We start from the raw sequence: 47,042 nt of genomic DNA, 5'->3' as shown, positions 1-47,042 counted from the left end.
GACGATCTTGTGTCCCAGCCCGTTGATGAGGGCGTACACGAGGGCGACGTGAAATAATATGACCAGCCCTATCCCTGCCAGTTTCTTGCCCGGCTCTTGCTGGCGTTCTGAAAAATCCATTCCTGCTTTCTCCTCACTCTAAGAATACAGATGACGATCTGGATAATCGTCGTTCAGTAAAAATCAACTTCAATTGTTTGCCGTATTGCAGATACTGGCCAAGTCTGATGTCGCACGGTATCTGCTGATGGCTGATGCTCTTCGCGCAAAAAAGCCAGTAGTGTAAGCAATATTCATGACAGCAAAAATACATTCGTACTTTTCATTACTGAGTAATGGTTGCATATCGGCGATCAAAAGAGGTCGGCAAAGACGAAGTTGCTAAGTTCTCGCCAGACTGGTGATTGATATCCAATAGTTCGCGCGGTACGATCAGTTTGTGATGACTTAGCATGGTAGTGTCTCTGGTCTTTGCTTGTTTAAGTAGTGTTACTACATTAATTTGCGGGCTATTTGTATTTATTTTATCTTGTGACGATCCTCTTGTAGAGGGTTATCGTTGATATTTTGAGTGATTCTAACCCATTCCAGATAAAAGTGTTAGACATGTTTGTTTTAAATATGTAGTATTACTACATTAAACATAGATAAAGCGGAATGCTTTGATGGATTGCTAAAGTCTGGCGGATGAAAATGAGTGATGAGAAGTTGGTACAAGAGCTTAGGAATGTCTCTGCACTGGCACCGCGTTTGCTGGCTGATGTTGGTGGGACGAATGCGCGGTTTGCACTGGAAGTACGCCCGCATTGTTTTGAAGCGGTCTCTGTGCTCGCCTGTAATGCTTATCCCGATATATATAGCGCTATCTGTGCTTATCTGGAGAATGCCGCAGTGCGTGCCGTGCTTGCTTTGCATCCGGGCGTGATTGAGCATGCGGCGATTGCGATTGCCAATCCGGTGGATGGCGATCTGGTGACGATGACCAATCATCATTGGACGTTTTCTGTGGAGTCATTGCGTCACGCACTGGAACTCAAGACTTTGCTGGTGGTGAATGATTTTACAGCGCTGGCAATGGCCTTGCCGCATTTGTCCGGAGCCCAGCGGCAGCAGATTGGCGAGGGTGTTACCCAGGCTAATCGCGTGATTGGATTGATTGGCCCGGGTACGGGTTTGGGTGTTTCTGGAATTATTCCCGCAGGTGCGCATTGGGTGCCGCTGTCGAGCGAAGGCGGGCATGTCACATTCGCACCAGCCAGCCTTGCTGAGTTGGAATTAATGGAAAAAATCTGGGTTGATTACCCGCATATCTCTGCTGAAAGACTGATTTCAGGTATGGGATTGGAATTGATTTATCAAACTTTGATGCGCTCCGCCAGAGATGTTGGTGAGGATCAATTGCCAGCGGCCGAGATTACTCGTCGTGCGCTGAGTGGCGATTGTGGTGTCTGTATTGATACGGTGTCGCATTTTTGTGCGATGTTAGGAACCGTTGCGGGTAACTTGGCGTTGACACTGGGTGCGACGGGAGGGATTTATATTGGCGGTGGTATTGTGCCGCGCCTGGGGCAGTTATTTGCAGAGTCGGCGTTTCGTCAGCGTTTTGAGGCGAAAGGGCGATTTGCTGACTATCTGGCGAATATTCCAACGTATGTCATTACGGCGCAATATCCGGCATTTCTTGGTGTTTCTGTCATTTTGTCTGAAAAACTGGCTGCTGCGCATCCATAAGCGGCTCACTCAATGTTATTGATATCCATGCCTGAGTTTTTATTTCCCGTTCATGGTTGTGATGTTGACACGGTGCGTGTTGACGAAATGGCGTGATACGCTGAGCAGTTTCATCAGCGGTGAAATCGTATATTCAGATTCTGCCTGTGGTAAATTGCGGAAGATTTGCGAATGCTGTCTGTCTTCGTGCAACAACTGATATTGACTGATATCCCTATCATTATCGGGCTGCTTCAGCCTCCTCCTCGATCGTCGGGTGTAGTCGATACCGAAAATAGTAATTAACCCAAGAATCATGACGACTCAACAAGCACTGAAAGAACATGTTAACGCTGCGGGATTTTCTGCAGGACCACGGTTGCTGGCTGATATTGGTGCAACCCATGCACGCTTTACTCTGGAATCCTCGCCAGGTGTCTTTGATGCGGTGCGTGTTCTGAAGTGCGACGATTATGCTGGGATTATCCCGCTGCTGCATGCGTATCTGGATGCGCATCGCGGCAGTAAGGTGCATCACGCGGCGTTTGCGCTTGCCAATCCTATTGATGGTGATCAGGTGCGTATGACGAACCGTGACTGGACATTTTCAATTGAGGATGTGCGTCGTGAGTTTGGTCTGTACACGCTGCTGATCGTGAATGATTTTACGGCGCTGGCGATGTCGTTGCCGGGCTTGCAAATCCAAGACCGTATGCAGGTCGGTGGCGGTGCTCCGGTCGAGAAGTCGGTGATCGGCGTGCTGGGGCCGGGTACGGGACTCGGCGTGTCAGGATTGATTCCTACCGCAGATGGCTTCGTCACTCTGGGCAGTGAAGGCGGTCATGTTAATTTTGCGCCTTGTGACGAAAGAGAATACGCAATCCTGCAATTTGCATGGCAGGAATGGCCGCATGTATCTACGGAGCGCTTGATTTCCGGCCCAGGACTGGAGTTGATTTATCGTGCACTGGCGCACAGAAGTCAGCAGCCGGCACAGGCATTCAGTGCGCAAGACATTATGCGTGGCGCACTGACGGATGGTGATGCGTTGTGTCTGGGGTCCTTGGAATGTTTCTGCGGCATTCTGGGCAGTTTCAGTGCGAATCTGGCGGTGACGCTGGGTGCTTTTGGCGGTATTTACATCGGCGGTGGCATTGTGCCGCTCATGGGGGAATGGTTTCTGACTTCTCCATTCCGTAGCCGCTTCGAAGCCAAAGGCCGTTTCAGCAACTACCTTGCGCAGATTCCGACGTATGTGATTACCACGCCTAATCCGGCGTTTTATGGCGTGTCAGCGATTTTGTCAGAACATTTGCGTGGGCGCAGTGGCGAGAGTTCATTAATGGACAGGATTGAGCAGATTCAGTCTGCGCTGACTCCAGCGGAGCGCCGCGTTGCCAGACTGGTGCTGGAACATCCGCGTACCGTGCTTAATGAGGCGATTGCCGAAATTTCTCGTCTTGCTGATGTCAGTCAGCCCACCGTGATTCGTTTTTGCCGATCGCTGGGATTTTTAGGGTTGGCTGATTTTAAACTGAAATTCGCCAGCAGCCTGACTGGCACGATACCGGTGCGCCACAGCCAGGTGCGAATGAGCGATAGCACGCACGATCTGAGTGCCAAGGTGATTGATAATACGGTCTCAGCAATTTTGAATTTCCGCGATCAGCTGGAAGTACATTCTCTCGATCAGGCGATTGCATTGCTGCGGAAAGCGAAAAAAGTAGAATTTTATGCGATGGGAAACTCCCGTGCTGTGGCATTGGATGGTCAGCATAAATTTTTCCGTTTCCGTATTCCCACTGCCTCCTATGGCGATGCGCACCTGTTCTCGATGGCGGCAGAATTGCTTAATCCTGGCGATGTGGTCATCGTGATTTCCAATTCCGGACAGTTGCCGGAGTTGCTCAATGCCGTTGATGTTGCTCGTCAGGCGGGTGCTGATGTGATTGCGATCACGCCCAATCAGTCGCCATTGGCGAAGAAGGCAACAGTTTGTCTGGCGGTCAATCATACCGAAGACAATGCCACGTTTTTGTCGATGATCTCGCGCATCTTGCAATTGTTATTCATCGATATTCTGGCGGTCAGCCTGTCGGTAGAGGCACCGCAAACCGAAGGTGATCAGCAGCAGAATAGTGCCCGGTTTAGTCGCCTCATGATTTCACATCTTGACAGTTAAGATCGCTCATTAAGACTGGCAGTGACGTTGGAAACTGTGCTTAAAACTACGATGAAGACTACGATGAAGACTACGATGGAAACTAAGACGCGGATGGAGGCGCGGATGAAGGTGACATCTCACTTGCTCATCAAGCCGGTCATCAAATCCGCTCATAAAGGCGATGAATGAGATTTGCCAAGTCAGTCTTGCAAACCAGCACATTCACGTAGAAATTATGGATACTCCCCCCTGTAATGACTACTTTTCCGGCTGCACTCATTGAAAAATAAGGCGGCTTTAAATGTACTGGGGGGAGTATATTTTAGGGCCTATAAGCACCCTGATGCCGTTCTGGCGATGATTCAACGTGATGACGCTATATTCTTTTCTGATCTCATTTGTCCTTCAGGTAAAGATCGTCGTCAAAAGTGAACAGCCAGTCCGGGCGATACACTGCAAATATGGTGACCAGAAACCCCACCAGAAATGCTTCGCCCCATGCCAGTAACAGCATATATGCCATCGCATCGCCCGGAATCCTTTGCAGCGGGAAAATCAGCTGATGCATCAGCAGTGCCAGCAGGCCCGTACCTGCGTTAACAACCAGTGAGCCGAAAAAGCCATTCCCGAACAGATACACAAACATATGTTGGGGCAGGTAGCGTTGCGTCAGTCGCAGGATGGTTTCACTCAGATACGTCGGCAATATGGCCAGCAACAGAAAATTGATTCCCAGATTGCTCCATTGCCCATCATATTCGGCTGTGTAGGCCATCACCGCCACGGCGATACCCAGCGTGGCAAGGTGGCGTCCGAACATCAGGGCAAACAAGGCAATACCCATCAGATGCAGGTACAGATCGGCATGCACATGAATGCGCATACGCCATACTAAGGTCAACACGATAATGCTGGCACACCAGGCAGAAAACACCGTCGGCGCCTGTAAGCGCTGCCAGGGAATCCGGCGTATGGATTGCCACAGAAAATAAAGTGCTGGCAGCAGACACAGGAGGCTGTCAAACAGATCCAGCGAAGTATAAAAAAAGCCCATAAACAACCGTAGCAGGAAATGATCGGGATGATCGGATGATATACCCAGTCGGCATCGATGGTACTGCGATCTGGTCGGGGCTGACGATCCGGTCTCGAATAATCATAGCGCGATTCACTTGCCGACCACCTGATGGATATCAGGAAAACTGACATTGCATGAGCTTACTTTGCTTACTTTGTTATTGCGATCAGTCACGTCTGCCTTGTCCGCAATACTGGTCGCACCTGTCAGACAGATCGCCAGTATCGCGTATTGCAGGCAATCTGCTCCTGATTGCGCGAAAAAATTTCATGCTTGAGCCTTGCCCGTGTCTGAACGGTGACAAGCTGAAGCATCAGAGGTGAAAGCATTTGACGTATATCCTTGCCGCGCGATAACAATGCGAGAATAGGAAACATCCGGTGCTGTGCCGATGACCTGTAAGTCATTTGCAGATAGTGAAGTAGAGAATAGTCGAATAACAAGCTCAACAGCAAGCCGGCAACCGGTATGAAAACAAGCGGCGCGATCGCCATATAGCGCAACATATCACGCAACATAGAGCAGTACATCACACACATTCCTGCAGGCCTTTTTTTGAGAGTGAACAGTATGAGTTATTCCTCCCCACGTCAGCTACTTCTTGATTTATATACCAGCGCCGTGAATGCGGTCAGTGCAGAAAAATGCTTACCAGCTTTTTTACCAGCGCCGCCATCACATGGTCGCACGCTGGTGATCGGTGCCGGTAAGGGGGCAGCGGCGATGGCAAAAACGGTCGAAGATCACTGGCAGGGCCCTTTATCCGGCCTGGTGGTGACGCGCTACGGTCACGGTGCTGATTGCCGTCAGATTGAAGTCGTAGAAGCCGCACATCCGGTTCCTGATGAAGCAGGCCGCGCCGCCGCAGGGCGTATCATGCAGATGGTGCAAGGGTTGACGGAAGATGATCTGGTCTTATGCCTGATTTCGGGTGGCGGTTCATCTTTACTGGCGTTACCGGCCGAGGGCATCAGCCTTGAGCAGAAACAGGCAGTGAATAAAGCCCTGTTAAAAAGCGGTGCGACTATTTCTGAAATGAATTGCGTGCGCAAGCATTTATCGGCAATCAAAGGGGGTCGTCTGGCCTTGGCCTGCGCACCTGCCAGAGTCGTGACCTTGCTGATTTCTGACGTACCGGGGGATGATCCCGGCGTGATCGCCAGCGGCCCGACCTTGCCTGATCCCGGTACTTGCGCTGATGCACTGGCTATTTTACGCAAGTACCAGATCGCTATTCCCGACAACATTGTCAGCCATCTGGAATCCGGTGCTGGCGAGACACCCAAACCCGATGATGCCCGTTTTTCACGCAATAGCCATCAGGTGATTGCGACTGCGCAGGAAGCATTGCAGGCAGCCGCAGCAACAGCCCGTGCAGCAGGCATTACACCGTATATTTTGTCTGATGAGATCGAAGGTGAGGCCAGAGATGTGGCGCTGGTACATGCCGCGATGGCGCGACAGGTAGCGCTGTATGGGCAGCCATTTCAAAAGCCTTGTGTTTTGATCTCTGGCGGTGAAACCACGGTAACGGTACGTGGCTCTGGGCGCGGCGGGCGCAATGCTGAATTCCTGCTCAGTCTTGCCGCGGCGCTGGATGGTTATCCCGGGATTAGCGCAATTGCTTGCGATACCGACGGTATTGATGGTTCAGAAGACAATGCTGGTGCGATTTATGCTTTTGATTCCATGCAAAGAGCGGAAGCGTTGCAACTCCGGGCGCGTCAGATGCTGGAGAATAATGATGGCTACGGTTTTTTCAGTGCACTGAATGATCTGGTTGTGAGTGGACCGACTCGCACCAATGTGAACGATTTCCGCGCCATTCTGATCCTTTGAAACCACGATTGAATACAGGGAGTACCGTATCATGGGAAAACTCAGTACGCATGTATTAGACATCGTCCAAGGTAAGCCTGCCGCCGGTGTCCGTCTGGAGTTGTATAAAATTGGTGATGAATATCGCGAGCTGCTGAAAACAGAGACCACCAATCAGGATGGTCGTTGCAATGCGCCGCTGCTGGAGGCCGCGGAATTGCAGAGCGGTCAGTATGAACTGGTTTTTGCAGCAGGTGATTATTTCGATGCACAAGGGATGCAGCTGCCGGAGCCGAAGTTCATTGATCTGGTGACGATCGCTTTCGGCATTGCAGATACGACGCAGAACTACCATGTGCCGCTGGTCGTCTCGCCCTGGTCTTATTCCACGTATCGCGGCAGTTGATGTTGTTCATGTCGCTGGTGCTGCTGATGTCACTGGTGTCCCTTGTGCCCCTTGTGCGCTAATAACGTGAATAACCTTACTCTTCATCACGGGAATGTACGCAGCGACCGGCGGCATAGGTCGCAGCTACGGCTCTGTCATCGCCCAGAATCGCCAGCGCAAACAAGAGTTCTTCCAGACTGTCTGCTCGCGCGGTACGGCGTGCCAGTAAGGGAGTTGCCTGTAAATCCAGTACGATGAAATCAGCTTCGTTGCCACTGCTGAAGCTGCCCAGCGTGCCTTCAAGCTGCATACTGCGCGCAGCACCCAGTGTGGCCAGATAAAACATTCGTAGTGCTGGCAGATGCGTGCCTGACATACGGGCAACTTTGTATGCTTCATTCATGGTGTGCAACATCGAAAACGAGGTGCCGCCACCAACGTCAGTAGCCAGTGACAACGGAACCTGCATGGCATCGGCGCGTTCAAAATTGAACAGGCCGCTACCTAAAAACAAATTCGAGGTCGGGCAAACAGCAACGGCAGCACCAGTGTCCGCCATGCGACGGCGATCCAGATCATCGAGCCAGATGCAATGTGCAAACATCGAACGCGGTCTTAACATGCCGTAGTGATCATAGACATCCATATAGCTACGTGCTGACGGAAACAGCGCGCGTGCCCAGGCGACTTCATCCGTATTTTCAGCGACATGGGTTTGCAGGTAGGTATCGGGATAGGCGCGCGCCAGCTCACCGGCAAGATGCATTTGTTCCAGCGAGGAAGTGGGAGCAAAGCGCGGTGTGATGGCATAGAGGGCGCGCCCGCGCTTGTGCCAGCGTTGTATCAGTGCTTCCGTATCCCGTATTCCGCTCTCTGCCGTATCCTGTAAAAAATCCGGGCAATGTCTGTCCATCAGCACTTTACCAGCGACCATGCGCAGATCGCGTGCTTCACTGGCAGCGAAGAAGGCATCGACAGAGGCCGGATGCACGGTGCAGTAAACCATTGCTGTCGTGGTGCCACAGCGTAGTAATTCATCCAGAAAAAAATTGGCTACTTCAATGGCGTGCAATGGGTCGGAAAACTGTTTTTCTGTGGGGAATGTGTAGGTCTCCAGCCACGGCAACAGACCCTCTGCAGGGGAGCCGATGATGTCTGTTTGTGGATAATGAATATGCGTATCGATGAAGCCGGGCATAATCAGTTTGCCCCGGAAATCCCGTATCTGCAGGTCTGGCGGGATACGCTGCTTCAGCACCTCATAGTCATCGGCGGCGACAATTTTTCCGTCAGCAATCAGCAGCAGACCATCTTCATGCCAGCGATAAGCCTGCTCATGGAATGCCGGATCCTGAATGAAATGCAGCAGACTGGCACGATACACCTGCATGCCGGAATGGTCTGTTGTCATGCGCATACGGAGGTTCCTTGTATTGTGAGATGGTTCAAATGCTGGCCTGCTGCACTACGTGTCATGTTCGCTGGCAGGCAAGTGATGAAGGCTGGTAAAGGCTGGTAAAGGCTGGTAAAGGCTTCATTCTGTATGCTTTTCTTTGTTTGCCAGTGTTTCCTGAGTGAGCCTGGTTAACTTCGTTGCTTCAGTTACCTCAGCTACCTCAGCTACCTCAGTTGCAGCAGTTGCCCTGGCCTGCATTGCTTGCACTGCTTGGACAGAGCGTAAAATTGATTCGCAGGTCGCAGGTGCTTGCAACGGTGGATGATATTGATGTCCGGCGACGCTGGCAACTGCATCACGGATCGCAAAGAATACAGAAAACGCCAGCAACAGTGGCGGCTCGCCGACTGCTTTGGAGCGGTGAATGCTATCTTGCGTATTCTGATTCTTGAACAGGCGGACACGGAAATCATCAGGACAATCAGAAATGGCCGGAATTTTATAAGTTGATGGTGCGTGTGTCATCAGCTTGCCATCCTTGTTCCACCATAGTTCTTCGGTTGTCAGCCAACCCATTCCCTGAATAAATCCACCTTCCACCTGACCGGTATCAATCGCAGGATTCAAAGAGTTGCCGGCATCATATAAAAGATCGGTGCGCAATAATTTCCATTCTCCGGTCAGAGTATCGACGATCACTTCCGATACCGAAGCACCATACGAAAAATAAGAAAACGGATGCCCCGTCATCGTAGCCGGATTCCAGTGTAATCCGGGTGTGGCATAAAACCCATCCGACCATAATTGCACTCGCGCCAGATAAGCCTGTTGTACCAACTGTGGAAAAGGGATGATCTGCTGATGCAGATACACATGACCTCGCGCAAAGTGGACATCAGATACTTCGCCGCCATGCAACTGACAAGCAAATTCTGCCAGACGCAGACGCAAGGTATGCGCTGCATCTTGTGCTGCCTTGCCATTCAGATCCGCGCCGGTAGAAGCAGCAGTTGCGGAGGTATTGGCTACCTTGCTGGTATCGGTCGCACTGATCCTGACCTGATCCAGACTGATTCCCAGTTCATGCGCCACCACCTGACAGATTTTGGTGTGTATCCCTTGTCCCATTTCAGTACCGCCGTGATTGACCAGTACCGAACCATCGGTATAAATATGCACCAGCGCGCCAGCTTGATTAAAGTGCGTCACGTTAAAGGCAATGCCAAACTTGACAGGTGTCAGAGCCAGTCCTTTTTTCAGCGTCTGATGGTGTCGATTGAAGTGTTGAATTTCCGCGCGACGTTGACGGTACTGGCTGGAGGTTTCCAGTTCCTCTGTCAGTTCATGCAGAATATTGTCATCGATGTGCTGACCATATTGAGTGACATTGCGGCCTTCGTTGTCATTGCGTCCGTAAAAATTCAGACGGCGTATATCCAGTGCGTCCTGATGAAGTTGGCGTGCAATGTCATCGATCGCGTATTCCATGATGATGGCACCTTGCGGTCCGCCAAATCCGCGAAATGCGGTGTTGGATTGCGTATTGGTTTTGCAGCAAAAAGCACTGATTTCAACATCCGACAAATAATAAGCGTTATCGACATGACAGATGGCACGTGTAGCGACAGGTGCTGACAGATCGGCAGAATATCCGGCGCGTAACAACATACTGATACGCGCACCCAGGATGCGGCCATCATCGTCGTAACCCACATCGTAGTCATATTCAAAACAATGTCGCTTGCCTGTGACCAGCATGTCATCGTCGCGATCCGCCCTGAGTTTGACCGGGCGTTGCAGATGCCACGCACATAATGAGGCCGCGGCCGCCCATAGTGCCGATTGCGATTCTTTGCCGCCGAAGCCGCCGCCCATACGCCTGCATTCCACGCGAACCTGATGTGAAGCAATGCCCAGTGCATGCGCAACAACGTGCTGCATTTCTGTCGGATGCTGTGTGGAGCAGAGCACGAGCATATTGTGGTCTTCGCCCGGAACAGCGTAAGAAATCTGACCTTCCAGATAAAATTGCTCCTGCCCGCCGACTGCCAACGTTCCCCGCACATGATGGGGAGCCATTGCGAGTGCTTTTTGCGCGTCACCTCGTTGCAGGTGCATTGGTGGCACAACAAATGATTGCGCTGCCATTGCGTCGGCTGGTGTCAGTGCTGCCGGTAATTCCTGATAGCTGATGTGTGCTTGACGCGCTGCATGTCGCGCATGATCGTGGCTGTCGGCGACAACGACAAAAATGGGTTGCCCGATGTACTGCACCAGATCGGATGCCAGAATCGGATCATCATGCAGAATGGGGCCGCAGTCGTTGATGCCGGGGATATCTTCTGCCGTATAGACGGCCACCACGCCAGCAGATTGCCTGACTGCGTCCAGATTCATTGCCGTGATACGTGCATGCGCTTTGCTGGATAAGCCCAGTGCTGCATGCAATGTGCCTTGTATTTCAGGAATATCATCGATGTATCTCGCCTGACCAGTAACATGCAGGATGGCGGACTCATGCGGACGTGATTGCCCGACTTCTGCCCAGTCCGCAATCAGTTGCTGAGTTTGTGTTTTTGTCAGACCAGAAGAAGGGATGTCGATAGACGTATTCATGGTGTGATCATCCTTGCAGGGAGCGTAACGCTGACTGATAGGTGCTGATGGAACTGGGGCCAGAGGGTGTATCTGTACCGGTTTCCAGCCAGAAGCGGCGCAACAGATTTTGTGCCGCTTGCAGACGATATTCACTACTCGCACGCATGTCCGTGAGTGGCTGATAATCCTGTGCAAGGCAGCTCGATGCCTGCTTCTGAGTCTCTTCGTTCCAGCGTTGTCCTACCATGGCGGCTTCTGTCCGTGGGGCTCGTCTGGTCGTGGCTGCCATACCACCGAAGACAATTCTTGCATCACGTATCAGATCGTCTTCCAGCGTGATGCTGAAAGCACCGCATACCGCAGAGATATCCTGATCCACCCGTTTTGATAATTTATAACAGCGAAATTGCACACCGGCTTTTGGTAAAGGAATGCGTATGCTGGCGATGATTTCATCGGCATGCAGGTCTTTCTTCATGTAATCCAGATAAAACGATTCCAGCAATACTTGTCTGTCTTGCGTCTGACTGCGCAAAACAATTTCTGCACCCAGTGCAATCAGCCAGGGAGCGGAATCACCGATCGGTGAGCCATTTGCCACATTGCCGCCCAGCGTACCTGTGTTGCGAATCGAGTGTGACGCGAAGCGTTGCCAGAGTTTGTGTAGTTCCACCGCGTAGTGTTGACAGATGACGGCATAGGCATCATTCAACGAGACAGCCGCGCCGATACTGAGGTGGCTATCCGTGCGCTCGATCTGGCGTAATTCATCAACTTCCCCCAGATAAATCATATCGCCCAGATGACGCATTTGTTTGGTAACCCATAATCCGATATCGGTAGAGCCAGACAATAATGTTGCGTCAGGGTATTGCGCTCTCAGTTGCAGCAACTCCGACATTGTGCGCGGAGCATAAAATTGTTGCCCCTGAGCTGAATACTGAAAACCTTCCTCGCGTTGCAGTTTGCTTAATGCCGCCGCCAGAGTATGGCTGTCAAAATGAACCGCCGGTAATTCCTTCATGCGTCTGGCTGCATCAATGATAGGGCGATAGCCAGTACATCGGCATAAATTACCTGACAGAGCTTCATTCACTTCTTCTCTGGATGGTGCTGATGTCTGAGTTTCTTTTTTCAGATAAAGACTCCATAACGACATCGCAAAACCTGGTGTGCAAAAACCGCATTGAGAAGCGTGGCAATCCACCAGTGCCTGCTGTACCGGATGCAAATCGCCATTCGACTGGCGTAAATCCTCGACGGTAAAGACTGCTTTGCCATCCAGCGTGGGCATGAATTGAATACACGAATTAACGGCATTCATCTCCAGCCGGTCGCCATGCAACTGTGCCACGACTACTGTACAGGCGCCACAATCGCCTTCGGCACAGGCTTCTTTGGTGCCACTGCAATGGCGCTGTTCACGCACATACTGGAGCAGGGTGCGGGTGGTAGGCTGGTCACTGACAGTCTGCATAGCCCCCTGAAAATAAAAACGAATCGCTTCAGACATTATTGCTCCCACGGGTCATTCGGTATTGAATTCTCTGCATGTAATTCTTTGTATCTTATTCTCTATTCATCACAAGGCTTTGCTGTGCCAGCTTAACATTGGGCTGGATATGAGATATCAGTAAGAGATGATAACCATTATCCGCACCAATCTTGTTTTAAGCGATGCAAGATCGAGCAGTATCAAGCCATATCAAGTCATATCAAGTCATATCAAGCAATACCCGCGCCAACGCTCAGGTATCGACAATCGGCCGTATAAGCAACTACACTGAGCGTTTCTGGCTACCTTCAACTGGCAATCCATATGACAAACCTTGGCTTTTCAAATAGCAGTGCGGCGCGTAGTGACGCTTCTGCTCATTACGATAAAAAAACCATCTGGCTGCATTGGCTGACCGCGTTTCTCGTCTTTGGTTTATGGGTAGTCGCCCACACTATAGACTGGTTTCCGCGCGGTACTCCCCGGGTGCTGGTTCGCAGTTTGCATATCAGTGCCGGGACATTGTTGGCTGGTATTGTGTTGTTCCGTATCTGGTGGCGCTTAACTTCGGGCGCAAAACTGCCGCCATCAGCATCTGGAATGCAGCAGACACTCGCAACATTGGTGCATATTCTGCTTTATGTTTGTGTCATTGCAACGGTGGTGATTGGTTTTGCCAACACATGGATACGTGGTGATAATATTTTTGATTTATTTCGCATTCCCGCTTTTGATCCCGGTAACAAAGAATTGCGCAGTGCCGCTGGTGAGTGGCACGAACTTGCGGCCAATATTCTTCTTGTATTGGCACTGGCACATGCCGCCGTCGCGCTTGCACATCATTACATTTGGAAAGATGGTATCTTGCATCGGATGTTACTCAGAAAATAGAGATGATCTGCGTAAAGCAATATCATACAATTGGGCGTATATAGTCTGATGAGGGTAGTAGTTACTTTTATTGAATGAGTTGAATCACTCGTTCAGCGAGGTAGTCACAACGCTGTGAATGAGCGATGACGGTAAAATGAATCATTATCATGAAATAAATAAAGCATTAGAAACCAGCATTCAATGTGGATTGATCATCATGGCCGGTCGACCATTGGTTTCAGGCGATGTACATTTTCAGCCTGAAAATCTTTTCTTCAATTTTTTTCAAGGTTTCATCGTCGCATTTTTAATTACAAAATTTTCTCGAAAATATCGATCACGACAATGAGCCATGCGCGTACCAGTACTAGTACCAGTAGCTGCTGAAATGGTTCATCACAAGCGTGGCGAATTCACGGTCTGTAGCATTGCCGATATGGTTCAAGTACCTCGTGAGGGATACTTATTTTTATTCATCATGAGTGTGAAAAATTGATGAATTTCTGAATATGATCGCTGACAGGTGTAATGGAAAAAAACGCAGATAGTCAATGTAACGCGGCGACAGAAGTCATGTTTGACGGCGCATGTCCGCTATGTCGTACTGAGGTCGGGGTATATCAGCGCATACAAGCAACAGAAGAAATTCGCTGGATTGATGTCTCAACATCTGAATTTAATCCGCCTTCAGGGATGACAAAAGAGCAGCTCCTGCGACGCTTTCATCTCATTACCCCTGAGGGTGTGGTTTTGAGTGGTGCTGCTGCATTCGTCTTTGTCTGGAATCGGTTACCAGGCTGGCGGTGGCTCGGTATGGTTGCCAGAATACCCGGCATGCTCTTTTTCATGGAAGGAGCGTACCGCTGTTTTCTGGTGATCCGACCGCTGTTGCAAAGAATAGCGAAGCGCTTTGTCTCTGCTTGAATATGTCTGAGTCGGTTTAAAGATAAGCGGATGCCTGACAACTTCTTATTTGCCAGGCATTTTTCAGACCAGAGCTAAAACTGACACTGAATCATTTCAGCATCGATGAGATCAATACCCGGAGAGTAACGTATCTGTTTTTCTGTATATCAATGGGTAGCTTCGAAGCGACTTTCTTTAACTCGTATTTGAATGTGACTCTCTGTGCATACAGCATCAAGTTGCCATATCGTCAGCCAATTCAATGCGATTTCTGCCGTTGGTTTTTGCTTTGTACATTGCCACATCTGCCCGCGCCAGAAGGCGATCGAGGTTTTCTTCATTGTTCATTTGACGTGCGATGCCGACGCTGAGTGTGCAGAGGGGAATGTCATCTTTTGCTGCAAGCAATGCTGTCTGAATACGTGCAGCCGCTCTTTGCGCTTCCTGAATGCTTGTGCCCGGTAACAGTGCAACAAATTCCTCTCCGCCAAACCGTGCAACCTGATCGAATTCGCGCAAGGTATTACGAATTTGTGTTGCGACGTGGACTAATGCCTTGTCACCCATCGCATGTCCATACACATCATTGATAGATTTAAAATGATCAATATCTATCGCCAGCGCAACGAGAGGTGCATCTGTCTGGCGTCCATGCGATTGTATGCGTTGATAATATTCCATACAGCCACGTCGGTTCAGTAGCCCGGTGAGAGGATCTTGCCTGTTACGGCGTTCCAGCAATAGTTGTAAATGTCTTGATGCAAGGACAAGAAACGCGACACTCAATAGCTGCACGAGTATGTTCGACACCGCCAGATAACTTGTGGCAAGAGGTGTCCCGGATAACAGATTAACGCTATCGTCACCCAGCAGGACTGCCGCCGTACCACGCACCAGTGTCAGTGCCACTTGCATGAGCAACAGCGTGAGGAAGAAATACGTACTGAAATGCCGCTCGCCATGGCGCCACGACAATCGTATCTGCAATAAATGAATCACTATTTCTGCTGCCGAAAACACGGCTACCCGAGCGGCAAAACTGGGAGAGACCACCAGCCACCAGATGAGTCCAAACATCGTGCTGGTCCAGATCACCAAAAATAATCCCCAACTCTGTCGCCGACCCAGGAATAGTTCTGTGCCGAGTAGAGACAGCCACAATCCCAGCATCAGCGCGCCATTGTAGGCTGGCACAACGATGAAATCTGTCAGCGTGCCTCGAAAAGCCAATATCAGGATGGCGAACAATATCGACAGTTGCCCCCAAGCCCAATAATTAATTCCACGTACCTCGGTCTTGAAACTCTGGTGAACAAAAAACATGAGAATGCTCAGACCAACACAAACAGAAGCGGTCATGAACAACAGTGTGTATATATCCAGCGGTTTCATAATGGGTTCGTCGCCATCGGGTTTCAGAACATGATGTTTGTATTAAAAAACAGATGCTTCTCCCAACAAGCTTATTTCTTTCAAATGATCTGCGAGTTTCCGACTCTTTGGAATACTTGCTGATGAATAAACATTTATTATGCCCTGCTACATGCTTTAAAGCATTATTTTTGTTCTGCTGTGTCAACCTTCGTTTGCGCTAGTGATGGCTTCGCTGAAGCAATTATTCAGTCAAAAAAACAGCCTTCTCTATTTTCAGTCAGTACGTTCATGTAGCGTTTCAGAGTATCGAAAGAATAGATATTCCCCGTTATTTCAACTGCATTGAATCAGCTATTTTCAATTGTGAAGATGTCTTATTTCATGGTGCTCAAAAAAAGCTTTGCGACGATGATCTGATCAACATAAAAACACTCAAAGCAGACTACCCAACATGAAAATTAAACTTCAGACAATATAATAAGTCCATAGTCATTTAATTAAGACTAGATTGATGAGTTAACTATCTTTTTTAAATAGATTTAACAATTACTTGATATTAAAAATATTTGCCAGAATAAATTTTTTGAAAATTTAACATCCTTTAACGAAGCAGGTTCACTCCACAAAATTTCAAAATGACAAACTCACGAACGATCACAATCAAAATGCGACTGACATTCAGCTTTGCTATTTTGACTTGTACAGTAGTGAGTGAATCTGCGTTGATGCGCATTTGATGGCGCTATTTTTTTCTTATTTGTCTGCGGTATTGAGCTCGATTTAAATAGCGACTCAAGTGGCAAACGGTGTTTTCTGTTTCTGCTGAGCGGATATTTTTTTGCCGTCAGGATTATTCACATCAATTTATTATTCTCAATATTCATATTTCAATATGATAAATAATTAGTTTGCACATAATATTTCGCAACATAAGATCGCTTTGACTTAATCATCTTATGGAGTGTAAATATGACTGTAACGCGTCGAAAATTTCTGGTGCAACTGGCTGCAAGCAGTGGTTACACCGCTGCAGCAGCGGCAATGGCGACCTTGGGACTGGGCACTTCTGTCGTTGCGGCAGCGGCACCAGCGGCTCCGCTACAACTGGCACCGGGTTCCGGTAAAGGGCTGAAAGTGTTGGTGTTGGGGGCCGGGATCGCGGGGCTGGTCTCGGCTTATGAATTGCGCAAGGCGGGTTATGAGGTGCAGGTGATTGAGGCGCGTGATCGCGTTGGCGGTCGTAACTGGACTATCCGCAACGGCACACGCATAGAACTGAATGACGGCACGACTCAGGTGGCTGATTTCGAGCCTGGGCATTACTTCAACGCCGGGCCGGCGCGTCTGCCCAGTCATCATCAAACTATTCTTGGCTATTGCCGCGAGTTTGGTGTTGAACTGGAAGCGGAGGTGAATACCAGTCGCAGTGCCTACTTCTTGCCGGATGCAGCCAAGGGCGGGCAACCGATTCAGCTACGGCGTGCCATCAACGATGCGCGTGGCCGTATTTCTGAGTTGTTGGCACGTGCGACCAACAAAGGGGCGTTGGACGAAGAGCTGAATGCTGGTGACCGTGCGCGGCTGGTCGAGTTTCTTAAGGTATATGGTGACCTGATGCCGCAGGCACAATTCAAGGGCAGCGAACGCTCTGGCTACAAAGTATTTCCAGGCGCGGCAGAGCAGATAGGAGAACGACCTGATCCATTGTCGCTGGATGCCTTGCTGGATCCAGACTTATGGACGTCGTTGATTTTTGACGAGCTGCTTATTTTCCAGCCAACCATGTTGCAGCCGGTCGGCGGCATGGATCGCATTCCGCAGGCGTTCCATCAGCGTCTGAAAGATGTGGTACGCCTAAATACGGAGGTCAGCGGGATACGCAATCAGAGTAATCGCGTTGAAGTGACGGTACGTGATCGTCGTAGCGGCAAGCAGCAGACGCTGTCAGCAGATTTTGCGATTACCACTTTCCCGCTTCCCGTACTGGCAAAAGTAGAGACTAATTTCTCGCCTGAGGTTCAGCAAGCCATCTCCAGTGTGCATTACGACACCGCCAGCAAAATTGCATGGCAAACACGCCGGTTTTGGGAAACCGAGTATCAGATTTATGGCGGTATCTCGGTTGTCAAACATGAGACAGCGCTGATCTGGTATCCGAGCGGTGGCTTCCACAAAAAGACTGGCGTGCTGGTTGGCTGCTACAACATTGGTCAGGTCGCACGCGACTTTACAGCGAAGCCGCTGGCATCGCAGTTTGCCTCGTCGCGTGCGGTGATCGACCGCGTGCACCCGGGTCGTGGCGCAGAACTTCAAAGGCCAGTCAGCGTCGCCTGGCACAAAGTTCCATACAGCCTGGGTGCATGGGTGCATTGGGCAACACCTGCCGAAAAAGAATATACACGACTGAACCAACCAGAAGGCCGCGTGCATTTTGCAGGCGAATACCTGAGCCAGATCGGCGCCTGGCAAGAAGGTGCGGCCTTGTCCGCACACCATGCCGTCGCTGCCATTGCCAACCGTGTTGCGGCACAAGCCACATCACCGCGCGCAGCATAACTTCACATTCAAGGAAGAATTTTCATGAAAACTCACGCCATCCAGTTATCAACCAGTTTGTTATCGACCATTCTGTTATCAACAGGTTTGTTGTTGGGTACATCTGCTGCCCATGCTCAGCAAATCAAACGCACACCCATACCGAATTCCAATTTTCCTGTCTCCGTCGCCGTCACCGTGCCAGCGGTAGAAACCGTGTACTTCAGCGGTGTACTGCCGGAATCCGTGACCGGCGATACCAAAACCCAGACGCTGTCTGTGCTGCATCGGCTGGAGGCAGCTCTGGCAAACGAAGGATTGAGCTTTGGTGATGTGGTGTCGGTACGCGTGTTTCTGGTTGGTGATCCTAAGCTGGATAACAAGCTCGATTTTGCTGGACTGAACGCTGCTTATGGACAATTTTTCGGTACAGCCGCGCAACCGGCCAAACCGGCACGGACAGCTTTGCAGGTGGTAGCGCTGCCGTTACCTGGTGCCTTGGTCGAAATTGATCTGATTGCCGCTCGCATCAAGCCCTGACTCATTTTGGCATTCATATTTTTCATATCCCTCATATTTGTCGACATACCGGAGTATTACGCATGAATCAACGATCATCGACGGCACTGCGTCGTCAGCCACTGGCAATTGCTATTTCCCTTTTGTTCTTTTATCCATCCGCATGGGCGGCAGAGTTAGACTCGGCCTCGTCACCACAGGATGTTGTTGTCACCGGGACACGTGATATTCAGCGCTCTGCCGGTGAGAGTCTCAGCCCTATTGATGTCATCAGTGCGAAGGATTTGCAGCGGACTGGTCAGACTGATTTGCGCGACGCGCTGGTCAAATTGCTGCCATCGGTCAGCCGTCTGGCGCAGGTAGGTGACGCGGCCAATTTGACCAGCGCCCTGACACTGCGCGGTCTCAGCCCTAATCACGTACTGCTGCTGGTGAACGGCAAGCGACGCCATACCTCCGCCAATATCACCGCTGATCCTGGTTCTCAGCAAGGAGCAACGCCAGTTGATATCGATTTGATTCCGGTCAGCGCAGTCGATCACATTGAAGTGCTGCGCGATGGCGCTGCGGCTCAGTATGGTTCGGATGCTATCGCTGGTGTCATTAACGTGATTCTCAAGTCGTCCAGTAGTGGAGGCAGCCTGACTGCGACCAGCGGTGAGTACTACAAGCATGATGGCTTTACTGTAGGTGGTGCCGCGGACCTTGGGTTGCCGCTGGGCGAGGACGGCTTTTTGCATCTGAGTACCGAATATAGTCGTCATGATCACAGCGTGCGCAGTGGTGCCGATGTGCGCACGGGCACCTTCGTCAATCGTACGCTGGGTGATCCACAAAGCCGACGTGAATCTGCTGCGCTCAATGCTGGTATCGCCGTCAACAAGGACGTTGATTTATATGCTTTCGCTACCATCGCACATCGTAGTGGCGCCAGCGTGCAGAACTACCGTTTGCCATCGAAATTACCGCAAATTTACCCTAACGGCTTTAGCCCCGTGGAAACCAGTAATGAAACCGATGGCAGCATTACGGCAGGTGTGAAGGGGAATGATCTTGCTGGCTGGCGCTGGGATCTGAGCGCCAGCTATGGTATTGACAACGTCAAGATCGGCATGACTGATTCTGCCAACACGGACTTGTTTGCTGCCACCGGTACCACACCGACTGATTTCCGTCTTGCCCAATACCAGAACATTCAGCAAAGCCTGAACGCTGGCTTGGCACGTGATGTCAACACCGGCGTGTTGTCAGCGCCACTCAGCGTCGCGTTGGGTGCGGAGTTCCGGCGTGAATCCTATGAGGTTGGTGCCGGTGACATTGCCTCGTACTACGGCAGCGGTGCGCAGGCCTTGCCGGGGTTGTCACCGGTCAGCGCCGGCGAACACTCGCGTAATATCGGTGCCGGTTACCTCGACCTGTCCACGCGTTTTACTTCGCAATGGGAAGCTGAACTGGCGGGGCGCTATGAACATTACAGCGACGCCGGTAACGCCCGCAACGCCAAACTGTCAACCCGCTATGCATTTGATCCGCGCCTTGCAGTGCGCGCGACGATTGGTACAGGTTTCCGCGCACCATCATTGGCGCAGGAGTACTACACCAGTCTGGCGGTATCACCAACGACGGCCGGTGGTCAGTTGGCTGTCAATTCAGTCGCAGCACGCAGTCTGGGCGCAGTACCTCTGAAGCCAGAGAAATCACATAGTATTAATATCGGCATCGTCGCTGAGCCGATCGATAAACTGCACGTGACGCTGGATGCCTACCGCATTACGATTCGCGATCGCATTGTGCAGGGTGGCACGTATAGCGGTCAGGCGGCGATTAATGCGTTGACGGCGGCTGGCATCAACCTGCCAAGTGGTTTGTCATCTGTCAGCGCCAGTTATTTTGCGAACGGTGTTGATACTCAGACCCAGGGGATCGACCTGTCTGCCAGTTATCCAACCAATCTTGGAAGCGCAGGTCGGATTGAATGGGATTTTGCAGCCAACTTCAACACCAGCGAGGTGACCAAGGTCGCCAACGATAACAACGGCAGATCTTTGCTGAATGCACAGCAGGTCGGCTACCTGACCACTGCCACACCTAAAAACAAGTTGATTATCGGCGGTGTCTGGAGTCGCGACCAGTGGGGCGTCAGCTTGCACGCCACACGCTATGGAAAGACCGAGACTGAAGCGACTTTCTATTCGGGACCAAACATCTATTCAACGACCGTGTTTAACCACATCGAAAACGCGCCGAAGACCTTGGTCGATCTGGAGGTGCGTTATGCCGTGACGAAATCCTTGCAACTGGCCTTCGGGGCGAACAATCTGTTTAATGTTTACCCGACCAAGGTCCCCGATGCGAGTCGTTATCTGGGAGTGTATCAGTACGACACGGCCGCCGCGCAGATACCATTTAATGGCGGTTACTACTACGCGCGCGCGAGTTACAAGTTCTGATGCTGTTAAGATGACGACTGTTTTTGCATGGTTTATCTTAACAACGACATGAAAATAGATGACATCAGCGCCTTCGTAGCCGTCGTGCGCAACCAGTCGGTCAGTGCTGCTGCAGAGGCACTGGGATTGACTCAATCCGCCATTACGCGCCGGGTGCAGAATCTGGAGCACGCGCTGGGGGTGGAATTGCTTGACCGCAGTGTCAAGCCACCCAAACCCAGCGCGATGGGGCGTCAGGTATTTGACCAATGTGGCAAGGTACTGCTGGAGGTGGATCACTTGCGCAATCTGGTGCAGGATGATCATGCGCCAACCGGTGTATTCCGCATCGGCGTGATCCAGACCATCGGCGATGTGGTGTTGATCGATACGCTGCAACGTCTGAGCCGCAACTTCGAGGGACTGCATACCGAGGTTTCTTCAGGCTGGGGTTCGCAATTGGTGGAACGCGTCGCCAACGCCGAAATCGATGCTGCGGTGGCGCTGTTTCCGACCACCAAAGTGTTGCCGGAGGGTTTGCGGGGACGTGGTCTGGGTCGCATTGAACTGGTGGTGGTGGCAAAAAAAGACACGATGTCCAGGCGTACTTACAAACTGCGCGACATTTTTAATATCGGTTGGGTGCTCAATCCCGACGGTTGCGGTTTCCGGGCAGGATTGGCGCGGGCGCTGGCAGAACAAGGCTTATCATTCAAAATTAATATGGAAACTTTCGGCACAGACCTGCAACTGGGTCTGGCTGCCAATGAGCTTGGGCTGGGGCTGATGCCCCGTCCCATCCTGGAGCGGAGTCGCCATCGCTCGCAGCTCGATATCGTTCATGTCAGTGATTTCAGACCTGTGCTGGATATCTGGCTGGTGCAGCCTTTGCAGCCGGGTCCGGTGCAGCATGCGATCGATTTTTTTGCTGAGGCAGTGCAAACCGCCTTTGCAGAAACACCGCTCAAAGTAGTCATGCGCTGACATTAAGATTATTCATAAAAATCATATATCAGTAGTACAAAAAATTAGTTTTGGAATAATCATTTGCTCTCTATACTAGATTTCAATGGCTTGCAAAGCCTTCAAATCATCAGTATAGGAAAGCAAAAACATGGCAGTTTCCACTCCCTCCTACGGCGCCGCTCCAGCATCTGTGCTCGATGCGGCGCCTGTTTCAAGAGTCTCCATTCAGCGTACCATCCTGGTTTCCGTATTGCGCCGTGGCCTGAGTCCATTGGTGTTACTGGCAGTATGGGAAATAGCATCCCGCACTGGCATGTTGCCGGAGCGCATACTGGCTGCACCATCGCAGATATTCGTCACACTTGGTGAACTGATTGTTTCCGGTGAAATCGGTAGCAATGTCCTGGTATCGCTGCAACGCGTGATGACGGGCCTGGCAGTGTCGTTGTCACTGGGTACAGCGCTGGCGTTGCTTTCTGGCCTGTCGCGCCAGGGTGAAGTTGCGATTGATTCGACCATGCAGATGGCGCGTACCTTGCCCTTTCTCGGGCTGGTGCCACTGTTTATTTTGTGGTTTGGTATCGGCGAGTTCACCAAGATCGCCTTGATTGCCTTCGCGACTACTTTTCCTATGTACCTGACCTTATACAGCGGCATACGCGGTATCGATGCCAAGCTGGTGGAAGCGGCTCGTCTGTTCGGTCTGAGCTACCCACAACTGATTGTTCACGTGATCTTACCGGGTGCCTTGCCATCTTTTCTGATTGGTCTGCGCTACTCGCTCGGTGTGGGTTGGCTGTCCCTGGTCGCAGTGGAGCAGATCAACGCCACGGCCGGTCTGGGCTACCTGATTAACAATGCCCGCGACTTCATGCGTACCGATGTCATCGTCGTCTGCCTGCTGGTGTACAGCCTGCTTGGCCTCGCTACCGATTTTCTGGTGCGTGCGATTGAGCACTACCTGCTGGCATGGCGCCCGACTTTTATCAAGGATTAAGCATGACCAGCATACAACTCGACCTGTTAAGCGTGCAGCCCCGTAACGACGGCATTGCTGGATATCACATTGATGTGCCAGTGGCGCCCGTGGTACCCGTCGTAACACATACACCGGTATATGCACGCCAGCTAACCAAACGTTTTGGTAACAACATCATCCTCGATCAATTGAATCTGGATATTCGTGCCGGTGAATTCGTTGCGCTGCTCGGGCGCAGTGGTTCCGGCAAGACGACGCTGCTGCGTGCCTTGGCGGGATTGGATCGCATTACGTCAGGCACGCTGCAGGTGCCGAAAGCCTGTACGGCAGTTTTTCAGGAGCCACGTCTGATGCCCTGGAAGCGCGCCTGGCGCAATGTGACATTGGGTCTGAAGATAGATCAGCCGCGTGAGCGTGCACGTCAGGCGCTGGCAGAAGTAGGTCTGGCGCATCGGGAAAATGCCTGGCCTGGCACGTTGTCTGGAGGAGAGGCGCAGCGGGTAGCGCTGGCCCGGGCACTGGTGCGCGAACCGCAGTTGCTGCTGCTGGACGAACCCTTTGCTGCGCTTGACGCACTGACCCGTATCCGCATGCACCAGTTGATTTTGTCGCTATGGCGTGAACACCGTCCGGCAGTGTTATTGGTGACGCACGATGTTGATGAGGCGGTGTTACTGGCTGACCGCGTGTTGGTGCTGGAGCAAGGGCGCATCGTCTCTGATATTGCTATTACCCAGCCACGTCCGCGCAGCGCCGAACTGCCGCAGTTCCAGCAGGTCCGCGCACAGTTGCTGGAATTACTGGGTGTCGAAATCGATACACCCGTCACGACGGAGCCAGAGCCAGAGCCCATCGTCTTACCTTTTAACTTCAGTAACTTTTCGATCTGATCATGCCTACTTCTCTCCTTCGCCGACCATCCGCCGATCGCGGTCACCAGCTCGACAGCCCGGAATTTGCTGCATTGCTGGAAACACTGACAGCAGAGTTTGCCGCCACTGCCGAACAACATGACCGTGCTGCCAGCTTTCCGCATCAGAATTTTGAACGTTTGCACGAACTGGGTTTGCTTGGCCTGACCATACCACTCGCGCAAGGCGGATTGGGTGCCAATCTGGCGCAGACCGCACGCGTAGTGGCGGCTGTTGCACGAGGCGAACCATCGACCGCGTTGGTGCTGACCATGCAGTACCTGCATCACGCCTCTGATCGTAAGACACGATGGCCGCAACATCTGCAACAGCGCGTACTCGACGAGACCTTACGCGATGGCGCTCTGATCAACGCACTACGCGTAGAGCCGGAACTGGGAACGCCAGCGCGCGGTGGTTTACCTGGTACGATCGCACGGCGCACACCAGAGGGCTGGCGCATCAGTGGCCGTAAAATTTATTCGACCGGCATTCCGCGCCTGACCTGGCTGGGTGTGTGGGCCCGTAGTGACGATCCAGAACCACTGGTCGGTAGCTGGCTGGTGCGACGTGATACGCCCGGTATCAGCGTGATCGATACATGGGACCATCTCGGTATGCGTGCGACTGGCAGCCACGAAGTGGTATTTGACGACGTGCTGGTACCGCTGGATCATGCGGTCGAAGTAGCGCCTGCCGGATCTGCACCGGATATCGACAATTCATTACTGCTATGGATGTCAGTCCTGATATCCGCTATCTACGATGCCGTGGCACGCTCTGCACGCGACTGGCTGGCCGGATGGCTGCAAGAGCGCGTGCCAGCCAATCTGGGTGCGCCGCTATCGAGCTTGCCGCGCTTTCAGGAAGCGCTGGGTGAACTGGATGCGTGGCTGTTTTCCAATCGCGTCTTGATTGAGTCTGCCGCCAGCGGCGCGATCGCGCCAGCAGATGGTTTTCGGGTCAAATATCTGGTGACCAATCAGGCGATCAAGGTGGTGGAAAAGGCCATCGAACTGAGCGGTAATCCGGGCTTGTCACGTGCCAACCCGTTAGAGCGCCATTACCGCGACGTGCTGTGCAGCCGCATTCACACACCCCAAAACGACACGATTCTGATCAACAGTGGTCGTGCGGCATTTGCTGCCCGTGCTGCACATATTGCCCACATTACCCGCAATCCCCCACTCGCTGGCATCGCCGGCATTTCAGCAGTCTCCACTATCTCTTCACCCTCTGTAAAGGAAGCATCATGAGCATCGAATTTATCGGCTTTAGCGCCACCCAGGAAGTGACCGAAACATTGCTGCCGCAAGGCCCGGTTGTGAATAAAAGTTTTTTAGCAGCAGTGGCCAATGCCCACGAGTACGCCGGTTTCGATCGCGTATTGGTCGCCCACAGCAGCGCCTCGGTTGACGGCTTTCAGGTCGCTTCGTATATCGCTTCGCAAACGGAGAAGCTCGGCATTTTGCTGGCGCATCGCCCCGGCTTTGTCGCACCGACGTTGGCCGCACGACAACTGGCGACACTGGATCATTTCAGCGATGGTCGTATCGGTGTACATATCATCAGCGGTGGCGACGACACAGAACAGCAACGCGATGGCGATTATCTGGATCACAATCAGCGCTATCAACGCTCGGATGAATTTCTCGACGTAGTTAAAAAAACCTGGACCTCGGAAGGCCCGTTCGATCATGAAGGCACCAACTATCGTCTGAAAGGCCAGAATGCTGGTGTGCGTCCGCTACGCAATCAGCACTTGCCGATTTACTTTGGCGGATCGTCTGACGCGGCGATTGAAGTCGCAGGCAAACATGCCGACGTTTATGCCTTGTGGGGTGAGTCACTGGCGCAGGTGGCTGACACCATCGCCCGCGTACGTGCAGCAGCTGCCAGATATGGGCGCGCTGACAAAATTCGTTTCAGCCTGTCGCTGCGCCCGGTGCTGGCCGCCACAGAGGAAGCTGCATGGGCCAAGGCAGATGCGATCCTGGCTGCGGCGACTGAACGTGTCAAACACAATGTGCATTTCAGCAAACGTCCGCAAGAGCCTGAAAATATCGGCGCTAAACGATTGCTGGAAACAGCAGCGCAAGGCAATGTAGTTGATGAACGTCTGTGGACAGGTATTGCGACGCTGACCAAAGCGGCCGGTAATTCTACAGGTCTGGTGGGGACGCCGGAGCAGGTGCGCGATGCCTTGCTCAAATACTGGGAATTGGGCGTGACGACCTTCTTGATACGCGGCTTCGATCCTATTCAGGATGCGTTGCAGTATGGGCGTGAGTTGATTCCTTTGGTGCGTGCTGCCGTTGCAGACCGCGAGGCTCAGGCTTCGCGCCTGGCTGCCTGAGAGGGGGCAGGCGATGAGCGATTTTACAAGCGACCTGATCGTCGCCAGCCAGTTCGACCCGAGGGTGAACCGCTTGCTGGCACAGCGTACCGGCCTCGCAGTACATGACGTACTACCCGGTCCGCTGACCGCATTACCAGCAGGGACGGACGTACTGTTTGCACTACCTGCACCGAATGGGCAGACCTTGTTGCAGACTCCAGCACCCACGGGTTGGAACAAAGTACGCTGGGTGCAGTTAGCTTCCGTTGGCATCGACTATTACCCGGATTGGCTGTTTGATGGCCCGGTAGTAACGTCGGCACGGGGAACGGCTTCCATTGCCATCGCCGAATACGTACTGGCAGCGATTTTCAGTGCCGCCAAACGGATCCCTGAAATCTGGTTGCAACAGGCGAGCGACTGGCGTCGTCTGTCTCTCGGTCAGGTGCAGGGCAGTACTCTGGGTCTGTATGGTTTTGGTTCTATCGGTCAGTCGCTGGCACAACGCGCGCTGTCACTGGGGATCAAGGTCATCGCACTGCGCCGTTCGGCTGCGCCGTTTGAAGTGGATGGTGTGGAGCGCGTCGCCACGCTGGAGGAACTGCTGCAACGTTCCGATCATCTGGTGCTGGCAGCACCATCCACTGCTGAAACCCGGCATGTCATTAACGAAGCTTCGTTGAAACACGCCAGAGCAGGATTACACCTGATCAACATTGCACGCGGTAATCTGGTAGATCATCCGGCGCTACTGGATGCACTGAACGAAGGTCGGCTTGCACTGGCAACGCTGGATGTGACTGATCCTGAGCCGTTGCCAGCAGGCCATGCCTTTTACGGACATCCGAAAATTCGCCTGTCACCGCATATTTCGCCGAGTACCGACCAGATCGTGCCTGCCCTGATCGACAAGTTTGTACTCAACCTGGACCGCTTCCGCAGCGGAAAGCCACTGGCCGACGTGGTTGATACCACACGTGGCTACTGAAAACGACCAATAAGGAATCACCATGAGCAGCACTTCTCCTTTGCATTCTGCGCCGTTGTCACGGCCTCATCTGCGCCAGGTCGGCAAGACGCATCCACGTCCTGCTATCTACAGCGCGCCGCGTGACGCCAACGGCAATATTATTTTTGCTGAACCGCCACCACCACCCACACTGGAAGAGCAGCGCCAACATCGCAAGGAACGGCTGGCTGTTTCGTTCCGTCTCTTTGCCCGCTATGGCTATGACATGGGAGGAGCGGGTCACATCACGGCGCGCGATCCTGAGTTTCCGGATCACTTCTGGGTCAATCCGGCTGGCGTGTACTTTGGTCACATCCGCGTGTCAGATTTGATTCTGGTCAGTCACGAAGGCAAGGTGGTGGAAGGCGATGGTCTCTTGAATCGCGCTGCGTTCGCGATTCACTCAGAGTTGCATAAAGCGCGGCCGGATGTGATTGCAGCGGCGCATTCACACGGTTTGTATGGGAAGGCATTTTCTGCGCAGGGTCGCCTGCTCGATCCGCTGACCCAGGATTCTTGCGCCTTCTATGAAGACCATACGATTTTCTCCGACTTCAGCGGCGTTGTTCTGGATTCGAGTGAAGGTGAACGCATTGCCAACACGCTTGGTTCGCGCAAGGCGGTCATTTTGCAAAACCACGGTCTGCTGACAGTTGGTGCGTCGGTGGAATCTGCTGTGTGGCGTTACATCGCCTTCGAGAACGCGGCGCAGGCACAACTGTTGTCGGAAGCGGCTGGCACAACCAAGCCGATATCGCATGAGGTAGCGCGTCATACAGCGAACCAGATCGGCTCTGATGCAGGCGGCTGGTTCAGCTTTCAGCCATTGTGGGATGTGATCACCCGCGAAGAGCCGGATCTGTTTAATTAAGCAAGGGAGAGCAGAGATGACGAGCGCCATTCTATTGCAGTACGACGCGCCTGCCGCGAAACTGGGCGGCGGCCTGCGCCAGCCCGGCACGGCGGTATCGGTACTGATACACGGCGCAGCCCTGATAGCGATCTGGGGCTGGTCCGGTCAGGCGGTTCAGGTAGCGCCGCCACCGGTGGTGGAGTTGCTTCGCCTTCAGGAAGAACCCAGACAAGAGCTGGTGCCACCAAAACCGGAACCGACGAAAGCGCCGGTACAGCTCGCCCCCCCCGTTCCGGTGACGCCAACGGTTCCAGTACCGAAGACCGTGGAGACTTCTGCCGCCAAAGCTGAAACCTACACGCCGCCAGCGCTGACGCATGCTGAACCCATAGGTCCGGTGACTCCTGTTGCACCGGCTCCGGCTCAGCCAGTGACACCTGCACCTGCGGCACCGGTTGCGGCAGCACCAAAGCAGATCACGACCGAAGGCATACCAACTGATTATGTGAACCAGGTCTATGCGCGCATCAACAGCAATACCGATTATCCACGCGAGGCCAAGATGCGTCGCCAACAAGGCAAGGTCGGCTATCGACTGACATTGAATCCGGCGGGGGCGCTGATCTCGTTTGATATTCAGTCATCCGGTACGGATGCGCTGGATGAAGCAGCACGCGAAGCCATACGCCGTGCTGCGCCTTTCCCACGTCTGCCTGACTTGGGGGGCAACAGCTATCTGCTGGCAGGGAACATCATTTTTAAGATTAACTAGACCAAGGAATCATCATGAGCACTACACCTATTGCCGCACATCTGTCGCCGCTGGAATTGTTTGAGCAGGCTGATTTTATCGTCAAGTCCATCCTCGTTTTACTGGCATTGGCCTCCTTTGTCAGTTGGGGTGTCATCGTTGATAAATTGCTGCGCTTTTCCCGCCTGCGCCGCAATGCCGTGGCCTGGGCTACGGCATTGTCCGGACAACGCTCGCTGACGCGGTTGGCGCAGGAACTCAGACAACATCCGCAGGACCCGTTTTCCCGTGTCTTTACAGCGATTACCGATGAATGGCACGTCAGTCATCGTCAGCAGTTGCATCTGGATGCGACAGGACGCGACAGTCTGAAGGAACGCATCAACCGGGTTGGACAGATCGCTGGCAACATCGAAACCGAGCAATTGCAAAAAGGCTTGTCGGTACTGGCGACGATTGGATCAGTCGCACCGTTTGTCGGTTTGTTCGGTACCGTCTGGGGCATCATGAATGCCTTTCAGGGAATTGCGGCGAACAACAACACCAGCCTGGCTGTCGTAGCGCCAGGTATTGCCGAAGCGCTGTTTGCAACCGCGCTGGGACTGGTTGCTGCAATCCCTGCTGTGGTGGCATATAACCGCGCTTCTGGTGATCTGAATAGCTATGCCGCACGCATTGCAACGCTGACCGGACTGGTTGAGGTGCAGTTGTCTCGTCAGTTGGAATCCGGCGAAGCGCTGGCTGACGTATCTGAGTCTTCACAGACAGGCACTACGCCGCCCGCTAAGTCTGAACGTAGCGTCCACAACGTCACGCCGCTGGCGACGCAAGGAGCCTGACATGGGTGTCCGCTTATCTTCCGGACCTTCGCACCGGGTTGGGCCTGTCAGTGACATCAATGTCACGCCGCTGGTGGATGTGATGCTGGTCTTGCTGATCGTCTTCATGGTGGCCGCGCCGATGATGACGGCCGGTGTCAAAGTTGATTTGCCGACCTCCAGCGCCAAACCGTTGCAGGAGCCCAAGCCACCCATCGTCGTCAGCATCAATGCCGCTGGTACGGTGTATGTCAACCAGACAGCCGCGACACCAGAGACATTGCTGACGCTGATGGCACAGGAGGCCAGTGGCGACAAGGAACGCCGCATTCATCTGCGTGGTGATCAGGCGCTGGCCTATGGTCGCATTGTGCAGACGATGGGCACGCTGAACGATGCAGGTTATGCCCGCATCGCCTTAGTGTCGGAAGCGCCGCCACGCTAATATCTTAGCGAATGACTTAGCTGAAGAATCAGCTACATCCTTCATTTAAACAGGAATAAAAAAATGGATTCGATCATTTCGAAGGGCGACGCTCGCCGCCAATTCTTGCGCTCAGGCGCAAAACTCGGCACCGGCGCTGGACTGGCTGCATTGTTCGGTGGCTGGGGTAACCTCAGCCACGCTGCACCACCACTAGCTGATGGCGCACAACTGCGCGACACGACGTTGCGTATCGGCACATACAAGGGAGGTGACTCCAGCTATTTTAACGAGGCTGGCGTTGCCAGCATTCCCTACAAAACTGTGTTGGCCGAGTTTGCCGCAGGCAATCTGATCGTTGAGGCGCTGGCATCGGATTCTCTGGATGTTGGCGGTATGAGTGAGATCCCGCCGATTTTTGCCGCGGCCAGCGGTGCACCGATGAAAGTCATCGCGGTGCTGCGCGGCGATGTCAATAATCAGGTCGTACTGGTGCCAAAGGATTCGCCGATAACCGATCCGGCGCAGTTCAAAGGCAAACGCATAGGCTATGCACGCTCTACAACATCGCACTACTTTCTGCTGCAACTACTGAAAGAAAAGGGCTTGACCTTCAAGGATATCCAGCCCGTCGCATTACCACCGCAGGATGCGCTGGCAGCGTTCAAGAGCGGTCAGCTTGATGCCTGGGTGATCTATGGACTGGTGGTGGAACTGGCGAAGAATCAGGGCGCACGCGTGCTGCGCACCGCTGACGGTTACTTGTCTGGCAATTACGTTATCAGCGCATCGAACAAGGCAATCGCTGACCCGCTCAGGCATGCAGCTATTGGTGACTATCTCCAGCGTTTGGCGAAAGTGTATGACTGGATCAACCGCAATCCCAAAGCGTGGGCTGCCAAGAGCGGACAAATCGCTGGCGTACCGTCGCAACTGTTTCTCAATCAGGTCAGCCAGCGCAGCCAGCCCTACAAACTGGTGGCGGTGGACGATACGGCGATACGCTCGCAGCAGCAGGTAGCAGATGTCTTTGCCGATGCTGGTCTGCTATCGCGCCGCCTCGATGTGCGCCCACTGTGGGACCGCAGTTTTGCCTCCTACCTTTAACTCTATTTAATCCTATTTGACAGCAGAGGACATGACGATATGCAGCAATCTAATCATCACCAGAGAAGCACACCACAATTCACGACCTTGTATCTGGCGCTATGGGCGACTGGGTTACTGGGAAGCGGAGCTGCCTTGGCGCAGAGCAGCGTCAGCCAGGTGCAGGACGTGGTTGTGACCACCGGCCTACGTGGCGAAGCCCGTACGGTGGCGGACAGCCCAGCTCCCATTGATGTCATCAGCGGAGAACAACTGATTAACACTGGGCGTGCTGAATTGGCCGAGGCGCTGGCACGGTTGCTGCCATCGTTTAACTTCGGCACCAATCAGGCGGGTGTGAATTCGGTGGTGCGTCCAGTCAGCAATCGTGGACTGGGGCCGGCTTACACACTGGTGCTGGTTAATGGCAAGCGTCGCCATAACTCAGCGTTATTGACCAACGGTGGCGGTGACACCAGTGGCGTGAATGCCATCGATCTGGATAGCATTCCACTCAGCATCATTGATCATATCGAAGTGCTGAAAGATAGCGCTGCAGCTCAGTATGGTTCGGACGCTGTGGCTGGCGTGGTCAACGTTATTCTCAAAAACAGCAATCACGGCGGTTCGATCTCGGCCAGCTACGGCAAGCTGAAAGACGGGCAGGGTGATCTGACCAGTAAGAAGCTGGAGGCCAATGCTGGCTTCACATTAGGTGATGATGGTTTCGTGAACGTCGGCGCGGTGCTGCGCAAGCGTGGTCAGGCCTGGTATAACTTTCCATCGACAAATCTGGTCGCGTATTCGCCAGCATCGAATCCCAAGAATGCGACCTGGGATCGCGATGGTGCGCATAACGGCGATCCGGGTATAGAAGCGTACGACATCGCCTTCAATGCCGAAAAGCCCTACGACAAGGACATCACGCTGTACGCCTTCGGTACTGGCGGTACGCGCAATACTGTGGCGGGTAATAATTTCCGTCGTCCGAACGGACTGGCAACCATCGGGCAGATATTTCCGGATGGGTATTTCGCGCTGAATAACATGAGCGCTTACGATTTTCAGTTGAATGTGGGTGCACGTGGCCACAGTGCTGGCTGGAACTGGGATGTCAGCTCCGGTTATGGCCGGAACCGGGCGCGTCAGTATAGCAATCTGACGCTGAATCCTTCGCTCGGACCTGCGTCACCGACCAGTTTCGATAATCTGGCAACGTACCAGTTCGAGCAATGGACGACGAATGAAGACTTTACCCGCACGGTCGATATCGGTCTGAAAAAGCCACTGCAATGGTCCTGGGGACTGGAGCAGCGTGCTGAGCGTTTCAGTACCTATGCTGGCGATCCGCTGGGATATATCAACGGCGGCTATATCTTCAGAACTGGCGATCAGGAAGGGAATCCTAACGTTGGCAAGCCCGCAGCGGTAGGTGCGCAGGCGGGTGTAGCGTTGTCACCGGCAGATGCTACCAGCATCCGTCGCACGGTATTGGCGGTATATAACGATATCGGTTTTTATCCGCTCGATAACCTGTTCGTCGATGGCGCTGTGCGTGCCGAGCACTATAACGACAGCGCAGGAAATACCGCCAGCGGCAAGATCAATGGTCGCTATGATTTCACGCCTGCATTGGCGATACGCGGCACTGTCGGTACTGGCTTTCGTGCGCCTTCGCTGACGCAGAGTGGCTACTCGCAGACCGATAACCGTACGAATATCAACCCGGTCACCGGCGTCGTCGGCCCTAGTTTATCCAAGCTGCTGCGCAATGATTCCGCGCTGGCACGCCAGTTCGGCGCACGCGATCTGGTGCCTGAAAAATCGGTCAACGCAGGCATCGGTCTGGTGGTCAAGCCAGCCGATAACATTAACGTCACGCTGGATGCCTATCAGGTCAACGTTAAAGACCGTATCGTCCGCACTGGCTATATGTTCGGCCCGGCCTTTGCGCCGACGCTGATCGCGGCGGGGCTGACCGGAACTGAATGGGTACAGTACTTTGCTAATGCCGTTGACACGCGCACGCGCGGTGCCGATCTGGTGGCGGATATCACCAGCGACTACGGCAGCTATGGTGTGGTGCGCTGGGGGGCGGCGCTCAACTGGAATCAGACAACCGTTACCCGGATCAATGCGACTCCATCAGAGATCACTGGCCTGGGGACTAATCCAGGTGGCAGCTCGGTGTGGTTTGGCTATGCGGCTGGCGGTGGTATTGGTGATCTCAGCGCGACACCGCGGACCAAATTGATTTTGTCGGCACGCTGGTCTATCGGTGCGCTGGAAGCCAATGTACAAACCACGCGCTACGATTCTTATGTATGGCAAACAACCGCTAACCGTGCGCAGGATTATTACTTTGGCGCCAAGTGGTTGACGGATCTGGATCTGAGCTATGCCATCAACAAGCGCACCAAGCTGGTCGTAGGTGCAACTAATCTGTTCAATGTGACGCCAGATAAGAACGGCCCGGGTGATGCTAACTCTGGAGGCAATGGCTTTGTTTATGGTCCTTCACCGTTCGCACCGACCGGTGCGTTCTACTACGCCAAGGTGACGTATGACTTCTGACCCCAATCGAATCCGGCGCTTGCTGACGATGCTGCCAGCCGCCGCGCTACTTGGCGCTTGCGGCAAGGGTAGCGGACAGCAGGCTGACGTTTCGGTCGCTGGTTCTGTTTCAGCACCGGTGCTAGCATCAGCGTCAGTACCCGATCTGTCTAAGGTCAAACTGGTGCTGGGCGATCAGGTCAAACTGCTGCGCACCAAGGCAGAAGCGGCTGGTGTGCTGGAAGGCATACCGTATCAGATCGAGTGGGCCAGCTTCCAGGGTGCAGCACCGCTGTTCGAGGCAGTAGTGTCGGGCGACGTTGATACCGCGATGGCGGCCGATACGCCGGCGTTGGCAGCGGCAGCTGGTGGAGCGCGAGTTAAGGTGGTGGCTGCCAGCGTGTCTTCGCCAACTGGCGTGGCGATACTGGTTCCGCCTGATTCTCCGATCAGAACGGTGGCGGATCTGAAAGGCCGCAATGTCATCGTTTCATCGGCACGTGGCAGTGTGGCGCACTACCTGCTATTTGGTGCTTTACGTGAAGCAGGCCTGAAAACGGACGATGTTAACACCGGGTTTTTGTTGCCCAGTGACGCTGCCGTGGCTTTTTCCAGCGGAAAAATCGAAGCCTGGGCTACCTTCGGCAGCTATCAGGCCAGTGCTGAAATCCGCGGTGCGCGCGTGCTGCGTGATGGCGTTGGTATCAATTCCGGTATTGGTGTTATCGCTGCATCGGATGCTGCGCTGGCTGATGTTGGCAAGCGAGCCGCATTGGCGGACGTACTGCGCCGCCTGGCGTTGTCCAACACGTGGGCCAATGCCCATCCCAAGGAATACGGCGACGTATTCCAGCGCCTGACCGGTTTACCCGCAGATGTGGCGAAGCTGGCGATCAGTCGTGATCGTCCACAGTTACGTGCCGTGGACGCCGAGATCGTGCGCCAGTTACAACTGGTGGCCGATACGTTTTTTGAAGCAAAATTATTCCCAAAGCGGGTTGATGCCAGCCAACTGGTGGATGCCAGTCTGTTTCAACCCGCCTAACCCTATACAAGGAGCATTGACATGAGTACACGACAATTAAAACTGGGTTTTATCCTGCACGGCGTAGGCCCCGGCTGGGGAGATTGGCGTCATGCTGACGCTGATCCATCGGCCAGTACCAACATTGATTTTTACCTTCGTCAGGCCAAACTGGCAGAACAGGGCAAGTTTGATTTTCTGTTTGTTGCTGACAGCGTTCACATCACCGAAAAATCCAGTCCGCACTACCTTAACCGTTTTGAACCGCTGACGATTTTGTCGGCATTAGCAACTGCAACCAAGAATATTGGCTTGGTCGGTACGCTGACGGTCAGTTACAGCGAGCCTTACACGGTGGCGCGCCAGTTTGCTTCGCTGGATCACATCAGCCGTGGTCGCGCTGGCTGGAATGTCGTGACGTCGTGGTTGTCCGGTAGTGCAGAAAATTATGGCAAGCCTTCGCATCCACCACATGAGGTACGCTACCGCATTGCGGCCGAACATCTGGAGACGGTGCAGGGACTGTGGGATTCGTGGGAAGATGATGCGCTGGTGGGCGACAAGTCCAGCGGTGAATTCTTTGACCCATCCAAATTACATACGCTGCATCATCAGGGAGAGTTTTTCTCGGTACGCGGACCGCTGAACATCAGCCGTTCGCCACAAGGACAACCAGTGATTTTCCAGGCTGGTGCGTCAGAAGATGGTCGCAATTTTTCAGCGCGTTATGCAGATGCTTTTTTCACTGAAAATTCCTCAATAGAGGCATCGCAAACCTACTATGCCGATATCAAGCGCCGTGCGGTTGCCTTTGGTCGTGCGCCGGATCGTTTAAACGTATTGCCTGCCTTGCGCGCTATTGTTGGTCGCACCGAAGAAGATGCAGAACGTCTGTATCAGGAAGCTGTGAGCCTGATCCGTATTGAAGATGCGCTGGTCGCGCTGGCGCGTTCGTTTAACGAACACGATCTGACCCAATATCCGCTGGATGCTCCGTTCCCCGATATTGCCCGCTTCGGTGCGGATAGTAATCGCAGCTCATCCGAGCACATCATACGCACGGCACGTGAAGAAAACCTGACGCTGCGCCAGACTGCATTGCGTTACGCCAGCCCTCGCCGGGAATTTGTCGGTACCGGTGTGCAGGTGGCAGATGCGATCCAGCGCTGGTTTGATCATGGCGCTGCTGATGGCTTCATCCTGTTTGAATCCTTGCCATACCAACTGGATGCTTTTGTTGCCGAAGTCGTACCAGTGTTGCAGCAGCGCGGCTTGTTCAGGAAGGACTACGAACATAGTACGCTACGTGGTAATCTGGGACTGGACGTGCCAGAAAACCGCTACACTGCTGCACGACGCCAGGTGGCCTGACAGGCTGATCACTTGACCCGGGAGAACAAGATGAGTGATATACAAAAAAACGATTTGCCACCAAGATTACGGAGCTTCGTCGAAGGGCTGGAGAATCTGATCAGCCAGGATGAGCCGCATATAGTAGCGCAGGGATCAATCTTGCTGAGTGAGTTGGTCGCACACGATGACTGGCTACCGCAGTCTGCATCGTTACCTGATCCGCAGTATTACCGGCAATATTTACTTTACCGCGATCCGGCGTCCCGCTTTTCGGTGGTCAGTTTTGTCTGGGGTCCCGGGCAGTCGACACCGATCCATGACCACACCGTATGGGGGCTGATTGGCCTGCTGCGTGGTGCCGAGATATCACAGGACTACCACCGTCGTGCCGACGGAGTACTGGAGAAGGCTGGCCAGCCACTACGCCTGGAAACCGGCGTGGTGACGGCAGTCTCACCATCGCTGGGTGATATTCATCAGGTATTCAATGCCTATGACGATCGCATCTCTATCGGTATTCATGTCTACGGCGCTGACATTGGCGCCGTAGACCGCAGCGTATTTACCGCAGATGGTCAGGTCAAACCTTTCCGCTCCGGCTACGCCAATGTCGCTAATGTCGCTAATGCCGCTAATGCAGCATGACTCAACAAAATTTCGATACCATGACTAAAAACCTGCTTCAACTCACCATTTCTGACTTCCCACATCGCAGCTTCCTTCAGGTTCGCGAAGTGCTGCTGGCCGGCTGCGAAATTGCCTTGCTGGATGTGCGGGAAGAAGATCCACATGCTCAATCGCATCCACTGTTCGCAGCTAATCTGCCTTACGGCCGTATTGAGCTTGATGCCTACACCAAACTGCCACGTCGCGATGTTGCAATTGTCGTGCTGGATGGCGGCGAGGGACTGGCGCTTGCCGCTGCCAGCCGCTTGCGCCAGCTTGGGTATTCCGATGTCTCATTACTGGATGGCGGCGTTGACGGCTGGCGTGCTGCTGGCGGTGAATTATTCCGTGATGTGAATGTTCCCAGTAAGGCATTCGGCGAACTGGTCGAGTCTGTTCGTCATACACCCTCACTATCGGCGCAGGAGGTACAGGCGCTGATTGATGCAGGCGATAATATCGTGATTCTTGATGCACGGCGCTACGATGAATACCAGACCATGAGTATTCCAGGCAGCGTCAGTGTGCCTGGTGCCGAGCTGGCGCTGCGTGCGCGCGAGCTGGCACCTGATATCAACACACGCATCATTGTCAACTGCGCTGGCCGTACCCGCAGCATCATCGGCACGCAGTCACTGATTAATGCCGGTGTGCCGAACCCGATTGCAGCACTGCGCAACGGAACGATAGGCTGGACGCTGGCGCAACAAAAGCTGGAGCACGGCCAGTCACGTAGCTATCCGCCGACATCGGAAGCGAATCACCAGCAAGCAGCGCAGGATGCGAGGGCATTGGCTGACCGTGCTGGCGTAACGCGCCTGCAAGGCACGGCACTGAAAGCGCTGTATGCCGACGTAACGCGCACGACTTACTTCTTTGACGTTCGCAGCCCTGCAGAATTTGACGCAGGCCGTTTACCGCATTTCCGTTCTGCGCCTGGTGGTCAATTGGTACAGGAAACTGAGCAGTTTGCGCCCGTGCGAGGTGCGCGCATTGTGCTGGCCGACAATGACGGCGTTCGTGCCAACCTGACGGCACACTGGTTGCGACAGATGAATCACGAAGTCTATGTGGTGGATGGCCTGCAAGCGGCAGACTTTACGATCACTACCGCGTGGATTGCCGAGCTGCCACCACAGCCGCAGGTGGCAGAGATCGATGTCACTACCTTGTCAACATGGCTGGCTGATGCATCGGAAGAAGTTGCGGTGCTGGATTTTACTTCTGGCGTCAATTATCAGAAGCGCCACATCCCCGGCGCCTGGTTTGCACTGCGTTCGGAATTGCCAGCTGTGCTGGCGATGTTGCCGAAAGGTGTTCAGCGTTATGTGCTGACCTGTGGCAGCAGTCTTCTGGCACGCTATGCCGCAGCCGACCTAGGGATATTAACGGATTTGCCAATACATGTTCTGAACGGTGGTACCAGCGCATGGGCCGAAGCAGGCTTGCCTGTGGAGTCCGGCGCAACGCGATTAGCATCGCCGCTGATCGATCGCTATCGTCGCCCATACGAGGGTACTGATAACCGTGCTGAAGCAATGCAGGCGTATTTAGACTGGGAATTCGGTCTGGTGGATCAACTGGGGCGCGATGGCACTCATGGCTTTCACGTGATCTGATGATGAGCGATTGAAGGAATTGATCATGAATATTTTATTACTGAGTGCCAGTCCGTCACAGACATCGAGCAGCAGAGCCTTGTTGACTGATGTGGGCGAACGGCTGGCTAGACTGGGACACCGCTTGTCGTGGCTGGACATATGCGACTTGCCACCTAAGGCACTTCTGCATGCAGATTTTTACGACGCTAATATTGTTGCAGCGCTTGCCCAGGTGGCGGAAGCGCAGGCGTTGGTGATTGCCACGCCGATATATCAGGCGTCCTACACAGGGATATTGAAGCTGTTTCTGGACATCCTGCCACAAGACGGTCTGAAAAATAAATTGGTGCTACCGCTGGCGGTAGGCGGCAGTCAGTCGCATATGCTGGTGATAGATTATGCTTTGCGACCCGTATTGCAGGCACTGTCCGCCGAATTGGTTTTGCCCGGCATCTACGCTACCTCGGCACAATTGAAAGGCCCAGAAGGTCAGGGCTACAAGGTAGAGGAGGCGTTGGTAACACGACTGGAACAGGGCATATTCAGGTTGCATTCGGAATCCGGACGTTACCATGCCGAGAATACTGAATTACCGCACAAATCTCTGCCAGAGGTATCAGAGTTAGCGTTGGTATAAAGTGAAGCCGTACTTGTTGTAACCCATCCCGACAATCAGAATCAGAAGCGATCACCCATTGGTTCATCCAGTGGGTGTATAGCAACGCGATCGCACGAAAGTCATTCGATCCTCAAAAAAAGAGTATTCCCGTTAACGCAATGGCGACCTGTAATTTTGACCCCAAGGATTGCTGTGGCAAGCCTTGGGTCTGAATCTCAATGGGTTTGTTTGCTTTCCGCTTGTTCCAACTGTAAGTTGACTATGGATTGTTCATTTTGTACCAACTCAGCCTCTTACTTTTCTATTCTGCCTGGTAAATCAGCCAGTCTGATGTGTTCCTGCAAGTACGCCAATTACATGAATTTGTTCAATCCGTCAGCCGTTGTTTTGGTTTGCCATCGATTGGTGCTGACGTTCTCCAAACAAATGCTTCACTTTGAGCGCCATCGTTTGCGCAGCAACAGAAGCGAGCCGGATGCTGGAAGTAAGTCAGCTGCGGTAGATTACTTTGGTCTCAAAGAAGTCATGTAGGTCTTCAGGGATATTGAGGCGAAAGTACAAAACACCATGTCGGTTGCGGTGTAAATTGGAAGGGAGTTTGATACCCATTTTGTGTGATATGTGACACTCATATGTGACACCAAACAAAAACAGGCTTTAAAAACCAAAAAAGCCCTTGAAAAATCAAGAGCTTAGCATTTGGTTGGTGCCGAGAGCCGGAATCGAACCGGCACGCCTTGCGGCGCGGGATTTTGAGGGACGTATTTTTTATAATACCAATCGCCCGCAAACCCAAGCTGGTTCTATGTTTCGTAAAAAATAGTCGATATTTAAATCGATTTTTAGAACAAACCAGCACAAATCATCGATTTTTAATAGGACGTTTGATCGATCTCTTAGTGTGAGGTTTGGCAGATGTTCCGAGCTTAATTTGTTGCAAGTTGAGAGAAAACGCTATCTTTGCACATCAAGCATGCGAGATATCTTGCTAGTAATAGTAAAATGAATGCTAATAAAATATTGGAGCAGTTCTATATGAAGGTTTTATGCATTCATTTCAAAGGCGGAGTCGGGAAGTCTACAACGGCAGTTCATGTTGCGGGTGTTCTGCAGGGGGATGGTAATACCTTACTTGTGGATGGTGATCGTCAAGTTACTAGCTATTGCTTTTTTAATAGAGGTACTACGCCGAAGACGGATGAAGTCGTTAAAGTTAGTGAAACTTTATCTATAATCCCCCTTAATTCTTTACAGCCTACGAGTAAGCATGGCTTGAGTGAGCGTATTTCGAAGATAGTCAAAATGAAAAAAGATTTCACACATTTTGTCTTCGATACTACGCCAGATCCTTTAACTGCGAGTCAAATTATCTCTGAGGTTGAGCCTGATCTTATAATAATTCCTATAAAGTATGGAGATCATGGTGGTTTGGTGCAGTTGACGCCAGTGCTGCAGACAATCGAAGGTATGGCCGCATTTGGCATTGCACCACTGGTAAAGATTGTTCCGATAGGAGTCGATTCACAGTGGATTTTTGATAACCTGGGGGGCAGCAAGTTGAATTGTGAGATTCTTGCTAGCATACCAGCTAACCCAGAGTTGTTTGGAAACGCAGTCTTTCAGGATTTCGATTTCGTATGGAATTACGACGGCTACGATTATTTTTACGATATGTATAGGAAAATTGTCTTAGGATCGTGATTATGATTCAAAATAACTCTCGTTTTAGCAAATTACCCAAAAACCCGGCACATGAGCGGACTGAAGAACAGACAGGGTCATCTAAAAACAATGACTATTATATTAATAATACCGTTGAAACTGTGTTCTCTAAGTTCAAAAAGGGAAAGGGGATGCCAGTAGATTTAGACTCAGTGCAACTAATAAAGCTTACTGAACTGAAAGCGATTTTTGGAGACCAATTTGGCCTGAATGAAGTGATTTGTTTTGCATTTCATAAGTTGCAAGGAGGCGACTGCGGGGCTTTTGATGAAAAAGTAAAAAACGAGGACGTGGATATTGAACGCACGTATTTTAAGCCTTCGCGGGACGCGGTACGTGCCATTATGATGCTCAAGGACAATGACGCTGCTAAAAGGCTGATTAAAATTGGTCTATTTGAGCTCCATCTCAAATTAGTAAACCATGGATAGTTATTATTCTACTCAAGTCATTAGTAGTATCGTATTTTCCACTACAAAACGTAAGCAAGAGATCGGTCAACGACTCGCATCTCATCTATCGTTTATTTGTGGGCCACTTGGAAGTGACGGCTCCGTCGATGGAGCGATAATGGATGGCGACAATAAAATGCTCGCACATTTTCAAAGTAAGTTGTCGTCTAATGTTCTGAGTCTTAACGAGGCGAAGATTCTTCATTCGGATTTAGTGCGACTTAAGCCGAAGGTTTGTGTTTATGTGGCAGGAGTTGGGTATCAGGATAGTTTTCTACGTCTAATTAATAGTCAGAGTGACATATCGGGCATCGACATACATTTGATCTGCCTTAGTGACGTACTTTTACAAACCGATAAGTACACAAGCGCAATAACGAGTATTCCTTCTCATGCTGGTGGAACGATCGATTTTGCGTTATTTCGAGTCTAACGCTTGATTTACCATTCCATTGGGACAAGATGCGTTAAATGCTGTATTGACTGGCTGAATCTGTGCAACCGCGTTTATCCGGTTCTTTTTTCGCTAAGATAGTGAAGTCGAACATGTCTAGGTCTCGACGTGCACGCGACTTAATATTTTCTCGTCGACGTACCTAGGTCAAATTCAGCGGCACGATAAATTAAGTCTCCCACTCAGGTAAAATAGTATGATGGAGTCGTTGGTCTCGTCGCAGTGACAGTTAATAATCGGCTAGATGAATCTTGTTGGACATGGAGAATTTATTTTGACAGAATGCCATTATGATTCAACTGCCATGCGTCCAAATACATGATCAGAGTCAGGTTGAAATTTGGAGATTAGTTCCCCGTGTTAACTGAGTTGGTATGTTCCATCAGAGAGCAGAAAATAAAAAATAACGATTTGTTAGGTGACAAAGAGATTCGGCATTCGTTGAAGATACATCTTACTAAATCATCTCGCGCTCCCCGCGCTGTGCTCGAAGAACTTCGCGTGCATAACGGTAACGCTATTGCCGACATTGTCGCGATACATAATAATAACGCCCACTGCTACGAGATTAAGTCCGACAAAGACAGCATTGAGCGGGTGCAAAAGCAGGCGCAATTTTATGACCTAGTATTTCGAAAGGTAACACTTGTTACTACGGCGCGACATCTTGATCGAGCCATTTTATATACGCCGGCACATTGGGGAATTATGGTCGCCAAGAGTTGGAAAGGCAGAGTAATTTGCTCTTATGTTCGGCCAGCGGGCGTGAGCAACAGATTTGATAAACAACTTGCCCTGCTAACTTTGTGGAAGTCAGAGCTTACAACGATTGCAGAACCAATCTCAGAATCTAGTCTTGCCAAATTGAGTCGCAAGAGACTAACAGAATTGTTAGCAGAGAATTTTTCTAGAGATTGGATATCAAAACAAATTAGCGAACAGCTCTTGTCCAGGGTTCTTAGAACTTGAAATCCCTGCACATATAGGTAATATGCGCATTTATAGTTGGTTTCAAGATACTACTTGGTGTAACTCCTTTTCCCCGCCCATTCGCCTTTTCATTCAAATAATGGTCCCCGAATGAATATGGTGGGGTACGGTAGAACTCCATTGAAACTAGGCGCTCAGCAAGATCGTTATATTGCAAGTTTCCCCTGGGGTGTGACGATAGCTGGCCCCCCCTGAAAATGTAATGAACTTTGCCGTAGGAATAAGCTATTTTGGGTGCTGTGACGTTCCGCAAAGCCTCAGGGGGAATATCTATATCTGAATAAAGGGGACTGACAATTGTATAGTCCCCAAATGAAATTTTCCCATTCCGAATTTTTTCAATGACCGGTTGAAAAATACTTAGTTCTTGACGCTCATGAACGCCTTCACTATTGGTTCCGATAACGTCTCCGATCGACGCCGGAATCGATGACCCAGTAACAACGACCTCATCGAACGGTATCGCTTTGAGGCAAGCTGGCACGAAAGATAACAGTTGTGCGGCTCGTTTTCCTGCATCGATTTCTATGCATACTCGATTGTCGATAATAAGAATCCATTGTTCAAATAGCCCGCTCCCTAAATTAAATAAATCGAGAATTTCGCTTTGGACTAAGGCGAATTCTTCGATATCTTCCGCCTGTAGCCTAAGGGCAATTTGATTGGCATTAATTTGCCCACTCTTTTTTGCGTCAAACACAAGTTGGTTGCGCGCAAATGTACGATCGAGCCCAATTACCGGGATAAAATTAGTTTTACAAAAACGGTCTATTACGAATTGATAATTATCAGTACCGTTTACTTTGACAGTGTCTTCAATGTCAAAATTATCAAGATAAAAGGCTCCAAAGTCTGAAAGGTTACGCTCCACGCTTCGAGCGCTCTTTTCTGTTAGTGCACAGAACTCTTCTGCGGTCATTCCTTCTTTTTTTCGTGGTAAGTCGAAGAATGGAACTATCGTTGCCTTCAAATCGTCAGCTAACTCATTCAATGCGCCAACCTCGTTGACTTTCAATTTTAAGAACGGCACATATTTATTCATCCCAAATTACCTTTCTGACGTCAACGGCGTTAACTATTTCGGAAAACAGGTTATATCGATTGAGCTCTTTCCGAAGCCTACCAGCAACTATTGCCGGATGGACGCCGACGCGCGCAGCAAATGAAAAAACGGCATTTTCTTTAAATTCATATTTGGCTTCGCAATTTCTCCAATCACTCCGACTGATAGTTGCGTTTAGCGCAAGTCGATCAGCTTCCTTTTCGATCAAATCGCTAGAGTCCTCATCAAGATCGTCGAGAATTGGAGTCGTTAGAAGATCCAAATGAAGCGAAATATGAGCCAATTCATGCATTAGCGTAAACCACAAGCTGTCCAGGCGCGGATACCTTAGGCTAAGCGCGATTACAGGATTGCCACTGTCGAGCGCGAAAACAGCTCCATCAAGCTTCATTCCAGCAAGATAAGGTTCGTAAATCAATACAATGCCTCGTTCGGCCAAGATGTGAGGCAGTTGTCGAATAGATTTGATATCTCGGCTTAGTTTTGCGATGCCTGTCATGTCGTCGGAGGTTATCCCATTGAAGCTCGGCAGGCCATTCATGCCGACAAATAATTTGGACCAGCTCCGGACTTTCGACAGCCATAACGTTGTTAATGCATCCTTCGCGTCCGCATGCCTGCGGAAAAGTGCAACTTGGTCAGCAGGCTGCGAGCTAACTTCCTTAAAAATACTCAAGAAGGCAGCTTCGCTATTTTTACTTTTATCCTTTGCAGGAATCTGATCGAAAAGTGACTTTGCGCGTAAAAACGCATCATAGTATTTTTGAGCTGGTTGACTACCAACTGGAGACATTGGGAAATCGTCCAATTCAAAATTGCGAATATCTGCTTTGGTCATTTTTCCTCCGCATACGCAACTGCACTTTTCTCTGGCATCTCAAAGTACTGCAAAGTATCCTTGTCGTGCTGGGAAATTCTTTCCATACCAATCTTGACATAAAATTCTGCTGCTCTTGGGAGAGCGTGAAGAGAAAAACCATGATTGAAGGAAAGTTTCTGTACGCCAAAGGAGATAATCGATCGAATCAACAGACTTCCAATTCCTTTGAAAGTTCTCGATTCCATCGGATTTTGTCGGTTCCATGGAGCGACTGCGATGTATTCAATATAGAACACATCAATTTCTTCGAGCGCACTTTTCTTGGGATGGAAGATAACGCATGCCGCCTGAGGCTGCCCGTCAATCATCAGAAAGAACCAGTGAAATTCACCATTTTTAAAAACTAAGGCCTTTTTGAACCATTCCCAGTGGCTATCATCAATCTGAATTTCCCCGAGGACATTCTTCAAGGCTTCCGGATCGAACTTTTGTTCACTAATCCAGTTCATTAGCTTAAGGTTAAATGAATGCCAAAGTTCATCACAAGCGAGACATTTGGCAATGTCCCAACCGTGGTGGAGGGTATATGTATGACTAGTTCCGCCGGCCGCAACCAAAGTACCCGAAGCAATTATGTCATTGTTGTTGGGGCTCAATTCACCCGATAAAAGCATCGCTTTGATTTCGTCAATAGTAATCATTGATCCGTTATAAAGAGAGATACGCGCCAGAAATATTAATGTTAGGCAAATTTAAATTTAATATATTTCAAATTTACAATATTTCTTCAAATTTATCAAATTTGCATGCAAGTTATCTCGTCTAGTCTAGCCCTCAATTCATTAATAACACTATCGCAAAGACCGACCTGCGAATCACATTTCACCAAATTCGGCAAAAACGGCCTAAACCAATATGGCTTGTCATCAATGGCGACCCATTGCTCCCACGGCCGGCCAGACGCTCGTAACCATCCTTCGATCTCAACCTGGCGCACATAGGTGTGTCCAATTGCATCCAGCAAATCTGGTAGGTCACGCCAGTTCGGCGTTACGCCAATAACCCTATCTGCAATATCCGGGCTGAAATAATCCCTTAATTCATTCAGTGTACGGGTCGCACGCCAGGTGCTGCTAATCACGACCTGAACGCTTGGAAATTCCCGCAAGACCGATTCCAGCAGCGGTAAATGGCAAAGCAGCATGCCGGTGTCGACGCATGGCTCTGGGTGAAGCACGCCATCAAAATCAAGGAATAAGATCACCTAACTCTCCACCCACAAATTCCTGAAAGAGCTGATGTCATCGATATTGCCCCCGCCGACCTACAATCAGCAAGGCTGCGCAGCCAATTTTCTGATTATCGCCAAGTTCTTTGAACTCGCCATCCCATTCATGGGCGTTTAGGTGCTTCATTACATTTGCAATGCGCAGCGTTAATATGCCATCCCAACCTGTTTCATAACCCTCAACAATGACAGGCAAAGCCGGATCAAACTGTTTTAAGTTCTCAATTAAATCACTTACTGTCATGTGAACTCCAAGATATTACCGTTCAAAATCCCTTGACCTGATTCATCGCCCATGTACCCAACGTTCCCAATCCCACACGTACGCCAGATTCCGTTCACCTTCGATCATCGGACATTGGCTAGATGCGAGATAGCTCGAAAACTGTGTTTGCCACGGCTCCGGAATTTCCGAGATACGAACAAAAAATGGTCGGCCGTTGTATTCATGGACGGGGACATAAGCGATCAATTCGTCACGATTCATTTTGGCTGCTCCCAGAAAGTTCCGGGTTAGCGGCACGATCAAGTTTCTGCGCCAGATTTTGGGCTTTCAAATGCGTGTAATTACGCAGCATTGCTAACGTTTTATGTCCGGTGACGGAAGCGACTTCCATCAAATTCAGGCCATGCTCAAATAATCGGCTGGTTCCTTCATGCCGTAAATCATGCCATCTTAAATCGGTAATGTATCCATTTTGGGGAATGACATTTTTCTCGTTGCAGTCGGCAATGTACTGATCGCGTGCGCGTTTCTTAGCGGCTCCCCATGCAGATGTAAGCGAATTTTTTGATAAATTAAATACTTTGGGACTGGCCGTTCGCTTCAATGAAAGTAAAACGTTGATCGCAACACGACTTAAAGGAATTATTCGTGTGTCAGAATTCTTTGTTTCGTAAGCACCCGGTAAAGTCGTCTTGAACCGCGCTCCGGATTTATAGAACATAGTGTCCACGTAATAACTGGGTACATGTACATTATGAATCTGAATGCAGTTCCTCCCGTGCCAAGGCGCCGA

Annotated in this window: 41 protein-coding genes; 29 read left to right on the top strand and 12 right to left on the bottom strand. The window is 51.5% G+C overall.

Features of this window, described 5'->3' with window-relative positions; all coding sequences use genetic code 11:
• The first annotated feature begins 693 nt into the window (after positions 1-693).
• Both ACO0LB_RS19360 and ACO0LB_RS19355 read left to right on the top strand, forming a co-directional pair.
• A complete protein-coding gene (locus tag ACO0LB_RS19360; RefSeq protein WP_423052116.1) occupies positions 694-1,731 on the top strand; it encodes a glucokinase in 1,038 nt (345 codons plus the stop codon).
• Positions 1,732-2,026: 295 nt separating this feature from the next.
• On the top strand, positions 2,027-3,892 hold the full coding sequence (locus tag ACO0LB_RS19355; RefSeq protein ID WP_423052113.1) for a glucokinase: 1,866 nt from the start codon (positions 2,027-2,029) through the stop codon (positions 3,890-3,892).
• A gap of 376 nt (positions 3,893-4,268) precedes the next feature.
• Here ACO0LB_RS19355 and ACO0LB_RS19350 read toward each other — a convergent pair whose 3' ends face one another.
• A complete protein-coding gene (locus ACO0LB_RS19350; protein WP_423052111.1) occupies positions 4,269-4,928 on the bottom strand; it encodes an energy-coupling factor ABC transporter permease in 660 nt (219 codons plus the stop codon).
• Positions 4,929-5,522: 594 nt separating this feature from the next.
• Here ACO0LB_RS19350 and ACO0LB_RS19345 point away from each other — a divergent pair.
• On the top strand, positions 5,523-6,791 hold the full coding sequence (locus ACO0LB_RS19345) for a glycerate kinase type-2 family protein (RefSeq protein ID WP_423052109.1): 1,269 nt from the start codon (positions 5,523-5,525) through the stop codon (positions 6,789-6,791).
• 31 nt (positions 6,792-6,822) lie between these two features.
• On the top strand, positions 6,823-7,176 hold the full coding sequence (gene uraH / locus ACO0LB_RS19340; RefSeq protein ID WP_423052107.1) for a hydroxyisourate hydrolase: 354 nt from the start codon (positions 6,823-6,825) through the stop codon (positions 7,174-7,176).
• Between the two features lie 76 nt (positions 7,177-7,252).
• Here uraH and guaD read toward each other — a convergent pair whose 3' ends face one another.
• The 3 genes from guaD to xdhA form a co-directional block, all read right to left on the bottom strand.
• Positions 7,253-8,575 carry a guanine deaminase gene (guaD, locus tag ACO0LB_RS19335; RefSeq protein ID WP_423052105.1) on the bottom strand — a complete coding sequence of 441 codons (1,323 nt, stop codon included), beginning with the start codon at positions 8,573-8,575 and terminating at the stop codon, positions 7,253-7,255.
• A 117-nt stretch (positions 8,576-8,692) separates the two neighbouring features.
• Positions 8,693-11,170 carry a xanthine dehydrogenase molybdopterin binding subunit gene (gene xdhB, locus ACO0LB_RS19330; protein ID WP_423052103.1) on the bottom strand — a complete coding sequence of 826 codons (2,478 nt, stop codon included), beginning with the start codon at positions 11,168-11,170 and terminating at the stop codon, positions 8,693-8,695.
• Positions 11,171-11,177: 7 nt separating this feature from the next.
• The gene (gene xdhA / locus ACO0LB_RS19325) at positions 11,178-12,665 is read right to left on the bottom strand and encodes a xanthine dehydrogenase small subunit (protein ID WP_423052101.1); all 1,488 of its coding nucleotides are present in this window, start codon (positions 12,663-12,665) and stop codon (positions 11,178-11,180) included.
• A 306-nt stretch (positions 12,666-12,971) separates the two neighbouring features.
• Here xdhA and ACO0LB_RS19320 point away from each other — a divergent pair, with 306 nt between their 5' ends.
• Together ACO0LB_RS19320 and ACO0LB_RS19315 are read left to right on the top strand one after the other, a co-directional pair.
• A complete protein-coding gene (locus ACO0LB_RS19320) occupies positions 12,972-13,538 on the top strand; it encodes a cytochrome b (RefSeq protein WP_423052099.1) in 567 nt (188 codons plus the stop codon).
• 510 nt (positions 13,539-14,048) lie between these two features.
• Entirely contained in the window at positions 14,049-14,444 is a 396-nt protein-coding gene (locus ACO0LB_RS19315; RefSeq protein ID WP_423052097.1) for a thiol-disulfide oxidoreductase DCC family protein, read from the top strand.
• A 216-nt stretch (positions 14,445-14,660) separates the two neighbouring features.
• Here ACO0LB_RS19315 and ACO0LB_RS19310 read toward each other — a convergent pair whose 3' ends face one another.
• Positions 14,661-15,749, bottom strand: coding sequence for a GGDEF domain-containing protein (locus ACO0LB_RS19310; RefSeq protein WP_423052095.1), 1,089 nt, complete (start codon positions 15,747-15,749; stop codon positions 14,661-14,663).
• A gap of 1,020 nt (positions 15,750-16,769) precedes the next feature.
• On the opposite strand from ACO0LB_RS19310, the gene ACO0LB_RS19305 reads away from it, so the two are divergent.
• The 23 genes from ACO0LB_RS19305 (at position 16,770) to ACO0LB_RS19195 (ending at position 42,831) form a co-directional block, all read left to right on the top strand.
• On the top strand, positions 16,770-18,356 hold the full coding sequence (locus ACO0LB_RS19305; protein ID WP_423052093.1) for a flavin monoamine oxidase family protein: 1,587 nt from the start codon (positions 16,770-16,772) through the stop codon (positions 18,354-18,356).
• 24 nt (positions 18,357-18,380) lie between these two features.
• Complete coding sequence (locus tag ACO0LB_RS19300; protein WP_423052091.1) at positions 18,381-18,875, top strand: Rid family hydrolase; 495 nt, start codon at positions 18,381-18,383, stop codon at positions 18,873-18,875.
• A gap of 62 nt (positions 18,876-18,937) precedes the next feature.
• Positions 18,938-21,304 carry a TonB-dependent receptor plug domain-containing protein gene (locus tag ACO0LB_RS19295; protein WP_423052089.1) on the top strand — a complete coding sequence of 789 codons (2,367 nt, stop codon included), beginning with the start codon at positions 18,938-18,940 and terminating at the stop codon, positions 21,302-21,304.
• Between the two features lie 48 nt (positions 21,305-21,352).
• Entirely contained in the window at positions 21,353-22,267 is a 915-nt protein-coding gene (locus ACO0LB_RS19290; protein ID WP_423052087.1) for a LysR family transcriptional regulator, read from the top strand.
• Between the two features lie 130 nt (positions 22,268-22,397).
• Positions 22,398-23,246, top strand: a complete 849-nt coding sequence (locus ACO0LB_RS19285) for an ABC transporter permease (RefSeq protein ID WP_423052085.1) — start codon at positions 22,398-22,400, stop codon at positions 23,244-23,246.
• A gap of 2 nt (positions 23,247-23,248) precedes the next feature.
• Positions 23,249-24,118 (top strand): ABC transporter ATP-binding protein, encoded by an 870-nt coding sequence (locus ACO0LB_RS19280; protein ID WP_423052083.1) that lies wholly within the window; start codon positions 23,249-23,251, stop codon positions 24,116-24,118.
• Between the two features lie 2 nt (positions 24,119-24,120).
• A complete protein-coding gene (locus ACO0LB_RS19275; RefSeq protein ID WP_423052081.1) occupies positions 24,121-25,395 on the top strand; it encodes an acyl-CoA dehydrogenase family protein in 1,275 nt (424 codons plus the stop codon).
• Complete coding sequence (locus tag ACO0LB_RS19270; RefSeq protein ID WP_423052079.1) at positions 25,392-26,495, top strand: LLM class flavin-dependent oxidoreductase; 1,104 nt, start codon at positions 25,392-25,394, stop codon at positions 26,493-26,495. Before ACO0LB_RS19275 ends, ACO0LB_RS19270 begins: the two co-directional genes overlap by 4 nt.
• A 13-nt stretch (positions 26,496-26,508) precedes the next feature.
• Entirely contained in the window at positions 26,509-27,465 is a 957-nt protein-coding gene (locus ACO0LB_RS19265; protein WP_423052077.1) for a D-isomer specific 2-hydroxyacid dehydrogenase family protein, read from the top strand.
• Positions 27,466-27,487: 22 nt separating this feature from the next.
• Positions 27,488-28,357, top strand: coding sequence for a class II aldolase/adducin family protein (locus tag ACO0LB_RS19260; RefSeq protein ID WP_423052075.1), 870 nt, complete (start codon positions 27,488-27,490; stop codon positions 28,355-28,357).
• Positions 28,358-28,373: 16 nt separating this feature from the next.
• Positions 28,374-29,111 carry a TonB family protein gene (locus ACO0LB_RS19255; protein ID WP_423052073.1) on the top strand — a complete coding sequence of 246 codons (738 nt, stop codon included), beginning with the start codon at positions 28,374-28,376 and terminating at the stop codon, positions 29,109-29,111.
• A gap of 14 nt (positions 29,112-29,125) precedes the next feature.
• Positions 29,126-29,929, top strand: coding sequence for a MotA/TolQ/ExbB proton channel family protein (locus ACO0LB_RS19250; protein ID WP_423052071.1), 804 nt, complete (start codon positions 29,126-29,128; stop codon positions 29,927-29,929).
• 1 nt (position 29,930) lies between these two features.
• Complete coding sequence (tolR, locus tag ACO0LB_RS19245; RefSeq protein ID WP_423052069.1) at positions 29,931-30,353, top strand: protein TolR; 423 nt, start codon at positions 29,931-29,933, stop codon at positions 30,351-30,353.
• A 63-nt stretch (positions 30,354-30,416) separates the two neighbouring features.
• Positions 30,417-31,439 (top strand): ABC transporter substrate-binding protein, encoded by a 1,023-nt coding sequence (locus ACO0LB_RS19240; RefSeq protein WP_423052066.1) that lies wholly within the window; start codon positions 30,417-30,419, stop codon positions 31,437-31,439.
• Positions 31,440-31,478: 39 nt separating this feature from the next.
• Entirely contained in the window at positions 31,479-33,992 is a 2,514-nt protein-coding gene (locus ACO0LB_RS19235; protein ID WP_423052064.1) for a TonB-dependent receptor plug domain-containing protein, read from the top strand.
• Positions 33,982-35,016, top strand: a complete 1,035-nt coding sequence (locus tag ACO0LB_RS19230; protein WP_423052063.1) for an ABC transporter substrate-binding protein — start codon at positions 33,982-33,984, stop codon at positions 35,014-35,016. Before ACO0LB_RS19235 ends, ACO0LB_RS19230 begins: the two co-directional genes overlap by 11 nt.
• A gap of 21 nt (positions 35,017-35,037) precedes the next feature.
• On the top strand, positions 35,038-36,366 hold the full coding sequence (locus ACO0LB_RS19225; RefSeq protein ID WP_423052061.1) for an LLM class flavin-dependent oxidoreductase: 1,329 nt from the start codon (positions 35,038-35,040) through the stop codon (positions 36,364-36,366).
• 30 nt (positions 36,367-36,396) lie between these two features.
• Positions 36,397-36,993, top strand: a complete 597-nt coding sequence (locus ACO0LB_RS19220) for a cysteine dioxygenase (RefSeq protein WP_423052059.1) — start codon at positions 36,397-36,399, stop codon at positions 36,991-36,993.
• Positions 36,994-37,013: 20 nt separating this feature from the next.
• Positions 37,014-38,633: a rhodanese-related sulfurtransferase gene (locus tag ACO0LB_RS19215; protein ID WP_423052118.1), complete on the top strand. Its 1,620-nt coding sequence runs from the start codon at positions 37,014-37,016 to the stop codon at positions 38,631-38,633.
• A gap of 25 nt (positions 38,634-38,658) precedes the next feature.
• Entirely contained in the window at positions 38,659-39,252 is a 594-nt protein-coding gene (gene ssuE / locus ACO0LB_RS19210; protein WP_423052057.1) for an NADPH-dependent FMN reductase, read from the top strand.
• A 984-nt stretch (positions 39,253-40,236) separates the two neighbouring features.
• Complete coding sequence (locus ACO0LB_RS19205) at positions 40,237-40,935, top strand: ParA family protein (RefSeq protein WP_423052055.1); 699 nt, start codon at positions 40,237-40,239, stop codon at positions 40,933-40,935.
• Between the two features lie 2 nt (positions 40,936-40,937).
• Positions 40,938-41,387, top strand: coding sequence for a hypothetical protein (locus ACO0LB_RS19200; RefSeq protein WP_423052053.1), 450 nt, complete (start codon positions 40,938-40,940; stop codon positions 41,385-41,387).
• Positions 41,388-42,219: 832 nt separating this feature from the next.
• Positions 42,220-42,831 carry a sce7726 family protein gene (locus ACO0LB_RS19195; protein ID WP_423052051.1) on the top strand — a complete coding sequence of 204 codons (612 nt, stop codon included), beginning with the start codon at positions 42,220-42,222 and terminating at the stop codon, positions 42,829-42,831.
• Here the strand turns inward: ACO0LB_RS19195 and ACO0LB_RS19190 are convergent.
• From ACO0LB_RS19190 to ACO0LB_RS19160, 7 genes are all read right to left on the bottom strand, one after another.
• Positions 42,821-43,894, bottom strand: a complete 1,074-nt coding sequence (locus tag ACO0LB_RS19190) for a beta family protein (RefSeq protein WP_423052049.1) — start codon at positions 43,892-43,894, stop codon at positions 42,821-42,823. The genes ACO0LB_RS19195 and ACO0LB_RS19190 overlap by 11 nt on opposite strands.
• Complete coding sequence (locus ACO0LB_RS19185) at positions 43,887-44,753, bottom strand: ImmA/IrrE family metallo-endopeptidase (RefSeq protein ID WP_423052047.1); 867 nt, start codon at positions 44,751-44,753, stop codon at positions 43,887-43,889. The genes ACO0LB_RS19190 and ACO0LB_RS19185 overlap by 8 nt, the downstream gene beginning before the upstream one ends.
• Positions 44,750-45,436 carry a hypothetical protein gene (locus ACO0LB_RS19180; RefSeq protein WP_423052045.1) on the bottom strand — a complete coding sequence of 229 codons (687 nt, stop codon included), beginning with the start codon at positions 45,434-45,436 and terminating at the stop codon, positions 44,750-44,752. Before ACO0LB_RS19180 ends, ACO0LB_RS19185 begins: the two co-directional genes overlap by 4 nt.
• Before the next feature lie 95 nt (positions 45,437-45,531).
• Positions 45,532-45,999, bottom strand: coding sequence for an HAD domain-containing protein (locus ACO0LB_RS19175; protein ID WP_423052043.1), 468 nt, complete (start codon positions 45,997-45,999; stop codon positions 45,532-45,534).
• 37 nt (positions 46,000-46,036) lie between these two features.
• Positions 46,037-46,267, bottom strand: coding sequence for a hypothetical protein (locus ACO0LB_RS19170; RefSeq protein WP_423052041.1), 231 nt, complete (start codon positions 46,265-46,267; stop codon positions 46,037-46,039).
• Positions 46,268-46,309: 42 nt separating this feature from the next.
• Entirely contained in the window at positions 46,310-46,510 is a 201-nt protein-coding gene (locus ACO0LB_RS19165) for a hypothetical protein (protein ID WP_423052039.1), read from the bottom strand.
• Positions 46,500-47,042: tyrosine-type recombinase/integrase (locus tag ACO0LB_RS19160; protein ID WP_423052037.1), on the bottom strand; the 543-nt coding region annotated here is incomplete at its 5' end. The genes ACO0LB_RS19165 and ACO0LB_RS19160, both read right to left, overlap by 11 nt.

Source organism: Undibacterium sp. SXout7W (assembly GCF_049339385.1).
GTDB lineage: Bacteria > Pseudomonadota > Gammaproteobacteria > Burkholderiales > Burkholderiaceae_D > Undibacterium.
This window is presented reverse-complemented; position numbering and strand designations above follow the sequence as displayed.

Bases quoted from the DNA above. Each gene is read 5' to 3' on its own strand.
- ACO0LB_RS19170 (WP_423052041.1), bottom strand. From the start codon at position 46,267: ATGACAGTAAGTGATTTAATTGAGAACTTAAAACAGTTTGATCCGGCT.
- ACO0LB_RS19290 (WP_423052087.1), top strand. From the start codon at position 21,353: ATGAAAATAGATGACATCAGCGCCTTCGTAGCCGTCGTGCGCAACCAG.
- ACO0LB_RS19165 (WP_423052039.1), bottom strand. From the start codon at position 46,510: ATGAATCGTGACGAATTGATCGCTTATGTCCCCGTCCATGAATACAAC.
- ACO0LB_RS19260 (WP_423052075.1), top strand. From the start codon at position 27,488: ATGAGCAGCACTTCTCCTTTGCATTCTGCGCCGTTGTCACGGCCTCAT.
- ACO0LB_RS19315 (WP_423052097.1), top strand. From the start codon at position 14,049: ATGGAAAAAAACGCAGATAGTCAATGTAACGCGGCGACAGAAGTCATG.
- ACO0LB_RS19235 (WP_423052064.1), top strand. From the start codon at position 31,479: ATGCAGCAATCTAATCATCACCAGAGAAGCACACCACAATTCACGACC.
- ACO0LB_RS19300 (WP_423052091.1), top strand. From the start codon at position 18,381: ATGAAAACTCACGCCATCCAGTTATCAACCAGTTTGTTATCGACCATT.
- ACO0LB_RS19350 (WP_423052111.1), bottom strand. From the start codon at position 4,928: ATGGGCTTTTTTTATACTTCGCTGGATCTGTTTGACAGCCTCCTGTGT.
- ACO0LB_RS19345 (WP_423052109.1), top strand. From the start codon at position 5,523: ATGAGTTATTCCTCCCCACGTCAGCTACTTCTTGATTTATATACCAGC.
- ACO0LB_RS19230 (WP_423052063.1), top strand. From the start codon at position 33,982: ATGACTTCTGACCCCAATCGAATCCGGCGCTTGCTGACGATGCTGCCA.
- guaD (WP_423052105.1), bottom strand. From the start codon at position 8,575: ATGCGCATGACAACAGACCATTCCGGCATGCAGGTGTATCGTGCCAGT.
- ACO0LB_RS19320 (WP_423052099.1), top strand. From the start codon at position 12,972: ATGACAAACCTTGGCTTTTCAAATAGCAGTGCGGCGCGTAGTGACGCT.
- ACO0LB_RS19275 (WP_423052081.1), top strand. From the start codon at position 24,121: ATGCCTACTTCTCTCCTTCGCCGACCATCCGCCGATCGCGGTCACCAG.
- ACO0LB_RS19180 (WP_423052045.1), bottom strand. From the start codon at position 45,436: ATGATTACTATTGACGAAATCAAAGCGATGCTTTTATCGGGTGAATTG.
- ACO0LB_RS19205 (WP_423052055.1), top strand. From the start codon at position 40,237: ATGAATGCTAATAAAATATTGGAGCAGTTCTATATGAAGGTTTTATGC.
- ACO0LB_RS19215 (WP_423052118.1), top strand. From the start codon at position 37,014: ATGACTAAAAACCTGCTTCAACTCACCATTTCTGACTTCCCACATCGC.
- ACO0LB_RS19250 (WP_423052071.1), top strand. From the start codon at position 29,126: ATGAGCACTACACCTATTGCCGCACATCTGTCGCCGCTGGAATTGTTT.
- uraH (WP_423052107.1), top strand. From the start codon at position 6,823: ATGGGAAAACTCAGTACGCATGTATTAGACATCGTCCAAGGTAAGCCT.
- ACO0LB_RS19185 (WP_423052047.1), bottom strand. From the start codon at position 44,753: ATGACCAAAGCAGATATTCGCAATTTTGAATTGGACGATTTCCCAATG.
- ACO0LB_RS19280 (WP_423052083.1), top strand. From the start codon at position 23,249: ATGACCAGCATACAACTCGACCTGTTAAGCGTGCAGCCCCGTAACGAC.
- ACO0LB_RS19355 (WP_423052113.1), top strand. From the start codon at position 2,027: ATGACGACTCAACAAGCACTGAAAGAACATGTTAACGCTGCGGGATTT.
- xdhA (WP_423052101.1), bottom strand. From the start codon at position 12,665: ATGTCTGAAGCGATTCGTTTTTATTTTCAGGGGGCTATGCAGACTGTC.
- ACO0LB_RS19360 (WP_423052116.1), top strand. From the start codon at position 694: ATGAGTGATGAGAAGTTGGTACAAGAGCTTAGGAATGTCTCTGCACTG.
- ACO0LB_RS19310 (WP_423052095.1), bottom strand. From the start codon at position 15,749: ATGTTTTTTGTTCACCAGAGTTTCAAGACCGAGGTACGTGGAATTAAT.
- ssuE (WP_423052057.1), top strand. From the start codon at position 38,659: ATGAATATTTTATTACTGAGTGCCAGTCCGTCACAGACATCGAGCAGC.
- tolR (WP_423052069.1), top strand. From the start codon at position 29,931: ATGGGTGTCCGCTTATCTTCCGGACCTTCGCACCGGGTTGGGCCTGTC.
- xdhB (WP_423052103.1), bottom strand. From the start codon at position 11,170: ATGAATACGTCTATCGACATCCCTTCTTCTGGTCTGACAAAAACACAA.
- ACO0LB_RS19305 (WP_423052093.1), top strand. From the start codon at position 16,770: ATGACTGTAACGCGTCGAAAATTTCTGGTGCAACTGGCTGCAAGCAGT.
- ACO0LB_RS19285 (WP_423052085.1), top strand. From the start codon at position 22,398: ATGGCAGTTTCCACTCCCTCCTACGGCGCCGCTCCAGCATCTGTGCTC.
- ACO0LB_RS19190 (WP_423052049.1), bottom strand. From the start codon at position 43,894: ATGAATAAATATGTGCCGTTCTTAAAATTGAAAGTCAACGAGGTTGGC.
- ACO0LB_RS19270 (WP_423052079.1), top strand. From the start codon at position 25,392: ATGAGCATCGAATTTATCGGCTTTAGCGCCACCCAGGAAGTGACCGAA.
- ACO0LB_RS19295 (WP_423052089.1), top strand. From the start codon at position 18,938: ATGAATCAACGATCATCGACGGCACTGCGTCGTCAGCCACTGGCAATT.
- ACO0LB_RS19265 (WP_423052077.1), top strand. From the start codon at position 26,509: ATGAGCGATTTTACAAGCGACCTGATCGTCGCCAGCCAGTTCGACCCG.
- ACO0LB_RS19255 (WP_423052073.1), top strand. From the start codon at position 28,374: ATGACGAGCGCCATTCTATTGCAGTACGACGCGCCTGCCGCGAAACTG.
- ACO0LB_RS19240 (WP_423052066.1), top strand. From the start codon at position 30,417: ATGGATTCGATCATTTCGAAGGGCGACGCTCGCCGCCAATTCTTGCGC.
- ACO0LB_RS19200 (WP_423052053.1), top strand. From the start codon at position 40,938: ATGATTCAAAATAACTCTCGTTTTAGCAAATTACCCAAAAACCCGGCA.
- ACO0LB_RS19225 (WP_423052061.1), top strand. From the start codon at position 35,038: ATGAGTACACGACAATTAAAACTGGGTTTTATCCTGCACGGCGTAGGC.
- ACO0LB_RS19220 (WP_423052059.1), top strand. From the start codon at position 36,397: ATGAGTGATATACAAAAAAACGATTTGCCACCAAGATTACGGAGCTTC.